This is a genomic window from Streptomyces sp. NPDC096132, from assembly GCF_044763345.1.
Lineage (GTDB): Bacteria > Actinomycetota > Actinomycetes > Streptomycetales > Streptomycetaceae > Streptomyces.
In genome coordinates this window covers 114,209-171,290 of record NZ_JBIWGA010000009.1, presented here as the reverse complement: position 1 = coordinate 171,290, position 57,082 = coordinate 114,209, and the positions used below count along the sequence as shown (strand labels likewise).

Below are 57,082 nucleotides of genomic sequence, written 5' to 3'. Positions count from 1 at the left end.
GTGGCCGACCTCCCGAAGGAGCTGCACGCGCGCGTGGAGTTCCTCGGGATGGTCAGCGACGACGACAAGGCCCGCTTCCTGCGCAGTGTCGACCTGTACGTCGCCCCCAACACCGGCGGCGAGAGCTTCGGCATCATCCTCGTCGAGGCCATGTCGGCGGGCGCGCCCGTCCTCGCCTCCGACCTGGACGCCTTCGCCCAGGTGCTCGACCAGGGCGCGGCGGGCGAGCTGTTCGCCAACGAGGACGCGGACGCGCTGGCCGAGGCGGCCGTACGGCTCCTGGGCGACCCGGAGCGCCGGGCCGAGCTGCGGGAGCGGGGCAGCGCCCATGTCCGGCGCTTCGACTGGTCGACCGTCGGCGCGGACATCCTGTCGGTGTACGAGACGGTGACGGCGGGTGCGGCGGCGGTGGCCGCGGCCGACGACGACCGGGGCGGACCGGGGCTGCGGGCCCGGCTGGGACTGGCGCGGGACTGACGGGTATCCGCGGTACCGGCCGTTCCCCCGGCAAGGGGGACTGACCGGTCCCCTCCGCGGTAGGTCGCCCCGATAGCCTTGCTGCCCGTGACCGCAACCCTCATCTGGGCCCTCGTCGTCCTCGTCGCGATCGGCCTGTACCTGAGCTGGACGGCCGGGCGGCTGGACCGCCTGCACGCCCGTATCGACGCCGCCCGCGCCGCCCTGGACGCCCAGCTGCTGCGCCGGGCGTCCGTGGCGCAGGAACTGGCCACCTCCGGGGTGCTCGACCCGGCCGCCTCGATCGTGCTGTACGAGGCCGCGCACGCCGCCCGGCAGGCCGAGGAGGAGCAGCGGGAGGTCGCCGAGAGCGAGCTGAGCCAGGCCCTGCGGGCCGTCTTCGCGGACGCGCACCAGGTGGAGGCCGTCCGTGAGGCGCCCGGGGGAGAGGCCGCGACACACGAGCTGACGGAGGCCGTCCGCCGCGTCCCCATGGCCCGGCGCTTCCACAACGACGCCGTGGGCGCGGCCCGCCGCCTGCGCGAACACCGCAAGGTCCGCTGGTTCCGCCTCGCCGGCCACGCCCCGTTCCCGATGGCCTTCGAAATGGACGACGAGCCCCCGTCGGCCCTCGCCGACCGGGCGGCCTGACCCGATGACCGACGCCAGGCGCCGGGTCATCCTCGACCTGGAGGGCACGGGCACCGGCTGGGTCTTCGTCGTGGTGGCCGCGCCGACCGGCGTGGTCTACGAGGTGCAGGGCGGCGGCTACGGCTGCGTCCCGTACGCGCAGGAGGGCTATCTGCTGCCCGTGTTCGGACGGGACCTCGACGACGACCTGAAGGACATCTTCGTCCGGGAGCTCGAGGGATGGGGTTCCCGGGGCCTGGACTGGCCGCCTGAGCTGCTCCAACGGCTGCGGAGCGCCGTCGCTTTCCCCGTCTACGGCTCCGCGAACCGGGACGACCTGTTCCCGGCGCCGCTGGTCCTCGACGAGTCCCGGCTGTCCGAGGTGGACGAGGCGTGGGTGCCCGTGCTGACACCCGACGGGCCCGGCGTGCTGGTCTGGGAGAACTCCGACTGAGGGGCCGCCCCGAGGCGCCCCGGAGCCGAAAAGGATCCACCGGGTTGCCATTGGCCCTTGCTGTGGACTGGTCCACTCCCGTTTCCTCGGTGGTTGCAGAATCCCCTCTTCCACTCCAGTGAGGTCAACCCGTGTCCATCACCGAGAACCAGGCCCCCGAGACCGGCACCGCGCGCGTGAAGCGCGGAATGGCCGAGCAGCTCAAGGGCGGCGTGATCATGGACGTCGTCACGCCGGAGCAGGCGAAGATCGCCGAGGACGCGGGGGCCGTCGCCGTGATGGCCCTGGAGCGGGTCCCGGCCGACATCCGCAAGGACGGCGGCGTGGCCCGGATGTCCGACCCGGACATGATCGAGGGCATCATCAACGCGGTCTCGATCCCGGTGATGGCCAAGTCCCGCATCGGCCACTTCGTCGAGGCCCAGGTCCTGCAGTCCCTCGGCGTCGACTACATCGACGAGTCCGAGGTCCTCACCCCGGCCGACGAGGTCAACCACTCCGACAAGTGGGCCTTCACCACCCCCTTCGTCTGCGGCGCCACCAACCTGGGCGAGGCCCTGCGCCGCATCGCCGAGGGTGCCGCGATGATCCGCTCCAAGGGCGAGGCCGGCACCGGCAACGTCGTCGAGGCCGTCCGTCACCTGCGCCAGATCAAGAACGAGATCGCCCGCCTGCGCGGCTACGACAACAACGAGCTGTACGCCGCCGCCAAGGACCTGCGCGCCCCGTACGAGCTGGTCAAGGAGGTCGCCGAGCTCGGCAAGCTCCCGGTCGTGCTGTTCTCCGCCGGCGGTGTCGCCACCCCCGCCGACGCCGCGCTGATGCGCCAGCTCGGCGCCGAGGGCGTCTTCGTCGGCTCCGGCATCTTCAAGTCCGGCGACCCGGCCAAGCGCGCCGCCGCCATCGTGAAGGCCACCACCTTCTACGACGACCCGAAGATCATCGCGGATGCGTCCCGCAACCTGGGCGAGGCCATGGTCGGCATCAACTGCGACACCCTCCCCGAGGCCGAGCGCTACGCCAACCGCGGCTGGTAGTCACCCATGAACACTCCTGTCATAGGCGTCCTGGCCCTCCAGGGCGACGTACGGGAGCACCTCATCGCCCTGGCCGCGGCCGACGCCGTGGCCAGGCCGGTGCGGCGCCCCGAGGAACTCGCCGAGGTGGACGGCCTCGTCATCCCCGGCGGCGAGTCCACGACCATCTCCAAGCTGGCCATCCTGTTCGACGTGATGGAGCCCCTCCGCGCGCGCGTGCGTGACGGCATGCCCGTCTACGGCACCTGCGCCGGCCTGATCATGCTCGCCGACAAGATCCTCGACCCGCGCTCGGGCCAGGAGACGATCGGCGGCATCGACATGATCGTGCGCCGCAACGCCTTCGGGCGGCAGAACGAGTCCTTCGAGGCGGCGGTGGACGTCAAGGGCGTGGCGGGCGATCCTGTGGAGGGCGTCTTCATCCGCGCCCCGTGGGTGGAGTCAGTCGGCGCCGAGACCGAGGTGCTCGCCGAGCACGACGGCCACATCGTCGCGGTCCGCCAGGGCAACGCGCTCGCCACGTCGTTCCACCCGGAACTGACCGGCGACCACCGCGTGCACTCCCTGTTCGTCGACATGGTGCGCGCCAACCGGGCGGCGGAGTCCTTGTAGGATCTCTGGCGTTCGGCATGTTGATGGTTACGCGAAGGAGACAGGCAGATGTCCGGCCACTCTAAATGGGCTACGACGAAGCACAAGAAGGCCGTGATCGACGCCAAGCGCGGCAAGCTCTTCGCGAAGCTGATCAAGAACATCGAGGTCGCTGCGCGCATGGGCGGCGTCGACCTGGAAGGCAACCCGACGCTGTACGACGCCGTGCAGAAGGCCAAGAAGCAGTCGGTGCCGAACAAGAACATCGACTCCGCGATCAAGCGCGGCGGCGGTCTCGAGGCCGGCGGTGCCGACTACGAGACGATCATGTACGAGGGCTACGGCCCGAGCGGCGTCGCGGTGCTCATCGAGTGCCTCACCGACAACCGCAACCGCGCCGCCTCCGACGTCCGCGTCGCCATGACCCGCAACGGCGGCAACATGGCCGACCCGGGCTCCGTGTCGTACATGTTCAGCCGCAAGGGCGTCGTGATCGTCCCCAAGGGCGAGCTGAGCGAGGACGACGTCCTCGGCGCCGTCCTGGACGCGGGCGCCGAGGAGGTCAACGACCTCGGTGAGACCTACGAGGTCATCAGCGAGGCCACCGACCTGGTCGCGGTCCGCACCGCCCTCCAGGAGGCCGGGATCGACTACGACTCCGCCGAATCCAGCTTCGTGCCGTCCGTCCAGGTCGAACTGGACGAGGAGGGTGCCAAGAAGATCTTCAAGCTGATCGACGCCCTCGAGGACAGCGACGACGTGCAGAACGTCTTCGCCAACTTCGACGTCAGCGACGAGATCATGGAGAAGGTCGACGCGTAACGCTGCCGCGGGCTGAGCGGATTCGGCGGGCCGGTGGGACACGTCCTACCGGCCCGCCGCCGTTGTCAGTGGCACCCGATAGCCTGCACAAACAGGCGATCGACGGGCCGAGGCCCAGAGGGAGGGGGCGCGTGCGCGTACTCGGGGTGGACCCCGGACTGACCCGGTGCGGTGTCGGTGTGGTCGAGGGAGTCGCGGGCCGGCCGCTCACCATGCTCGGCGTGGGTGTCGTCCGCACGCCGGCCGACGCCGAGCCGGCCCTGCGCCTGGTCGCCGTCGAACAGGGCATCGAACAGTGGCTGGACGAGTACCGGCCCGAGTTCGTCGCCGTGGAGCGCGTGTTCAGCCAGCACAACGTCCGTACGGTCATGGGCACCGCACAGGCCAGCGCCGTCGCCATGCTGTGCGCCGCCCGCCGCGGCATCCCCGTCGCGCTGCACACCCCCAGCGAGGTCAAGGCCGCCGTCACGGGCAGCGGACGCGCCGACAAGGCCCAGGTCGGCGCCATGGTGACCCGGCTGCTGCGGCTGAGCGCGCCGCCGAAGCCCGCCGACGCCGCCGACGCCCTCGCCCTCGCCATCTGCCACATCTGGCGCGCCCCCGCGCAGAACCGGCTCCAGCAGGCCGTCGCCCTGCACGCAGACAAAGCATCGATCGCATCGAAAGGCCGTACGGGATGATCGCCTTCGTGAGCGGACCGGTCGCCGCCCTCGCCCCCGACTCGGCGGTGGTCGAGGTGGGCGGCATCGGCATCGCCGTCCAGTGCACCCCCAACACCCTGTCCGGGCTGCGCATGGGCCGGCAGACGAAACTGGCCACCTCCCTGGTCGTCCGCGAGGACTCCCTCACGCTGTACGGCTTCGTCGACGACGACGAGCGCCAGGTCTTCGAGCTGCTCCAGACCGCGAGCGGGGTCGGACCGCGCCTCGCCCAGGCGATGCTCGCCGTGCACTCCCCGGACGCGCTGCGCCGAGCCGTGTCGACCGGCGACGAGAAGGCGCTGATCGCCGTCCCGGGCATCGGCAAGAAGGGCGCCCAGAAGCTCCTGCTGGAGCTGAAGGACCGGCTCGGCGAGCCCGTCGGCGCCCCCGCGATCGGCGCCCCGGTCAGCCAGGGCTGGCGCGACCAGCTGCATGCCGCCCTGATCGGCCTGGGCTACGCGACCCGCGAGGCCGACGAGGCCGTGGCGGCAGTGACCCCGCAGGCGGAGGCCGCGGAGGGCACCCCCCAGGTCGGCCACCTCCTGAGGGCCGCCCTCCAGACGCTGAACCGAGCCCGCTGACCCCGACGTACCGCGCCCGCCGACCCACCACCCCCTGAGGCACATCCATGAACTGGGACGACACGACCGACACCGACGCCCCCGAGGTGCACGGCGGCCCCGCCGGCGACCGGCTGGTGGGCTCCGTCGCCGACCGTGAGGACCAGGCCGTCGAGGCCGCTCTGCGCCCCAAGGACCTGGGCGAGTTCATCGGCCAGGAGAAGGTCCGCGAACAACTCGACCTCGTCCTGCGCGCCGCACGCGCGCGTGGGGCGACCGCCGACCATGTGCTGCTCTCCGGCGCCCCCGGCCTCGGCAAGACCACGCTCTCGATGATCATCGCGGCCGAGATGGGCGCCCCCATCCGCATCACCTCCGGCCCCGCCATCCAGCACGCGGGCGACCTCGCCGCGATCCTCTCCTCCCTCCAGGAGGGCGAGGTTCTCTTCCTCGACGAGATCCACCGCATGTCCCGGCCCGCCGAGGAGATGCTGTACATGGCGATGGAGGACTTCCGCGTCGACGTCATCGTCGGCAAGGGCCCCGGCGCCACCGCCATCCCCCTCGAACTGCCCCCCTTCACCCTGGTCGGCGCCACCACGCGCGCGGGCCTGCTGCCGCCCCCGCTGCGCGACCGCTTCGGCTTCACCGCGCACATGGAGTTCTACGAGCCCGCCGAGCTGCAGCGGGTGATCCACCGCTCCGCGAACCTCCTCGACGTCGAGATCGACACCGCCGGCGCGGCGGAGATCGCCGGCCGCTCCCGCGGCACGCCCCGCATCGCCAACCGCCTGCTGCGCCGCGTCCGCGACTACGCGCAGGTCAAGGCCGACGGCGTGATCACGCGCGACATCGCCTCGGCGGCCCTCGCCGTCTACGAGGTCGACGCGCGCGGCCTCGACCGGCTCGACCGCGCCGTCCTGGAGGCGCTGCTGAAACTGTTCGGCGGCGGCCCGGTCGGCCTGTCCACGCTGGCTGTCGCGGTGGGGGAGGAACGCGAGACAGTGGAGGAGGTGGCCGAGCCGTTCCTCGTACGCGAGGGACTGCTCGCCCGCACCCCGCGCGGACGGGTGGCCACCCCGGCCGCCTGGACACACCTCGGCCTCACCCCGCCCCGCACCGCCACGCCGGGAAACGGACAACAGGACCTGTTCGGGACCTGAGAGGTTCATCGGCGGGGGCAATGGCGAGGCCAGGAACCCAGGTGCCATGCTGAGCGTTGTTCCATGCACGCGGACTCGCTTAGACTCCGCCGATGCCGCCTTTGTAGGCAGCACACAACCAACCCCCATCCATCAGGCCGCTCAAACCATCGCGGTCGCTTGAAGGAAGTTCCGACCCGTGAGTCCTGTGACCCTCCTCCCGTTCATCGTGCTCATCGGGGCCATGTTCCTGATGACCCGGTCGGCCAAGAAGAAGCAGCAGCAGGCCGCCGACATGCGGAACCAAATGCAGCCAGGCAGTGGCGTCCGCACCATCGGGGGCATGTACGCGACGGTCAAGGAGGTCAGTGACGACACGGTCCTCCTCGACGCCGGTCCGGGCGTGGAACTGCTCTTCGCCAAGAACTCCATCGGTGCCGTCCTGACCGACGACGAGTACAACCGCATCGTCCACGGCATCGAGCACGACCTGAAGTCCGACTCCGACGTCGTCCCGGACGACGCCTCCTCCCTCACCGACTCCGCCGACGCCGACGAGCCCGCCGACGAAGCTGCCGCCGCCTCCGACGACAAGTCCGTCGACCTCGGCAAGAAGGACGCGTCCGATGAGGACGCGAAGGAGGCCGACGCGACCGAGGCCCCGAAGGCCGACGCCGACCAGGAGCCGGAGAAGACCGACGGCGACTCCGACGCGAAGAAGTAGTCACGCCCCCGGGGCACACGGGTCACACCCGTGCGCTCCGGGGCGTGTGCTTCTCGCAGGGAATCCCGACTACATGTCATGGCCGCCGCCCTGACCAGGCACGAGGCGGCCCGAGAGGGAGTACAAGAAGGTGGCAGCACCTAAGAAGGGCCGGAGCGCGAGCGCCCAGAGCAAGCCAGGGCGCTCGCTGGCCCTGATCCTGATCGCCATCGTGGGTCTCACCGGAGGCATGTTCGCCACCGGGCACACGACTCCGCGCCTTGGCATCGACCTCGCCGGCGGCACCAGCATCACGCTGGAGGCCAAGGCCGACCAGGGGTCCGCGATCAACAAGGCCAACATGGACACCGCGGTCGAGATCATGAACCGCCGTGTCAACGGTCTGGGTGTCTCCGAGGCGGAGGTGCAGACCCAGGGCGACCGCAACATCATCGTGAACATCCCCAAGGGCACCAACTCCAAGGAAGCCCGGGACCAGGTCGGCACCACCGCCAAGCTGTACTTCCGTCCGGTGCTGGCCCAGGAGGCCACCGGCACCGCCGCCACCGCCTCGCCGAGCGCGTCCGCCAGCGGCTCCTCCAGCGCCTCGCCGAGCTCGACGGCGAGCCCTTCGGCGACCTCCACCGGTGAGAAGGCGACCTCCTCGTCGTCCCCGTCGGCCACCGCCACCTCGCAGGGCCGCGCCGTCACGGACGCGCTGAAGGCCGACTCCACGCCGTCGTCGTCCGCCAGCGCCAAGGCCTCGGCCAGCCCGTCGGCCACCGCGAGCAGCAGCGCCGACGCCGCCGCCGAGGCCGAATCCGCCGCGCTCCAGGCCAAGTACGCGTCCTTGGACTGCACCAAGAAGTCCGTCCGCACCAAGGCCGGCGAGGGCGTCAAGCCCGGCGACGCGACCGTGGCCTGCGGTGAGATCGACGGCGTCTGGTACAAGTACCTGCTCGGCCCGGCCGCCGTCGACGGCACCGAGGTCGAGAAGGCCTCGGCCGTCTACGACACGCAGACCGCCGCCGGCTGGCAGGTCACCATGGACTTCAACGGCAAGGGCACGAAGAAGTTCGCGGACGTCACCGCCCAGCTGGCGCAGAACACCCAGCCGCAGAACGAGTTCGCCATCGTCCTCGACGGCGATGTCGTCTCCAGCCCGTACGTGCAGTCCTCCATCACCGGTGGCAACGCCCAGATCTCCGGCAGCTTCACGCAGGACGAGGCCCAGAACCTCGCCAACATGCTGTCGTACGGTGCGCTCCCGCTCTCCTTCAAGGAGCAGAGCGTGACCACCGTGACCGCCGCGCTCGGCGGTGACCAGCTGCACGCCGGTCTGCTGGCCGGCGCCATCGGCCTCGCCCTGGTCGTGATCTACCTGGTGGCCTACTACCGGGGTCTGTCGCTCGTCGCGATCGCCTCGCTGCTGGTCTCCGGCGCCCTCACCTACGTGCTCATGGCGCTGCTCGGCCCGGCCATCGGCTTCGCGCTCAACCTGCCCGCGGTCTGTGGTGCCATCGTCGCGATCGGTATCACAGCGGACTCGTTCATCGTGTACTTCGAACGCGTCCGGGACGAGATCCGCGAGGGCCGCACCCTGCGCCCCGCCGTCGAGCGGGCCTGGCCGCGCGCCCGGCGCACCATCCTGGTCTCCGACTTCGTGTCGTTCCTCGCCGCCGCGGTGCTGTTCATCGTCACGGTCGGCAAGGTCCAGGGCTTCGCGTTCACGCTCGGTCTGACCACCGTCCTCGACGTCGTCGTGGTCTTCTTCTTCACCAAGCCGCTGATGACGCTGCTGGCCCGCCGGAAGTTCTTCGCCGAGGGCCACAAGTGGTCCGGGCTCGACCCGAAGAGCCTGGGTGCCAAGCCACCGCTGCGCCGCACCCGCCGTCCCTCCGCCCCCGTCGAGACGAAGGAGGCGTGAGAGCGATGTCGAAACTCGGCAACCTCGGCGCCCGACTGCACCGTGGCGAGGTCAGCTACGACTTCATCGGCCACCGCAAGCTCTGGTACGGCATCTCGATCCTGATCACCATCACGGCCATCCTCGGCCTGGCGGTGCGCGGCCTGAACATGGGCATCGACTTCCAGGGCGGCGCGGTCTTCACCACCCCGAAGAACACCCACGTCTCCGTCTCCCAGGCCGAGGACTCCGCCGAGGCGGCCTCCGGTCACCAGGCGGTCGTCCAGAAGCTCGGCGACGGCTCGCTGCGCATCCAGATCGCCGGCATGGACACCCAGCAGTCCGACGCGATCAAGGAAGACCTCGCCAAGGACTTCAAGCTCGACTCGGAGTCCATCGCCGCCGACCTCGTCGGTCCCAGCTGGGGCGACCAGATCGCAAACAAGGCCTGGCAGGGCTTGGCGATCTTCATGATCCTGGTCGTGATCTATCTGGCGATCGCCTTCGAGTGGCGCATGGCCATCGCGGCGCTCGTCGCCCTGATCCACGACATCACGATCACGGTCGGCATCTACGCCCTTGTCGGCTTCGAGGTCACGCCCGGTACGGTGATCGGTCTGCTGACCATCCTCGGTTACTCGCTGTACGACACCGTCGTCGTCTTCGACTCCCTCAAGGAACAGACGAAGGACCTCACCAAGCAGACCCGCTTCACCTACAGCGAGGTCGCCAACCGCTCGATCAACGGCACCCTGGTCCGCTCCATCAACACCACGGTGGTCGCGCTGCTGCCGGTCGCGGGCCTGCTGTTCATCGGCGGCGGTGTCCTCGGCGCGGGCACGCTCAACGACATCTCGCTGTCGCTGTTCGTCGGCCTCGCGGCCGGTGCCTACTCCTCGATCTTCATCGCCACGCCGCTCGTCGCCGACCTCAAGGAGCGCGAGCCGCAGATGAAGGCCCTGAGGAAGCGCGTCCTGGCCAAGCGCGCCCAGGCCGCGGCCGACGAGGAACTGGCCGAGAGCCGCGGTGACTTCGGGGGCGAGCCCGAGGAAGCCACTCCGGCGGTCGTCGGACCGCGCGACCAGTCCGGGCCGCGCAGCCGTCGCCGGCCTTCGGGGAAGCGCCGATGACCGACATCAAGGAGCTGCTGCTCAGCCGCATCCGCGATGTGGCCGACTACCCGGAGCAGGGCGTGATGTTCAAGGACATCACCCCGCTCCTGGCGGACCCGGCCGCGTTCACCGCGCTCACCGACGCCGTCGCCGAGATCGCCGAGCGCACCGGCGCCACCAAGGTCGTCGGCCTGGAGGCCCGGGGCTTCATCCTGGGCGCCCCGGTCGCCGTCCGCGCCGGTCTCGGCTTCATCCCGGTCCGCAAGGCGGGCAAGCTCCCCGGAGCCACCCTCGCCCAGTCCTACGACCTGGAGTACGGCTCGGCGGAGATCGAGGTGCACGCCGAGGACATCGGCGCCGACGACCGGATCCTGATCGTCGACGACGTGCTCGCCACCGGCGGCACCGCCGAGGCGGCGATCCAGCTCATCCACCGTGCGGGCGCCGAGGTCGCGGGCGTCGCCGTCCTGATGGAGCTGAGCTTCCTCGACGGTCGCCCCCGTCTGGAGGCGGCGCTCGGCGGGGCCCCGCTGGAGGCCCTGCTGACCGTCTGAGCCACGGCTGAAAACCGCCGTACGTCAAGGGGGCGGGCCCGGAGGAATCCGGCGCCCGCCTCTTGCGTTTCTCGGGTAGACGGCCCTCACATCGGCCTGAAGGCGATCCTGGAGCCCAGGATCGCTACGATGGGTCCTCCGGAGCCTGACCGGGGACCCGGATCGCGCACGAGGAGTCCTCTTGCCAGACGAGGCCCAGCACCTGACCGCCGCCAAGCCCGAGTCCGCCTCGGCGCCCGCGGCCAAGCCCGCGCCGGCCGACGCACACGGACCGGTCGAGCACGACCGTTCCGCGCCCGTCGACAAGCCGGCCGAGCAGCCGCGCCCGAAGCCGGCTCCGCCCGAGCGCGCGGCGGCGGCGCAGCCACCGGCCCGTTCCGGCTCCTCCAACCGCGTCCGTGCCCGCCTCGCCCGCCTCGGCGTCCAGCGCGCCAACCCGTACAACCCGGTCCTGGAGCCGCTGCTGCGGATAGTGCGCAGCAACGACCCCAAGACCGAGACGGCGACCCTCCGCCAGATCGAGAAGGCCTACCAGGTCGCCGAGCGCTGGCACCGCGGTCAGAAGCGCAAGAGCGGCGACCCGTACATCACCCACCCCCTCGCGGTGACCACGATCCTCGCCGAACTCGGCATGGACCCGGCCACGCTGATGGCGGGCCTGCTGCACGACACCGTCGAGGACACCGAGTACGGTCTGGACGACCTGCGCCGCGACTTCGGCGACGTCGTCGCGCTGCTCGTCGACGGCGTCACCAAGCTGGACAAGGTGAAGTTCGGCGAGGCCGCGCAGGCCGAGACCGTCCGCAAGATGGTCGTCGCCATGGCCAAGGACCCGCGCGTCCTGGTCATCAAGCTCGCCGACCGCCTGCACAACATGCGCACCATGCGCTACCTCAAGCGCGAGAAGCAGGAGAAGAAGGCGCGCGAGACCCTCGAGATCTACGCGCCGCTCGCCCACCGCCTCGGCATGAACACCATCAAGTGGGAGCTGGAGGACCTCGCCTTCGCGATCCTCTACCCCAAGATGTACGACGAGATCGTACGGCTGGTGGCCGAAAGGGCTCCGAAGCGTGACGAGTATCTGGCCATAGTGACCGACGAGGTCCAGTCGGACCTGCGCGCCGCCCGTATCAAGGCGACCGTCACCGGCCGCCCCAAGCACTACTACAGCGTCTACCAGAAGATGATCGTCCGCGGCCGGGACTTCGCGGAGATCTACGACCTGGTGGGCATCCGCGTCCTGGTGGACACCGTCCGCGACTGCTACGCGGCCCTGGGCACCGTCCACGCCCGCTGGAACCCGGTTCCGGGGCGGTTCAAGGACTACATCGCGATGCCCAAGTTCAACATGTACCAGTCGCTGCACACGACGGTCATCGGGCCCAACGGCAAGCCGGTCGAACTCCAGATCCGCACCTTCGACATGCACCGCCGCGCCGAGTACGGCATCGCCGCGCACTGGAAGTACAAGCAGGAGGCCGTCGCCGGCGCCTCCAAGGTCCGCACCGACGTGCCGAAGGCCGGCAAGGGCAAGGACGACCACCTCAACGACATGGCGTGGCTGCGCCAGCTGCTCGACTGGCAGAAGGAGACCGAGGACCCCAGCGAGTTCCTGGAGTCCCTGCGCTTCGACCTGTCCCGCAACGAGGTCTTCGTCTTCACCCCCAAGGGCGATGTCATAGCGCTCCCGGCCGGTGCCACCCCGGTTGACTTCGCCTACGCCGTCCACACCGAGGTCGGCCACCGCACCATAGGAGCGAGGGTCAACGGCAGGCTCGTACCGCTCGAATCGACCCTGGACAACGGCGACCTGGTCGAGGTCTTCACCTCCAAGGCGACCGGCGCCGGCCCGTCCCGCGACTGGCTCGGCTTCGTCAAGTCGCCGCGGGCCCGCAACAAGATCCGGGCGTGGTTCTCCAAGGAGCGCCGCGACGAGGCGATCGAGCAGGGCAAGGACGCCATCGCGCGGGCGATGCGCAAGCAGAACCTGCCGATCCAGCGCATCCTCACCGGCGACTCCCTCGTCACGCTCGCGCACGAGATGCGCTACCCGGACATCTCCTCGCTGTACGCGGCGATCGGCGAGGGCCATGTGGCCGCGCAGAACGTCGTGCAGAAGCTGGTGCAGGCGCTCGGCGGCGAGGAGGCGGCCACCGAGGAGATCGACGAGGCGGTCCCGCCGTCCCGCACCCGGGGCCGCAAGCGGCGCAGCAACCAGGACCCCGGCGTCGTGGTCAAGGGCGTCGACGACGTCTGGGTCAAGCTGGCCCGCTGCTGTACGCCCGTCCCCGGTGACCCGATCATCGGTTTCGTCACCCGCGGTAGTGGCGTATCGGTTCACCGCAGCGACTGCGTCAACGTGGAGTCACTGTCCCGTGAGCCGGAGCGCATCCTCGAGGTCGAGTGGGCACCCACCCAGTCCTCGGTCTTCCTGGTCGCCATCCAGGTCGAGGCCCTGGACCGCTCGCGACTGCTGTCGGACGTCACCCGCGTCCTGTCCGACCAGCACGTCAACATCCTCTCCGCGGCCGTCCAGACCTCCCGCGACCGGGTCGCCACGTCCCGCTTCACGTTCGAGATGGGCGACCCGAAGCACCTGGGCCACGTCCTGAAGGCCGTACGGGGCGTGGAGGGCGTGTACGACGTCTACCGGGTCACCTCGGCCCGCCGCCCGTAGCAGAGCATGAGGAAGGCCCCCGTACACCGCGTACGGGGGCCTTCCTCATGCCGGTGGCGGTGTCAGCCGCCGAACTCCTGCAGACCCTTCAGCGCCTGGTCCAGCAGGGCCTGGCGGCCCTCCAGCTCGCGCTCCAGCTTCTCGGCACGGGCGGAGTTGCCCTGGGCACGGGCCTGCTCGATCTGCGCCCCGAGCTTGTCCACCGCGGCCTGCAGCTGGCCGGTCAGACCCTCGGCACGCGCGCGTGCCTCCGGGTTCGTACGGCGCCACTCGGCCTCCTCGGCCTCCTGGATCGCCCGCTCCACGGTGTGCATCCGGCCCTCGACCTTCGGCCGGGCGTCCCGCGGGACATGGCCGATGGCCTCCCAGCGCTCGTTGATCGAGCGGAACGTGGCGCGCGCCGACTTCAGGTCACCGATCGGCAGGAGCTTCTCGGCCTCCTCGGCCAGCTCCTCCTTCAGCTTCAGGTTCTCCGACTGCTCGGCGTCCCGCTCGGCGAAGACCGAGCTGCGGGCGGCGAAGAAGATGTCCTGGGCGCCGCGGAAGCGGTTCCACAGGTCGTCCTCGTGCTCGCGCTGGGCGCGGCCCGCGGCCTTCCAGTCGGCCATCAGCTCGCGGTAGCGGGCGGCCGTCGGACCCCAGTCCGTCGAGCCCGACAGCGCCTCGGCCTCGGCGACCAGCCGCTCCTTCGTCCGGCGGGCCTCCTCGCGCTGCGCGTCCAGCTGCGCGAAGTGGGCCTTGCGGCGCTTGGAGAACGCCGAGCGCGCGTGCGAGAACCGGTGCCACAGCTCGTCGTCGGACTTGCGGTCCAGGCGCGGCAGGCCCTTCCAGGTGTCCACCAGCGCCCGCAGCCGCTCACCGGCCGCCCGCCACTGGTCGGACTGCGCCAGCTGCTCCGCCTCGACGACCAGGTCCTCCTTGGCCTTGCGGGCCTCGTCGGACTGCTTGGCCCGCTGCTGCTTGCGCTCCTCGCGGCGCGACTCGACCGCCTTCACCAGCTTGTCCAGCCGGCCCTTCAGCGCGTCCAGGTCGCCGACCGCGTGGTGTGCGTCGACCTGCTCACGGATGTGGTCGATGGCGACCTGGGCGTCCTTGGCCGACAGGTCGGTCGTCTGCACTCGCTTCTCGAGGAGGCCGATCTCGACAACCAGGCCCTCGTACTTGCGCTCGAAGTAGGCCAGCGCCTCCTCGGGGGAGCCGGCCTGCCAGGATCCGACGACCTGCTCGCCGTCGGCCGTACGCACGTACACGGTCCCCGTCTCGTCGACGCGGCCCCACGGGTCGCTGCTCACAGCGCCTCCTCCACATGATGCCTCCGAGGGGCTACGGCGCCCCTGGGCATCGTCCACAGTTTCGTCACGGCCAACATAGGCGACCGGCGGGGCGCCTGTCCGCATCCAGCGCGACCGAAATTCCGCTGTTGGCCGCCCGGATGTCGCCACTCGGCGCCCCTGGTCGTCAGGACTTCGTGACCGTCGCCTTGTCGATCACGACCGTCGCGTTCGGGGCACCGTCACCGGCGCCGGTGTTCTCGCCCGCGGCGGCGATCTTCTTCAGGACCTTCATGCCCTCGGCCGACACCGTACCGAAGGGGGTGTAGCTGGGCGGGAGCGAACTGTCCTGGTAGACGAGGAAGAACTGGCTGCCGCCGGTGTGCGCCTGCCCGGTGTTGGCCATCGCGACCGTGCCCGCCGGGTAGATGTTGTCCTTGAGGCTCTTGTCCTTCAGGTTCTCGTCCGGAATGGTGTAGCCGGGCCCGCCGCTGCCGCTGCCCGTCGGGTCGCCGCACTGCAGCACGTAGATGCCGTTGGTGGTCAGGCGGTGGCACTTCGTGTGGTCGAAGTAGCCCTTGTTGGCGAGGAAGTCGAACGAGTTGACCGTGTGCGGAGCCGCGGCCGTCTTGAGCGCTATGTCGATGTCACCGCACGTCGTCGCCAGCTTCATGGTGTAGTCGGCGGACTTGTCGATGGTGATCGCCGGCTCCTTCTTCCAGGTCAGCTCCTTGACCTTGCCGGCGGCGGCCTTCTCGCACGGGTCCTTCACGGCGCTGGGCGACGCGTCCGGGCTCGCCTCCGAGCTCGCGTTCGCCTTGTCGTCCTTGTCGTCCTTGAGGACGCCCGTCGTGTACAGCGTGAGGCTGCCCACCAGGATCACGCCGAGGACCGACGCGATCACCGAGTTGCGCACGCGCGCCTTGCGCCGCGCGGCCGTGCGGCGCTGCTGCTGCCGCAAGAACTTCTCCCGGGCGAGCTGACGCTTGCGCTGTTCCTGGGTGACCACCGGGTTCTCTCCTCGTGCGTCTCGTACGTCGACGGGTACGCGTGCGTCTTGTGATCCGACCGCGTGCGTGTGCCCCGTACCGTATATGGGTTCGCTGAGGAAACGGCAGCGCCGGTAGTCTCTGACAGCGGCGGTTGCCGTTCGTAAGCCGCCCGTATCGACACAACGAAGGACGATCGTGCTCATTGCCGGGTTCCCCGCCGGGGCCTGGGGGACGAACTGTTATCTCGTCGCCCCCGCCGCCGGTGAGGAGTGCGTGATCATCGACCCGGGCCACCAGGCGGCCCCCGGAGTCGAGGAAGCACTGAAGAAGCATCGGCTCAAGCCCGTCGCCGTCGTCCTCACCCACGGCCACCTCGACCATGTGGCCTCGGTCGTCCCCGTGTGCGGCGCGCACGACGTACCGGCCTGGATCCACCCCGAGGACCGGTACATGATGAGCGACCCCGAGAAGGCGCTCGGCCGCTCCATCGGGATGCCGCTGATGGGCGAACTGACCGTGGGGGAGCCGGACGACGTTCGTGAGCTGACCGACGGCGTGCAACTGGGCCTGGCGGGTCTGGAGTTCTCCGTCGCGCACGCGCCGGGCCATACCAAGGGGTCGGTGACCTTCCGGATGCCCGAGACGACCGAGATCCCCTCGGTCTTCTTCTCCGGGGATCTGCTGTTCGCCGGCTCCATCGGACGCACCGACCTGCCCGGCGGTGACATGGCCGAGATGCTCGACTCGCTGGCCCGCGTGTGCCTGCCGCTCGACGACTCGACCGTGGTGCTGTCCGGCCACGGCCCCCAGACGACCATCGGCCAGGAGCGCGCCACCAACCCGTATCTGCGGCAGGTGGCCGCCGGCGGCCAGGGAGCAGCTCAGGCTCCCCGACGAGGAATGTGACGAGAGACCTTCCGTGAGTACCTTCCAGGCCCCCAAGGGCACGTACGACCTTCTGCCGCCCGACTCCGCCAAGTACCTCGCCGTCCGTGAGGCGATCGCCGCGCCGCTGCGCAACTCCGGCTACGGCTATGTCGAGACGCCCGGCTTCGAGAGCGTGGAACTGTTCGCGCGCGGTGTGGGTGAGTCCACCGACATCGTGACCAAGGAGATGTACGCCTTCGAGACCAAGGGCGGCGACAAGCTGGCGCTGCGCCCCGAGGGCACGGCCTCCGTGCTGCGCGCCGCCCTGGAGGCCAACCTGCACAAGGCGGGCAACCTCCCCGTCAAGCTCTGGTACTCCGGCTCGTACTACCGCTACGAGCGTCCCCAGAAGGGCCGCTACCGTCACTTCTCCCAGGTCGGCGCCGAGGCGATCGGCGCGGAGGACCCGGCGCTCGACGCCGAGCTGATCATCCTGGCCGACCAGGCGTACCGCTCGCTGGGCCTCAGGAACTTCCGCATCCTCCTCAACAGCCTGGGCGACAAGGAGTGCCGTCCGGTCTACCGGGCAGCGCTGCAGGACTTCCTGCGCGGCCTCGACCTGGACGAGGACACCCTGCGCCGCTCCGAGATCAACCCCCTCCGCGTCCTGGACGACAAGCGCGAGTCGGTCCAGAAGCAGCTCGGGGACGCCCCGCTGCTGCGGGACTACCTCTGCGACGCCTGCAAGGCGTACCACGAGGAGGTCCGCGAGCTGATCACGGCCGCCGGCGTCTCCTTCGAGGACGACCCGAAGCTGGTCCGCGGTCTGGACTACTACACCCGTACGACCTTCGAGTTCGTCCACGACGGTCTGGGCTCCCAGTCCGCAGTGGGTGGCGGCGGCCGCTACGACGGCCTGTCGGAGATGATCGGCGGCCCCGCGCTGCCGTCCGTCGGCTGGGCGCTCGGCGTCGACCGCACGGTCCTCGCCCTGGAGGCGGAGGGCGTCGAACTCGACCTGCCGTCCGCGACCTCCGTCTACGCCGTCCCGCTGGGCGAGGAGGCCCGCCGGGTGCTGTTCGCGAAGATCACCGAGCTGCGCAAGCTCGGGGTCGCGGCCGACTTCTCCTACGGCGCGAAGGGGCTGAAGGGCGCGATGAAGAACGCCAACCGCAGCGGCGCCCGCTACGCGATCGTGGCCGGCGAACGCGACCTCGCCGAGGGCGTCGTCCAGCTCAAGGACATGGAGTCCGGCGAGCAGACGGCGATCGGCGTGAACGAGATCGTCGCGGAGCTGGAGTCCCGGCTCGGCTAGCACGCGGGTTCACCGAGTGAGGAAGGCGCCGGGTCGGCCGATCCGGCGCCTTCCTCATGCGCCCGGCCTCCTGGGGCCCGCGTACGTGGTGATTCACGTGTTTCCACGGAGGTGATCCGGTCCCCGACCCGCCAGGCTTCCTGGTGTCCGAAAGGTGGCAGTCGAAGGGGGGACCTCGCTGTGAAACTCGTGATCAGTGAGCGCTGGCGGGAAGCGGTCGGCCCGGGACCGGGCACGGAGGCCCGCCACATCCTGTGGCCCGCGTCCTTTCCCGGCACGCCCCGGGCCCGTGTCCCGGCCCACGCGCTGGCCGCGCTCCTCTTCGTGACCGCACTGTCCGGGGTCTTCCTGCTCTACTACTGGGCCGACAACCCCCAGATGCGCTGGGAGTACCGCTACGCCGCCCTCTGGCAGACGGTGGTGATCATGGCCGTACCGGTCCTGCCGATGTGGGCGGTCCTGAAGGGCGCCCTGCGGGGCTGGAAGGGGGTCTGGTACAAGCTGCTGAGCGCCGCGGCCTGGATACCTTCGGTGCCCGCGAGCTTTCTCGTCCTGCTGGTGGCGGCCGGGCAGACCCGCGGCACCTACTGCACCGGCGGCATCCACCTGCCCGAGCATCCGCTCCCGGACTACGCGGTGCCCCTGTGCATCGCGTCGGCGCTGGCGGCCGGGGCGGCGGCCGCGTGGCTGGTGTGGGTGGTCTCGCGCCGCCGCGCCCGGCCCGAGGACCTGTACCGGGTCTGGCTCACCGCGCTCCTCGTCACCCTCGTGACGACCCTGGCACCGTGGCTGGAGTCGGCCCAGACCTGCCGCACCGGAGCCTGACGGCCGCCGTTATGGGGCGAGGAGTCCGTGGCGCATGGCGCTGGTGACGGCTGCGGTGCGGTCGTCGACGCCCAGCTTGCCGAAGGCGCGCAGGAGATGGGTCTTCACCGTCGACTCCCCGATGCTGTATCGATTTGCGGCTGCCGCCGCGCGGGGCGCCTGCCGGTCTCGGGTGTCTGTTCGGTGCGGGAGGTGATGATGGGGCTATGGGGCGAGGAGTCCGTGGCGCATGGCGCTGGTGACGGCTGCGGTGCGGTCGTCGACGCCCAGCTTGCCGAAGACGCGCAGGAGATGGGTCTTCACCGTCGACTCCCCGATGAACAGACGCCTGCCGATCTCGGCGTTGGTGCAGCCCTCCGCCACCAGCCGCAGCACCGCCGTCTCGCGCGCCGACAGATGCGGGCGTTCCGGCTTGGTGCGTAACTGGTCGACCAGGCGGGCCGCCACCGACGGCGCGAGGACCGTCTCGCCGCGGGCCGCCGCCCGTACGGCCTCCGCCAACCGGCCCCGGGGCAGATCCTTCAGCAGGTAGCCCGCCGCACCCGCCTCCACGGCCCGCAGGATGTCCCGGTCCGTCTCGTACGTCGTCAGGACGATCACCCGGCACGGCAGCCCGGCCTCCGTCATCCGCACGATCGACTCCACACCGCCGCCACCCGGCATCCGCAGGTCCATCAGCACGATGTCGGGGCGCAGTTCGGCGGCCAGGGCCTCCGCCCGGGGCCCGCTCTCCGCGTCGGCGACGACCTCCAGGTCCGGCTCGGCGCTCAGCATCGCCCGCAGCCCCTCCCGTACGACAGGATGGTCGTCGGCGAGGATGATCCGGATCACGGGGTCTCACTCCTCACCTCGGCCGGCACGGGCAGATGGACCGTCACCGTCGTTCCCTCGCCGGGCGCACTGCGGACCCGGGTCGTACCGCCCACCTCGGCGGCCCGCGCCCGCAGCCCCGCCAGACCATAACCGTCCGAGGCGGCGGACGGATCGAAACCCCGGCCGTCGTCCCGCACCGACACCGTCAGCCCCTTGTCGTCGTACGTCGCACAGATCACGACCCGCGCCGAACTCCCCGCGTGCCGACGGGCGTTGGTCAGAGCCTCCTGGCAGGAGCGCAGAGCCACCACCTCCGGCCCGGCGGGCAGCGCGCGCACCGGCCCGGTGACCTCCAGCGTCGCCCCCTGCCGGCCGGCCAGCCGGTCCAGGGCGTGCGGCAGGGAGGTCCCTGCCAGGTCGGCGGGGGCACCGCCCGCGACCAGGGCACGGGCCTCGGCCAGGTTCTGCCGGGCGGTCTCGTCCATCAGCCGCAGATGGACGCGGGCCTGCGCCACGTCCGTCTCCAGCTCCGCCTCCACCGCCTGCGTCAGCATCAGCAGGCTGGTGAAGCCCTGCGCGAGCGTGTCGTGGATCTCGCGGGCCATCCGCTCCCGCTCCGCGAGCGCGCCATGGGCCGCCGACAGCCGGGCCACCTCGCTGCGGCTGGCGTCCAACTCGGCGATCAGGTCGGCGCGTTCCGCGCTCTGTTCGATGATCCGGATGATCCAGCTGCCGACGGCCGCCGAGAAGACGAGGGTGACCAGGGCGAACAGGCCGTTGAAGAAGACGTCCTGGTCGCTGGGCCACCACAGCAGCGCCCAGCCCACCACCGGCGCGATGTTGATGACCGTCACCGCGACCAGGGCCCGGGGCAGCTTCATGGTCATGAAGCACTGCGGGACCAGGGCGAACGTCATCGTCCGCGTCTCGCCCACCAGCACCGCCGACGGCAGGAACAGCGCCATCTCACCGATGAGATAGCGCAGCGCCCGGGGGTCGTCCGGCACCGGTTCACCCACCAGCAGGGGACGGCCCACCACGACGTACCAGGGCGCCAACGGCACCAGCAGCGCCGCCGCGACCACACGGACGGGCCACCCCGGATGTGCCGTGCCGAGCACGGTCACCAGGGTGGCCACCCAGACCAGCGCGAAGTACACGTCCCAGAGGCGGAAGGAACCGTCCCAGATGTGCGTGCCGGCCTCGGACCGGCCGCTCATCCGTCGCGCCGGTTCTTCCACCGGAAGGTCAGCAGACACAGCACCAATCCTCCGACGCACCACGCCCCCAGGACCAGGGCCACGCGCCCGAACTCCCAACTGCCCGCCTGCTCCAGGACCTGCGCCGACTCCGGCAGGAACACCCCGCGCAACCCCTGGCACATCCACTTCAGCGGGAACAGCGCCCCGACGGTCAGCATCCAGTCCGGGATTGTGTCGATGGCGATGTACACCCCGGAGATGAACTGCAGGACCAGGAAGGGCAGGACGACGACGGAGGTCGCGCTCCGGCCCGACTTCGGGACCGAGCTGATCGCTATGCCGAGCAGCGCACACGCGGTGAGCCCGAGGACGAAGATCCAGGCGAGGTCGAACCAGCGGGCCGCCGACGACGGCAGGTCGACGTCGTACAGCGTGGTGCCGACCAGCAGCAGCACGGCCGTCTCCAGCGCGCCCGTGACCAGAACCAGCCAGATCTTGCCCAGGAAGTACGCGGCCGGCGGCATCGGCGTGCCGCGCAGCCGGCGCAGCACCTTCTCGTCCCGCTCGATCGCGATCGAGATGCCGAGGGACTGGAAGCTCGTCGACATGATGCCGGCGGCCGTCATCGCCGGGACGTACAGCTGTGAGGCGGTGATGCCCGCCCCGCTGACGTCGTCCTTGAAGATCGACGCGAAAAGGAAGAGGAAGACGACCGGGAAGGCGAAGGTGAAGACCACCTGCTCGCGCTGGCGGAAGAACTGCCTCAGTTCGAGGGCGCCCCGCTGCAGGCCGAGCGTCCAGGCGGAGGGCAGGCGCGCGGAAACGGCTTCCGCGGGCGGTGCCGCGACGGTCGTGGTCATCGTGCGTCCTCCTGTCCGGTCAGGCTCAGGTACACGTCCTCCAGCGTGGGGCGGGTCACCGTCAGCCCCGGGATCTCGCCGTCGAAGCGGTGCGTCAGCTCGGCGATCGTGCGCGTGGGTGTGTCCGTGTGCGTGGTCCGCACGGTGCCGTCGGGTTCCGTCCAGGCGACCGTCGCGCCGGTGCCGTACCGCTCCCGCAGCGCGGCCGGCTCGCCCTCGGCGACCACCCGGCCCCGGGCCACGACCGCCAGCCTGTCGGCGAGTGCTTCCGCCTCCTCCAGGTAGTGCGTGGTGAGGAGGATGGTCGTGCCCTCGCCCGCGAGGGTGCGGATCAGCTCCCAGAACCGACGCCGGGCGGCCGGATCGAAGCCGGTCGTCGGCTCGTCGAGGAGCAGCAGGTCCGGGTCCCCGATCACGCCCAGCGCGACGTCCAGCCGCCGGCGCTGACCGCCCGAGAGCGTCTTCGTCCGGCTGTCCGCCTTCGCCTCCAGACCCACCAGCCCGATCACCCGCTCCGGGTCGCGCGGCCTCGGGTAGTAGCGCGCGAAGTGCCGCACGGTCTCGCGGACCGTCAACTCGGCGGGCGCGGATTCGTCCTGCCAGACGATTCCGACACGTGAGCGCCACGCGCGTGTGCCCGTCGCCGGGTCCGCGCCCAGCACCCTGACCTCGCCCGCGTCCCGGTCGCGGTGCCCCTGGAGGATCTCCACCGTGGTGCTCTTGCCGGCGCCGTTCGGTCCGAGCAGCCCGAACACCTCGCCCGCGCGGATTCCCAGATCGATGCCGTCCACCGCGGTCACGTCCCCGTACTGCTTGCGCAGCCCCCGTACGTCCACCGCGAGTTCGTTCGCGTGTGTTGTCATGCTTCGAGACTCGGCCGGATCCGAACGTCCCGGGACGACCGTGCGTACTTCCTTATGTCCATCGAACGGTGGATACCCGGCCCGGTGCGGCACAATGGCCCCTGCCCAGTAGATGGTCCAACTCTCAAACGACGGAATCGGCGTGATGAGCAAGACGACAGTCAAAGACGTCTCCACGGAGTCCGAGCCCGCGCGCGACACCGCGAGCGAGCCCAGGACGGTGGGCGGCAGCCGTGCGTTCGCGATCCTGCTGCTGATCACAGGCGCGGCCGGTCTGCTCGCCGCGTGGGTCATCACGATCGACAAGTTCAAGCTGCTCGAGGCCAAGGTCGCCGGCACGACCTTCACGCCCGGCTGCAGCCTCAACCCCGTCGTCTCCTGCGGCAGCGTGATGGAGTCCAAGCAGGCCGCCGCCTTCGGCTTCCCCAACCCGATGCTCGGCCTGGTCGCTTACGGCATCGTCATCTGCGTCGGCATGAGCCTGCTGGCCCGCGCCCGCTTCCCGCGCTGGTACTGGCTCACCTTCAACTTCGGCACGCTCTTCGGCGTCGCCTTCTGCACCTGGCTGCAGTTCCAGTCCCTGTACCGGATCAACGCGCTGTGCCTGTGGTGCTCGCTGGCCTGGGTCGCCACGATCACCATGTTCTGGTACGTGACCTCGTTCAACATCCGCAACGACTTCCTGCCGGCGCCGCGCTGGCTGAAGAGCTTCTTCGGCGAGTTCACCTGGGTCGTGCCCGTGCTGCACATCGGCATCATCGGCATGCTGATCCTGACCCGCTGGTGGGAGTTCTGGACCAGCTGACCTCGGCCTTTCAAGGGCCCGCCGGGATTGTCGGTGGCGTGATTTAGGGTTTCAGCGTGGAGCCCGACCTGTTCACCGCCGCAGCAGAAGAACGCCAGGAGAAGGATCCCGCCGGGAGTCCCCTGGCGGTCCGGATGCGCCCGCGCACCCTCGACGAGGTCGTGGGCCAGCAGCACCTGCTGAAGCCGGGCTCACCCCTGCGCCGCCTGGTCGGCGAGGGCGCCAAGGGCCCGGCCGGCCCTTCCTCGGTGATCCTCTGGGGCCCGCCCGGCACCGGCAAGACGACCCTGGCGTACGTCGTGTCGAAGGCGACGAACAAGCGCTTCGTCGAGCTCTCCGCGATCACCGCCGGCGTCAAGGAGGTCCGCGCGGTCATCGACGGCGCCCGCCGCGCCACCGGGGGCTACGGCAAGGAGACCGTCCTCTTCCTCGACGAGATCCACCGCTTCAGCAAGGCCCAGCAGGACTCCCTCCTCCCGGCCGTCGAGAACCGCTGGGTGACCCTGATCGCGGCGACCACCGAGAACCCGTACTTCTCCGTGATCTCCCCGCTGCTGTCCCGGTCCCTGCTCCTCACCCTGGAGCCCCTCACCGACGACGACCTGCGCGGCCTCATCCAGCGCGCCCTGGCCGACGACCGCGGTCTCAAGGGGGCCGTCGCCCTCCCCGAGGACACCGAGGCCCACCTCCTGCGCATCGCCGGCGGCGACGCCCGCCGCGCCCTGACCGCCCTGGAGGCCGCCGCGGGGGCCGCACTCGACCAGGACGAGACCGAGATCAGCCTCCAGACCCTGGAGCAGACGGTCGACCGGGCGGCGGTGAAGTACGACCGTGACGGCGACCAGCACTACGACGTGGCCAGCGCCCTCATCAAGTCCATCAGGGGATCGGACGTCGACGCCGCCCTGCACTACCTGGCCCGCATGATCGAGGCCGGCGAGGACCCCCGCTTCATCGCCCGCCGACTGATGATCTCCGCCAGCGAGGACATCGGCCTCGCCGATCCGAACGCCCTGCCCATAGCCGTGGCCGCCGCCCAGGCCGTCGCCATGATCGGCTTCCCCGAGGCCGCCCTCACCCTCAGCCACGCCACCATCGCCCTCGCCCTGGCCCCCAAGTCCAACGCCGCGACGACCGCGATCGGCGCCGCCCTGGACGACGTACGCAAGGGGCTCGCGGGACCCGTGCCGCCGCATCTGCGCGACGGGCACTACAAGGGCGCCGCCAAACTGGGGCACGCACAGGGGTACGTGTACCCGCACGACCTGGCGGAGGGCATCGCCCCCCAGCAGTACGCCCCGGACGCGATCAAGGACCGCGAGTACTACACGCCCACGCGGCACGGCTCGGAGGCGCGGTACGCGGACGCCGTGGAGTGGACCAGGAAGCACCTCGGTCGAAAGCGGTCCTGAGCACCCTGTAAACTCGCTCGGAGTGCTGCGTCCCGTGCAGTCAGAACGGGACAGTCAGCCGGAACCGGTCTCCGGACCGGCTCCAGGAGCGTCGCGCACCGTCGATCGGTGTCGCGGGCAGCCCACCACCACCCTGTTGTCGAGGGACGGTCGGTGGGCCACTCGCGTGCTGCACGTATGTGCCCAGACCAGGGGAGCGGCTGCCTGAAAGGTCCCTCGCGGGACCGGACGGGATTCCCCGGCTGCGGATGCGACCTCCCTCAACTCTGACAAGCCGAAACCAGGAAATGAGAGACAAGTGGCGAACCAGTCCCGCCCCAAGGTCAAGAAGTCGCGTGCCCTCGGCATCGCGCTGACCCCGAAGGCCGTCAAGTACTTCGAGGCCCGCCCCTACCCGCCGGGCGAGCACGGCCGTGGCCGCAAGCAGAACTCGGACTACAAGGTCCGTCTGCTCGAGAAGCAGCGTCTGCGCGCGCAGTACGACGTGTCCGAGCGCCAGCTCGTCCGCGCCTACGAGCGTGCCTCCAAGGTGCAGGGCAAGACCGGTGAGGCCCTGATCATCGAGCTCGAGCGCCGTCTCGACGCCCTGGTCCTGCGTTCGGGCATCGCCCGCACGATCTACCAGGCCCGTCAGATGGTCGTGCACGGCCACATCGAGGTCAACGGCCAGAAGGTCGACAAGCCGTCGTTCCGCGTCCGTCCCGACGACGTCGTGATGGTCCGCGAGCGCAGCCGCGAGAAGACCCTCTTCTCCATCGCCCGCGAGGGCGGCTTCGCCCCCGAGGGTGAGACCCCGCGCTACCTCCAGGTGAACCTCAAGGCCCTGGCGTTCCGCCTGGACCGCGAGCCGAACCGCAAGGAGATCCCGGTGATCTGCGACGAGCAGCTCGTCGTCGAGTACTACGCCCGTTGATCCTTCAGCGGCCGTAGCACCCCTGCGCCGGAGCCCGTCGTCCCTCCGCCCTTTCCGGGCGGGCGGGGCGGCGGGCTTTCGCATACCGGGCCACGACGCCCGCCCACCGCCCCTAATCCGGTACGGACCGCTGTGTCCGGCGCGATAGGCTCGGCCTCAGCGTTAGATCCCAACACTGCAAGGAGAGGGTGCCAGGTGTCCGGTGGAGAGGTGGCCGGGATTCTGGTGGCCGTCTTCTGGGCGATCCTGGTCTCCTTTCTCGCCGTCGCGCTGGCGAGGCTGGCCCAGACGCTCAGGGCGACCACCAAGCTGGTCGCGGACGTGACCGACCAGGCCGTCCCGCTGCTGGCCGACGCCTCCGCGGCGGTGCGCTCCGCGCAGACCCAGATCGACCGGGTCGACGCGATCGCCTCCGACGTCCAGGAGGTCACGTCGAACGCCTCCGCGCTCTCGACGACCGTCGCCTCCACCTTCGGCGGCCCCCTGGTCAAGGTCGCCGCCTTCGGTTACGGCGTACGCCGGGCCCTCGGCGGCCGCAAGGACGACGTGCCCGCCAGGGAGCCCCGGCGTACCGTGATCGTGGGCCGCACGGTCTCCCGGCGGGAGAAGCGGAACGCCCGTGGAAAGAGGGACTGAGAGCCAGCCATGTTCCGCCGTACGTTCTGGTTCACCACAGGTGTCGCCGCCGGCGTGTGGGCCACCACCAAGGTCAACCGCAAGCTGAAGCAGCTGACCCCCGAGAACCTCGCCGCCACCGCGGCCAACAAGGCGCTCGAGACGGGAGCACGCCTCAAGGACCGCGCGGTGGGCTTCGCGCTCGACGTCCGCGACAACATGGCCCAGCGGGAGGCCGAGCTGGAGGACGCCCTCGGCATCCGCGAGGACCCCGAGCTTCCCGCCCCTCGGCGGTTCGCCGCCATCGAGAACCGCAGCAACCCGAAGTACATCGAGAACACGACGTACTCGTACAACCGGAATGAGGACCACTGATGGAGTCGGCCGAGATTCGCCGCCGCTGGCTGAGCTTCTTCGAGGAGCGCGGGCACACCGTCGTCCCTTCGGCGTCGCTCATCGCGGACGACCCGACTCTGCTCCTCGTCCCGGCCGGCATGGTGCCCTTCAAGCCCTACTTCCTGGGTGAGGTCAAGCCGCCCTTCCAGCGCGCCACCAGCGTCCAGAAGTGCGTGCGCACGCCCGACATCGAAGAGGTCGGCAAGACCACCCGCCACGGCACGTTCTTCCAGATGTGCGGCAACTTCTCCTTCGGCGACTACTTCAAGGAAGGCGCCATCAAGTACGCCTGGGAGCTGCTCACCAGCCCCCAGGACAAGGGTGGTTACGGCCTGGAGCCGGAGAAGCTCTGGATCACCGTCTACCAGGACGACGACGAGGCCGAGCGCATCTGGCACGAGGTCGTCGGTGTGCCGAAGGAGCGCATCCAGCGCCTCGGCATGAAGGACAACTACTGGTCCATGGGCGTTCCCGGCCCCTGCGGCCCCTGCTCCGAGATCAACTACGACCGCGGCCCCGAGTTCGGCGTCGAGGGCGGCCCCGCCGTCAACGACGAGCGGTACGTGGAGATCTGGAACCTCGTCTTCATGCAGTACGAGCGGGGCGAGGGCATCGGCAAGGACAACTTCGAGATCCTCGGAGAGCTGCCGAGCAAGAACATCGACACGGGCCTCGGCCTGGAGCGCCTCGCCATGATTCTGCAGGGCGTGCAGAACATGTACGAGATCGACACCTCCATGGCCGTCATCAAGAAGGCCACCGAGCTGACCGGCGTGGCCTACGGCGACGCCCACGACTCGGACGTCTCCCTGCGCGTGGTCACCGACCACATGCGTACGTCGGTGATGCTCATCGGCGACGGCGTCACCCCCGGCAACGAGGGCCGCGGTTACGTGCTGCGCCGCATCATGCGCCGCGCCATCCGCAACATGCGCCTCCTCGGCGCCACCGGCCCGGTCGTCAAGGACCTCATCGACACCGTCATCGCGATGATGGGCCAGCAGTACCCGGAGCTGGTCACCGACCGCGAGCGCATCGAGAACGTCGCCCTCGCCGAGGAGGCCCGCTTCCTCAAGACCCTCAACGCCGGCACGAACGTGTTGGACGGCGCCGTCAGCGAGACCAAGGCCGCCGGTTCCACCGTGCTGGCTGGCGACAAGGCGTTCCTGCTCCACGACACCTGGGGCTTCCCGATCGACCTCACCCTCGAGATGGCCGCCGAGCAGGGGCTGTCCGTGGACGAGGACGGCTTCCGCCGCCTGATGAAGGAGCAGCGGGAGCGCGCCAAGGCCGACGCCCAGGCCAAGAAGACCGGCCACGCCGGCGCCGGCGCCTACCGGGAGATCGCCGACAAGGCCGGCGAGACCGAGTTCATCGGCTACGGCGACACCGAGGGCGAGTCCACCGTCGTCGGCATCCTCGTCGACGGCGTCTCCTCCCCGGCCGCCAGCGAGGGCGACGAGGTCGAGATCGTCCTCGACCGCACCCCGTTCTACGCCGAGGGCGGTGGCCAGATCGGCGACACCGGCCGCATCAAGGTGGGCTCCGGTGCCGTCGTCGAGATCCGCGACACCCAGAAGCCGGTCCCGGGCGTCTACGTCCACAAGGGCGTCGTCCAGGTCGGCGAGGTGACCGTCGGCGACCTCGTCCACGCCACCATCGACTCCCGCCGGCGCAAGGCCATCGCCCGCGCCCACTCGGCCACCCACCTCACCCACCAGGCCCTGCGCGACGCGCTCGGCCCGACGGCCGCCCAGGCCGGTTCCGAGAACCAGCCCGGCCGCTTCCGCTTCGACTTCGGCTCGCCGTCCGCCGTTCCCACGGCCGTGATGACCGACGTCGAGCAGAAGATCAACGAGGTGCTCGCCCGCGATCTCGACGTGCGCGCCGACATCATGGGCATCGACGAGGCCAAGAAGCAGGGCGCCATCGCCGAGTTCGGCGAGAAGTACGGCGAGCGCGTGCGCGTGGTGACCATCGGCGACTTCTCCAAGGAGCTGTGCGGCGGCACGCACGTGCACAACACCGCCCAGCTGGGCCTGGTGAAGCTGCTCGGCGAGTCGTCCATCGGCTCGGGTGTTCGTCGTATCGAGGCTCTCGTCGGTGTCGACGCCTACAACTTCCTCGCCCGTGAGCACACGGTCGTCGCTCAGCTCCAGGAGCTGATCAAGGGCCGTGCGGAGGAGCTCCCGGAGAAGGTCTCCGCCATGCTCGGCAAGCTGAAGGACGCCGAGAAGGAGATCGAGAAGTTCCGCGCCGAGAAGGTGCTCCAGGCCGCCGCCGGTCTCGCCGAGTCCGCCAAGGACGTCCGCGGCATCGCCGTCGTCACCGGCCAGGTCCCGGACGGTACGACCCCCGACGACCTGCGCAAGCTGGTCCTCGACGTGCGCGGCCGCATCCAGGGCGGCCGGGCCGCCGTGGTCGCCCTGTTCACGGTGAACAACGGCAAGCCGCTCACGGTCATCGCCACCAACGAGGCCGCCCGTGAGCGCGGCCTCAAGGCCGGCGACCTGGTCCGCACGGCCGCCAAGACCCTCGGCGGCGGCGGTGGCGGCAAGCCGGACGTCGCCCAGGGCGGCGGCCAGAACCCGGCCGCCGTCGGCGAGGCCGTCGACGCCGTCGAGCGGCTCGTGGCGGACACGGCCAAGTGAGCCATGCGATGAGAAGGGGCCGTCGACTCGCGATCGATGTCGGGGACGCCCGGATCGGGGTCGCCTCGTGCGACCCCGACGGGATCCTCGCCACTCCCGTGGAGACGGTCCCCGGCCGGGACCTCCCGGCAGCTCACCGGCGGCTGAGGCAACTGGTCGAGGAGTACGAACCGATCGAGGTCGTGGTCGGTCTCCCTCGCTCCCTCAAGGGGGGCGAGGGCCCGGCCGCGGTAAAGGTTCGCGGCTTCGCGCAGGAGCTCGCGAAGGGCATCGCGCCCGTGTCCGTACGGCTCGTGGACGAGCGCATGACGACCGTGACGGCCAGTCAGGGACTGCGCGCCTCGGGGGTGAAGTCCAAGAAGGGCCGGTCGGTGATCGACCAGGCAGCCGCTGTGATCATCCTTCAACAGGCGCTGGAATCCGAACGGGTGTCAGGTAAAGCACCGGGCGAGGGCGTCGAAGTGGTCATCTGATCGCGATACGGTAACGTTCCGCGTCGATGCGGCGGTGTTCGAACAGCCACCGCACAGAGAGAGGCGGAACGGTGACGGGCCCGCGAAGGCCCCGTGATCGCCGCCTCGCGGCTCTAGGGGAGCGATGACTGAGTATGGCCGGGGCCCAGGCTCCGAACCGTGGCATCCGGAGGACCCGTTGTACGGGGACGGCGGATGGGACGGGCAGCAGGCCCACGCGGGCCATCAGCCTGCCTACGGCGGCCAGCCGCAGCACCAGCACTACCCGCAGCAGCCGCAGCAGCCGGGATACGGCGACTGGGGCAACGGACAGGCGCAGCAGTACGACCAGCACCAGTACGGCCAGCAGCAGTACCCGCAGCAGCCCTACGACCCGCAGCAGTACCAGCAGCAGTACGTCCCCCAGGGACAGCAGACCTATCACGAGGGGTACCAGGAAGGCGGCTGGGACGGCACGGGCAGTCACGCCCACGTCCCGTACGCCGCCGACCCGGGTGATCCGTACGGCCAGCAGGCCGCCGCGTACGGCGCCGAGCAGCCCGACTTCTACGGCACCCCCGACGCGTATCCGCCACCGGAACCGCCGGCCCGGCGGCGCGCCGAGCCGGAGCCTCCGCCCGAACCGGAGGCCGAGGAGAAACCCGACTGGGACCCGGGGCCCGACCAGGGCGAGCACGCCTTCTTCGCGGGCGGCGGGGCCGACGACGACGAGGACGACGACGAGCCCGACGGTCGCGGGGGCCGTCGGGGCCGCGGCGGCAAGGACGTCAAGACGCCGAAGGGCAAGAAGAAGGGCCGCAACGGCTGTGCCTGCCTGGTCGTTGTCCTGGTGTTCGCCGGTGGTATCGGCGGCGTCGGCTACTTCGGCTACAACTTCTACCAGAATCGTTACGGCGCGGCCCCGGACTTCTCGGGCAGCGGCACCGGTCAGTCCGTCAGCGTCCAGATTCCCGAGGGTGCGGGCGGCGCCCAGATCGGCCGTCTGCTGAAGGAGGCCGGCGTCGTCAAGAGCGTCGACGCCTTCGTGTCCGCGGCCACGAACAATCCCGACGGGGACAAGATCCAGGCCGGCGCGTACATTCTGAAGAAGGAGATGTCCGCGCAGAGCGCCGTCGAGATGATGCTCGACGGCGACAGCCAGGCCAATGTGATGGTCACGCCCGGTCAGCGCAATGTGCGGGTCTACAAGGTCATCGACGAGAAACTCGGCCTTTCCGCCGGAACGACCAAGAAGGTCGCCGAGAAGCAGTACAAGACCCTCGGGCTGCCCAGCTGGGCGAACGACAACAGCCAGATCAAGGACCCGCTCGAAGGATTCCTCTTCCCGGGCACCTATGCCGCGGCCAAGGGCATGAAGCCCGAGGCGGTCCTGAAGGCGATGGTGTCGAACGCCGCGAAGCAGTACGCGACGTACGACCTTGAGGACAAGGCCAAGGCGCTGAAACTCGACAGCCCGCTGCAGCTCGTCACGGTCGCGAGCCTCGTCCAGGCCGAGGGGAAGACCGTCGACGACTACCGCAAGATGGCGGAGGTGATCTACAACCGCCTCGACCGCGCGAACCCCGAGACGTACGGATTCCTGCAGTTCGACTCGACCTTCAATTACCTGAAGAGCGAGAGCAATATCGAAATCAGCGAGTCGGAGATCAACAGCAACAAGGACCCGTACAACACCTACACCAACAAGGGCCTGCCGCCCGGCCCGATCGGAAATCCCGGCGATGTCGCCATCAAGGCGACGCTGAATCCGACCGACGACGGCTGGTACTACTTCGTGGCGACCGACGGTGTGAGCAAGACCGAATTCGCCAAGACGCACGAGGAATTCCAGAGGCTCAAGGACAAGTTCAATGAGAGCACGGGGAACTGACGCCCGCCGGGCCGCCGTACTCGGCAGCCCCATCGCCCACTCCCTCTCGCCGGTGCTGCACCGCGCCGCCTACGAGGCGCTGGAACTCACCGACTGGACGTACGACCGATTCGAGGTCGACGAGGAGGCCCTGCCCGCCTTCGTCGAGGGACTCGGCGCGGAGTGGGCCGGGCTGTCGCTGACCATGCCGCTGAAACGGGCCGTCATCCCGCTGCTCGACGAGATCAGCGACACGGCGGCCTCCGTGGACGCGGTCAACACCCTGGTGTTCACCGAGGACGGGCGTCGCGTCGGTGACAACACCGACATCCCCGGTATGGTCGCCGCCCTGCGCGAGCACGGCGTCGAACAGGTCGACTCGGCCGCGATCCTCGGCGCCGGAGCCACCGCCTCCTCGGCGCTGGCCGCCCTGGCCAGGGTCTGCACCGGCGAGATCGTGGCCTACGTCCGCAGTGAGACCCGCGCCGCCGAGATGCGGCAGTGGGGTGAGCGTCTGGACGTCGAGGTCCGGATCGCCGACTGGGCCGGGGCAGCCGACGCCCTGCACTTCCCGCTGGTCGTCGCGACCACCCCGGCCGGCACGACGGACGCCCTCGCCGCCTCGGTGCCGGAGCGGCCCACCACCCTCTTCGACGTGCTCTACGACCCCTGGCCGACCGAGCTGGCCGCCCGCTGGTCCATGTTCGGCGGCGCCGTCGTCAGCGGCCTCGACCTGCTCGTCCACCAGGCCGTGCTGCAGGTTGAGCAGATGACCGGCCTGGCCCCGGCACCCCTGGAGGCCATGCGCAAGGCGGGCGAACACGCGCTCGCCTCCCGGCGGACACCCGGGGAGCGGTGACTCCCGCTCGCCCGCGGGCCGAGTTCGACACGGCGCGGTGAGCCCGGCGTCCCGTCCGCCCAATGGACCGCGGCACCGGTGCGGCCCCCGGACGTGGGAGGATCGAGGTGGCTGGCCGGAGCCGCGCACCCGGTCACGCCGACGACGTACGCGAGGACGCGCGTAGGGCAGTACCAGGGCGCGAGCACTGAGGAGCATCGTTGAGCAGGCTGCGTTGGCTGACCGCGGGGGAGTCCCACGGTCCCGCACTTGTCGCGACGCTGGAGGGCCTTCCCGCCGGCGTGCCGATCACCACGGAGATGGTGGCCGACCATCTCGCGCGGCGGCGGCTCGGCTATGGACGCGGCGCGCGGATGAAGTTCGAGCGCGACGAGATCACCTTCCTCGGCGGCGTCCGCCACGGACTCACGCTCGGCTCCCCGGTGGCGGTCATGGTGGGCAACACCGAGTGGCCCAAGTGGGAGCAGGTCATGGCGGCCGACCCGGTCGACCCGGAGGTCCTCGCCGGCCTCGCCCGCAACGCCCCGCTCACCCGCCCGCGCCCCGGCCACGCCGACCTGGCCGGTATGCAGAAGTACGGCTTCGACGAGGCCCGGCCGATCCTGGAGCGCGCCTCCGCCCGGGAGACCGCCGCCCGTGTCGCCCTCGGCGCCGTCGCCCGGTCCTACCTCAAGGAGACGGCCGGCATCGAGATCGTCTCGCACGTCGTCGAGCTGGCCGGCGCCAAGGCGCCCTACGGCATCTACCCGACCCCCGCCGACGTCGAGAAGCTGGACGCCGACCCGGTGCGCTGCCTGGACGCGGACGCCTCGAAGGCGATGGTCGCGGAGATCGACCAGGCCCACAAGGACGGCGACACCCTCGGCGGCGTGGTCGAGGTGCTGGCCTACGACGTCCCGGTCGGTCTGGGCTCGCACGTGCACTGGGACCGCCGGCTGGACGCCCGGCTCGCCGCCGCCCTCATGGGCATCCAGGCGATCAAGGGCGTCGAGGTCGGCGACGGCTTCGACCTCGCGCGCGTGCCGGGTTCCAAGGCGCACGACGAGATCGTCACCACCCCCGACGGCATCCGGCGGGCCAGCGGCCGCTCCGGCGGCACCGAAGGCGGTCTGACCACGGGCGAGCTGCTGCGCGTCCGCGCCGCGATGAAGCCCATCGCGACCGTGCCGCGGGCCCTGCAGACCGTGGACGTCACCACGGGCGAGGCCACCCAGGCCCACCACCAGCGCTCCGACGTGTGCGCGGTGCCGGCGGCGGGCATCGTCGCCGAGGCCATGGTGGCCCTCGTCCTCGCGGACGCGGTGGCGGAGAAGTTCGGCGGCGACAGCGTCACCGAGACCCGCCGCAACGTCCGCTCGTACCTCGACAACCTCCACATCCGATGAGCGGGCCCCTGGTCGTCCTGGTCGGCCCGATGGGCGTCGGCAAGTCCACCGTCGGCCGGCTGCTGGCCGAGCGGCTCGGCGCCGGCTACCGGGACACGGACGACGACATCGTCACCGAGCAGGGCCGCAGCATCGCGGAGATCTTCGTCGACGAGGGCGAGGAGGCCTTCCGCGCGATCGAGAAGCTGGCCGTGCACCGCGCGCTCGCCGGGCACGAGGGCGTCCTGGCGCTCGGCGGCGGCTCGATCCTCGACGCGGACACCCGCGCCCTGCTGGCGGACCAGCGGGTGGTCTACCTCTCGATGGACGTCGAGGAGGCCGTCAAGCGCACCGGCCTCAACGCGGCCCGCCCGCTGCTCGCGGTCAACCCGCGCAAGCAGTGGCGCGAGCTGATGGAGGCCCGCCGCGGCCTGTACGAGGCGGTCGCCACCGCCGTGGTCGCGACGGACGGCCGTACGCCCGAAGAGGTCACCCAAGCCGCCCTGGACGCACTGGAGTTGAAGGAAGCATGAGCAGCGAGTCTGTGACCCGGATCCGGGTCGGCGGCAGCGCGGGCTCCGAGCCGTACGAGGTCCTGGTCGGCCGTCGGCTCCTCGGTGAACTCGCCGGACTGATCGGCACCAAGGCCAAGCGCGTCGCCGTGATCCACCCCGAGGCCCTCGCCGAGACCGGCGACGCCCTCCGCGCCGACCTGGCCGAGCAGGGCTACGAGGCCGTCGCCATCCAGGTGCCCAACGCGGAGGAGGCCAAGACCGCCGAGGTCGCCGCCTACTGCTGGAAGGCGCTCGGCCAGTCCGGGTTCACCCGCACCGACGTCGTCGTGGGTGTCGGCGGCGGCGCGACCACCGACCTCGCCGGCTTCGTCGCGGCGACCTGGCTGCGCGGGGTGCGCTGGATCGCCGTACCGACCACCGTGCTCGCCATGGTGGACGCGGCCGTCGGCGGCAAGACCGGCATCAACACGGCCGAGGGCAAGAACCTCGTCGGCGCCTTCCACCCGCCGGCCGGCGTCCTGTGCGACCTGGCGGCCCTGGACTCGCTCCCCGTCAACGACTACGTCTCGGGACTCGCGGAGATCATCAAGGCCGGCTTCATCGCGGACCCGGCGATCCTCGACCTCATCGAGGCCGACCCCGAGGCCGCCCGCACCCCTCAGGGCCCGCACACCGCCGAGCTGATCGAGCGGTCCATCAAGGTCAAGGCGGACGTCGTGTCGTCGGACCTGAAGGAGTCGGGCCTGCGGGAGATCCTCAACTACGGCCACACCCTCGCGCACGCCATCGAGAAGAACGAGCGCTACAAGTGGCGGCACGGCGCGGCCGTGTCGGTGGGCATGCACTTCGCCGCCGAACTGGGCCGTCTCGCGGGCCGCCTCGACGACGCGACGGCCGACCGCCACCGCACCGTCCTCGAATCGGTCGGGCTCCCGCTGTACTACCGCCACGACCAGTGGCCCAAGCTGCTGGAGGCCATGAAGGTCGACAAGAAGTCGCGGGGCGACCTGCTGCGCTTCATCGTCCTCGACGGCCTGGCCAAGCCGACCGTCCTGGAGGGCCCCGACCCGGCGGTGCTGCTCGCCGCGTACGGCGAAGTCGGCCAGTAGGACCGCACGACGGACCGGTAAGTCCGTCGCGTTCCCTTCCGCCCGATTCGCTTTCCACACCGGGCACTTGGTACCGCCACCGGCCGTTCACCAAAGGACGGCCGGGGGCGGTACCGTTCACTGGTGAAAGAAGGGGATCACCCCCGACCACCAGCGCCCATTGCCTGTACGAGACGGAGTGGCACCGGATGCAGCACGCAGTGGGTTCTCCGCTGCCGCCGCCCCACCAGCCGGGGCACGGTCCGGCCGCCGGCTGGTCGCCGGCCGCACAACACCCGGGCCCGCACCAGCCCGGCAGCGCCCCCGGGCATCAACCGGGCTACCTCGGCGCCCCCTCCGGCCCGGTCCCACCCGCGCCCCAGCCTCCCGTCCCGCCGCCCCCGGCCCCGCAGCACGCCCCCGCCCAGCCCGGCACCGATGTCACCGGCCATGTCCCACTGCCGCCCGGCGCCCCCGTGGCGATGCCCAGCATCCCGCCCGCCGCGCCCGCCCCGGACCTCGCGACCACCACCGTCGCCGTGCTCCTCATCGGCCCCGCCGGCGCCGGCAAGACCAGCGTCGCCAAGTTCTGGGCCGACCACCGCCGCGTCCCCACGGCCCACGTCAGCCTCGACGACGTACGCGAATGGGTCCGCTCGGGCTTCGCCGACCCGCAGCGCGGCTGGAACGACCACTCCGAGGCCCAGTACCGCCTGGCCCGCCGCACCTGCGGCTTCGCCGCCCGCAACTTCCTGGCCAACGGCATCTCGTGCATCCTCGACGACGCGATCTTCCCCGACCGCCCGGTGGTCGGCCTCGGCGGCTGGAAGCGCCACGTCGGCCCCGGTCTCCTCCCGGTCGTCCTCCTGCCCGGTCTCGAAGTCGTCCTGGAACGCAACGCCGAACGCTCCGGCAACCGCCGCCTCACCGACGAGGAGGTCGCCCGCATCCACGGCCGCATGGCCGGCTGGTACGGCTCGGGCCTCCCCATCATCGACAACTCCCAGCTGGACGTCCCGACGACGGCGAGGGTCCTGGACGACGTACTGGCGAGGGCGATCGCGAGCCCGCCGAAGTGGTAGGGGACTTTTCACCCGACGAACCACCCCACTCGGCCCCTCCCAACCGGCACAATCCGCCGCCCGCTCCTACGCTCGACTCATGTCAGAGGTGTACGGGACCCGCCGAGCGCGCCTGAGAGACCGCTGCAGCTCCAGCGGCAGCACAGCCGCGTTGATCTCCCGCCCCGCGAATGTGAGGTACCTCGCGGGTGCGGCGCCCCAGGGTGCCGCCCTGCTCCTGGGCAGACACGAGGACGTCCTCGTCTGCACGGGCCCCTCCGACGACCGCCCTGGCGAGGGCCGACCTGACGAAAGCCTTCGGGTCCACACCCTGCCCCACGCCGGGGGCGACCCCGCGGTCGCCGGGGCCGACCTCCTCGTGGCCCAGGGAGGAGACTCCCTCGCGGTCGAGGAGCATCACCTCACGGTGGCCCGCCACCGTGCCCTCCGCTCGGTCGCACCGCGACTTCGCCTCGGCGACCTCGGCACCGCGGTGGAACAACTCCGCGTGGTGAAGGACGAGGAGGAGATCTCCTGCCTCCGCATCGGCGCCGAAATCGCCGACCAGGCCCTCGGTGAGCTGCTGGAATCCATCCTCGTCGGCCGCACCGAGCGGCACCTCGCCCTCGAACTGGAGCGGCGGCTCGTCGACCACGGCGCCGACGGTCCCGCGTTCCCCACCTCCGTCGCCACCGGCCCGAACTCCGGCCGACGCGGCCACCGCCCCACGGACCGGCGGGTCGAGGAGGGGGACTTCCTCTCCGTCTGCCTCGGCGCGGCCTACCGCGGCTACCGCTGCGAGATCGGCCGCACCTTCGTCATCGGTACGTCCCCCGCGGACTGGCAGATCGAGCTGTACGACCTCGTCTTCGCCGCCCAGCGTGCCGGACGGGAGTCCCTGGCACCCGGTGCCGCCTACCGTGACGTGGACCGTGCGGCACGCCAGGTCCTGGACTCGGCGGGGTATCACGAGGGGCTTCCGGCGCTCACGGGGCACGGGGTCGGGCTCGAAATCGACGAGGACCCGCAGTTGGCTCCCGCGGCCATGGGTAAACTGGACGCTTGCGTGCCGGTCACCGTCGAACCGGGGGTCCACCTCCCGGGCCGGGGCGGTGTCCGGATCGATGACACGCTCGTCGTACGCCCCGAGGCGGACGGCGGACCCGAGCTACTCACCATCACGACCAAGGAGCTGCTCGCGCTGTAGGAGCGCGGGCGCGTGACCCCGGGGTCGTACGTCAGTCCAGGAGATTCCGGAACCGTGGCTTCCACGAACGACCTCAAGAACGGCCTGGTGCTCAAGCTCGAAGGCGGCCAGCTCTGGTCCGTCGTCGAGTTCCAGCACGTCAAGCCCGGCAAGGGCCCGGCCTTCGTGCGCACCAAGCTCAAGAACGTGCTGTCCGGCAAGGTGGTCGACAAGACCTTCAACGCCGGCGTCAAGGTCGAAACGGCCACTGTCGACAAGAGCGACATGCAGTTCTCGTACATGGACGGCGACTACTTCGTCTTCATGGACATGGAGACCTACGACCAGCTGCACATCGACCGGAAGACCGTCGGCGACGCCGCGAACTTCCTGATCGAGGGCTTCGAGGCGACCGTCGCCCGGCACGAGGGCGAGGTGCTCTTCGTCGAGCTGCCGGCCGCCGTCGAGCTGACCATCCAGCACACCGACCCGGGCGTCCAGGGCGACCGCTCCACCGGCGGCACCAAGCCCGCCACGCTGGAGACCGGTCACGAGATCCAGGTGCCGCTCTTCATCACCACCGGTGAGAAGATCAAGGTCGACACCCGCACCAGCGACTACCTCGGCCGGGTGAACAGCTAACCGTGGCTGCCCGCAACACGGCCCGCAAGCGCGCCTTCCAGATCCTCTTCGAGGGCGACCAGCGTGGAGCCGACGTTCTGACGGTCCTCGCGGACTGGGTCCGGCTCTCCCGGGCCGACACCCGGCAGCCGCCGGTCAGCGAGTTCACCATGCAGCTGGTCGAGGGCTACGCCCAGCACACGAAGCGGATCGACGAGCTGATCTCCCAGTACTCGGTCGGCTGGACGCTCGACCGGATGCCGGTCGTCGACCGCAACCTCCTGCGGCTCGGCGCCTACGAGCTGATCTGGGTCGACGAGACCCCGGACGCCGTCGTCATCGACGAGATGGTGCAGCTGGCGAAGGAGTTCTCCACGGACGACTCGCCGTCGTTCGTCAACGGCCTGCTCGCCCGGCTGAAGGAGCTCAAGCCGTCCCTCCGCCGGGACGAGGCGTAAGCGGTACGACAAACGCCGAAGGGCCCGCAGCGTCACTGCTGCGGGCCCTCCGGCATATCCCTGCCCCTGGCGGCCCGCAGGCCCCCAGAACGCGATCGGGGTGGCCGGAACCGCTTGGTTCCGGCCACCCCGACGGTACGTTTCTGCTCAGCCGCTGGGCGGCTCAGCTCTCCTCGTGGGAGACCGCGCGACGCGCGTCCGCGTCCAGCACGCCCCAGCTGATCAGCTGCTCGGTGAGGACCGACGGCGACTGGTCGTAGATGACGGCGAGCGTGCGCAGGTCGTCCTGGCGGATCGACAGCACCTTGCCGTTGTAGTCACCGCGCTGGGACTGGATCGTCGCCGCGTAGCGCTGCAGGGGGCCCGCCTTCTCGACCGGCACATGGGCCAGTCGCTCCAGGTCCAGGACCAGCTTCGGCGGGGGCTCGGCCGCCCCGCCCGGCGTGGTGCCCGGCAGCAGCTCCTGTACGGGGACGCCGTAGAAGTCCGCCAGCTCGGCGAGGCGCTGGACGGTCACGGCGCGGTCGCCGCGCTCGTAGGAACCGACCACGACCGCCTTCCAGCGTCCCTGGGACTTCTCCTCGACACCGTGGAGGGAAAGGCCCTGCTGGGTGCGGATCGCCCGGAGCTTGGCCCCGAGCTGTTTGGCGTATTCGCTGGACATATAGCTCCCCGGCACTGGGTCGACGCGGCTGGCGTTGGTTCCATACCGCGCGGCTGGTAACTCATTGTGAGGTTACGCAGCGTGATTCTCCTGCGTCAAGCCGAATGGTCCACACCGACTCTTCCGTGGTATCGATGACCGGTTACGCCAAGGGGGTGATCAGGGTCGTCTCCCGGGGCTGCTACGGTGGATGGCGCAAACCCGACGTCCTTTAAGGTCCGTCCCGTGAGGCGGAGAAGGAGGTCCCTTTCGTATGGACACTCAAGCGTCCGATGCGCGGCCCGTTCTCGAAGGCCCCGACATCGCGCGGGTACTGACCCGCATCGCCCACGAGATCGTCGAGCGCGCCAAGGGCGCCGACGACGTGGTGCTCCTCGGCATTCCGACCCGGGGCGTCTTCCTCGCCCAGCGGCTCGCCGCCAAGCTCGAGCAGATCACCGACCGCAAGATCCCGGTCGGCTCCCTCGACATCACCATGTACCGCGACGACCTGCGCATGCACCCGCCGCGTGCGCTGGCCCGCACCGAGATCCCCGGTGACGGCCTCGACGGCAAGCTGGTCGTCCTCGTCGACGACGTGCTCTTCTCCGGCCGCACCATCCGCGCCGCCCTCGACGCCCTGAACGACATCGGGCGCCCCCGCGCGGTCCAGCTCGCGGTCCTCGTCGACCGCGGCCACCGTGAACTGCCCATCCGCGCCGACTACGTCGGCAAGAACCTCCCCACGTCGCTGCGGGAGACGGTCAAGGTCCAGCTCGCCGAGGAGGACGGTCGGGACACCGTGCTGCTCGGTGTGAAGCAGACCCGGTAGCAGGCCGACAGGGCACGCCCGTCTTCGGCGCGCCCTCGCTTGCCCTGAATCTCCCTTATACGTGAACTGCCTTACGGAGCCTGACAGATGCAGCGTCATCTCATCTCGGCCGCCGACCTCACCCGCGACGACGCCGTCCTGATCCTCGACACCGCCGAGGAGATGGCCCGGGTCGCCGACCGGCCCATCAAGAAACTGCCGACCCTGCGCGGCCGCACGATCGTCAACCTCTTCTTCGAGGACTCCACGCGTACGCGTATCTCGTTCGAGGCCGCCGAGAAGCGCCTCTCCGCGGACGTCATCAACTTCTCCGCCAAGGGATCGAGCGTGTCCAAGGGCGAGTCCCTGAAGGACACCGCCCAGACGCTGGAGGCCATGGGCGTCGACGCCGTCGTCATCCGGCACGGCGCCTCCGGAGCCCCGTACCGGCTCGCCACCTCCGGCTGGATCGACGCGGCCGTCGTCAACGCGGGCGACGGCACCCACCAGCACCCGACCCAGGCCCTGCTCGACGCCTTCACCATGCGCCGCCGGCTGATCGGCCGGGACGCCGGGATCGGGCAGGACCTCTCCGGCAAGCGCATCACCATCGTCGGTGACGTCCTGCACAGCCGGGTCGCCCGCTCCAACGTCGACCTGCTGCACACCCTCGGCGCCGAGGTCACCCTGGTCGCCCCGCCCACCCTGGTGCCGGTCGGCGTCGAGCACTGGCCCTGCGAGGTGTCGTACGACCTCGACAGCACCCTGCCCAAGTCCGACGCGGTGATGATGCTGCGTGTGCAGCGCGAGCGGATGAACGCCGCGTTCTTCCCGACCGAGCGCGAGTACTCGCGGCGCTACGGCCTCGACGGCGACCGCATGGCGAAGATGCCCGAGCACGCCATCGTGATGCACCCCGGCCCCATGGTCCGCGGCATGGAGATCACCGCCGAGGTCGCCGACTCCGACCGCTGCACCGTCGTCGAGCAGGTCGCCAACGGCGTGTCCATCCGGATGGCGGTCCTCTACCTGCTCCTGGGCGGCAACGAACCCGCCGTCAGCAACGCCCGTACCACCGAGGAGAAGTAAGAACGATGAGCAAGATCCTGATCCGTGGTGCGAAGGTGCTCGGCGGCGAGCCGCAGGACGTCCTGATCGACGGGGCCGTGATCGCCGAGGTGGGCGCCGGGCTCAGCGCGGAGGGCGCCGAGGTCGTCGATGCCGCCGGCAAGGTGCTGCTGCCGGGCCTGGTCGACCTGCACACCCATCTGCGCGAGCCGGGCCGCGAGGACTCCGAGACCGTCCTGACGGGCACGCGCGCGGCGGCCTCCGGCGGCTACACGGCCGTGTTCGCCATGGCCAACACCTTCCCGGTCGCCGACACCGCCGGCGTGGTCGAGCAGGTCTACCGGCTCGGCCAGGAGCACGGCTATTGCGACGTACAGCCCATCGGCGCCGTCACCGTCGGCCTGGAGGGCAGGAAGCTCGCCGAGCTCGGCGCCATGCACGAGTCGGCCGCCGGGGTCACCGTCTTCTCCGACGACGGCAAGTGCGTCGACGACGCGGTGATCATGCGGCGCGCCCTGGAGTACGTGAAGGCCTTCGGCGGGGTCGTCGCCCAGCACGCGCAGGAGCCGCGGCTGACCGAGGGCGCCCAGATGAACGAGGGCGTCGTCTCCGCCGAGCTGGGGCTCGGGGGCTGGCCCGCGGTGGCCGAGGAATCGATCATCGCCCGGGACGTCCTGCTCGCCGAGCACGTCGGCTCCCGCGTCCACATCTGCCACCTCTCCACCGCCGGCTCGGTCGAGATCGTCCGCTGGGCCAAGTCCCGCGGCATCGACGTCACCGCCGAGGTGACCCCGCACCACCTGCTCCTCACCGACGAGCTGGTCCGGTCGTACAACCCGGTCTACAAGGTCAACCCGCCGCTGCGCACCGAGCGTGACGTGCGCGCCCTGCGCGAGGCGCTCGCCGACGGCACGATCGACATCGTCGCCACCGACCACGCCCCGCACCCGCACGAGGACAAGGACTGCGAGTGGGCCGCGGCCGCCATGGGCATGGTCGGCCTGGAGACGGCGCTGTCGGTGGTCCAGGAGACGATGGTGGAGACGGGCCTGCTGGACTGGGCCGAGGTCGCCGACCGCATGTCCTTCAAGCCCGCGAAGATCGGCCGGGCGAAGGGCCACGGACGTCCCGTCTCGGCAGGTGAGCCCGCCAACCTCACGCTCGTCGACACGGCATACCGTGGGTCCGTGGACCCCGCGGGCTTCGCCTCGCGCAGCCGCAACACCCCGTACGAGGGGCGTGAGCTGCCGGGCCGTGTGACGCACACGTGGCTCCGGGGCAAGGCCACGCTCGTCGACGGGAAGCTCACGTGACATCTGCAGCACTACTGCTCGCGGCCGGGAAGCAATCGGCTGAAGTGACCGACTGGGCCGCGCGGATCGGCTGGGTGGTCGGCCTCGGACTCTTCGTCGCGCTCGTCTACTGGCTGATGCGTGAGGGCTGGAAGTGGCGCGGCACGCTCCAGGGCGACATTCCCGAGCTGCCCACCGCGCCTTCCGAGCCGGGTGCGGCGAGACTGACGATGAGCGGCCGCTACCACGGCTCCACCACCGCCGGGCAGTGGCTCGACCGCATCGTGGCGCACGGCCTGGGTACCCGCAGCCGGGTCGAGCTCACCCTGACGGACGCGGGACTGGACGTCGTACGCCCCGGCGCGACCGACTTCTTCGTCCCGGCCGGCGCCCTGCGCGAGGCCCTGCTCGGCAAGGGCATCGCCGGCAAGGTCCTCACCGAGGGCGGGCTGCTCGTGGTGACCTGGGCGCACGGCGACAAGCTGATCGACTCCGGTTTCCGCTCGGACCACGCGGCCGAGCACACCGAGTGGGTCGAGGCCATCAACTCCATGATCAAGAACAACACGACGGAAGGCGCCGAACGATGACGACCTCCACCAGGGGAGCTGCGAAGACTCCCGCCGTACTCGTCCTGGAGGACGGCCGGATCTTCCGCGGCCGTGCCTACGGGGCCGTGGGGGAGACCTTCGGCGAAGCGGTGTTCTCCACCGGTATGACCGGCTACCAGGAGACCCTGACCGACCCGTCGTACGACCGCCAGATCGTCGTCGCGACCGCCCCGCAGATCGGCAACACCGGCTGGAACGACGAGGACGACGAGTCGAGCCGCATCTGGGTCTCCGGCTACGTCGTGCGCGACCCCGCGCGCGTGCCGTCCAACTGGCGCGCCAAGCGCTCCCTGGACGACGAGCTGGGCCGACAGAACATCGTCGGGATCTCCGGCATCGACACCCGCGCCCTCACCCGGCACCTGCGCGAGCGCGGCTCCATGCGGGCCGGCATCTTCTCCGGCGAGGCCATCGTCTCGGAGACCGAGCTCCTCGCGCGCGTGCAGGCACAGCCGCACATGAAGGGCGCGAGCCTGTACGAGGAGGTCGCCACCCAGGAGGCCTACGTCGTCCCGGCGATCGGTGAGAAGCGGTTCACCGTCGCCGCCATCGACCTCGGGATCAAGGGCATGACCCCGCACCGCATGGCCGAGCGGGGCATCGAGGTGCACGTGCTCCCGGCGACGGCCACCGCGGACGACGTCTACGCGGTCGCCCCGGACGGGGTCTTCTTCTCCAACGGCCCCGGTGACCCGGCCACCGCCGACGGTCCCGTCGCCCTGATGACCGCCGTGCTGGAGCGCAGGACGCCGCTGTTCGGCATCTGCTTCGGCAACCAGATCCTCGGCCGCGCCCTCGGCTTCGGCACCTACAAGCTGAAGTACGGCCACCGCGGCATCAACCAGCCGGTCCAGGACCGTACGACCGGCAAGGTCGAGGTCACGGCGCACAACCACGGCTTCGCCGTGGACGCGCCGCTCGACAAGATCAGCGACACGAGGTTCGGGCGGGCCGAGGTGTCCCACGTCTGCCTGAACGACGACGTCGTGGAGGGGCTGCAGCTGCTCGACCAGCCGGCCTTCTCCGTCCAGTACCACCCCGAAGCGGCAGCCGGCCCGCACGACGCCGCCTACCTGTTCGACCGCTTCGTATCCCTGATGGAGGGCCAGCGTGCCTAAGCGCACCGATATCCAGTCCGTCCTGGTCATCGGCTCCGGCCCGATCGTCATCGGCCAGGCCGCCGAGTTCGACTACTCCGGCACCCAGGCGTGCCGCATCCTGCGCGCCGAAGGCCTGCGCGTCATCCTGGTCAACTCCAACCCGGCGACGATCATGACCGACCCGGAGATCGCCGACGCCACCTACGTCGAGCCGATCACCCCGGAGTTCGTCGAGAAGATCATCGCCAAGGAGCGCCCCGACGCGCTCCTGCCCACCCTGGGCGGTCAGACGGCCCTCAACACGGCGATCTCGCTCGCCGAGAACGGCGTCCTGGAGAAGTACGGCGTCGAGCTGATCGGTGCCAACGTCGAGGCCATCAACAAGGGCGAGGACCGCGACCTCTTCAAGGAGGTCGTGGAGGAGGTCCGCCGCAAGATCGGGCACGGCGAGTCCGCCCGGTCCGTGATCTGCCACTCCATGGACGAGGTCCTGGCGGGCGTGGACACGCTCGGCGGCTACCCGGTCGTCGTGCGGCCCTCCTTCACCATGGGCGGCGCCGGCTCCGGCTTCGCCCACGACGAGGAGGAGCTGCGCCGTATCGCGGGCCAGGGCCTCACGCTCTCGCCGACCACCGAGGTGCTCCTGGAGGAGTCCATCCTCGGCTGGAAGGAGTACGAGCTGGAGCTGATGCGCGACAAGCACGACAACGTCGTGGTCGTCTGCTCCATCGAGAACTTCGACCCCATGGGCGTGCACACCGGCGACTCGATCACCGTCGCCCCGGCGATGACCCTGACCGACCGCGAGTACCAGATCCTGCGGGACATCGGCATCGCGGTCATCCGCGAGGTCGGCGTCGATACCGGCGGCTGCAACATCCAGTTCGCGGTGAACCCCGAGGACGGTCGCGTGATCGTCATCGAGATGAACCCGCGCGTGTCGCGCTCCTCGGCCCTCGCCTCCAAGGCGACCGGCTTCCCGATCGCCAAGATCGCCGCCAAGCTCGCCGTCGGCTACACGCTCGACGAGATCCCGAACGACATCACGCAGGAGACCCCGGCCTCCTTCGAGCCCACGCTCGACTACGTGGTCGTGAAGGCCCCGCGGTTCGCCTTCGAGAAGTTCCCGTCCGCCGACTCCACCCTCACGACCACCATGAAGTCGGTCGGCGAGGCCATGGCCATCGGCCGCAACTTCACCGAGGCCTTCCAGAAGGCGCTGCGCTCGCTGGAGAAGAAGGGCAGCCAGTTCACCTTCGTCGGCGAGCCCGGCGACAAGGCTCTCCTCCTCGAAGAGGCCGTGCGCCCGACCGACGGCCGGATCAACACGGTCATGCAGGCCATCCGCGCGGGCGCCACGCCCGAGGAGGTCTTCGAGTACACGAAGATCGACCCCTGGTTCGTCGACCAGCTCTTCCTCATCAAGGAGATCGCCGACGAGCTGGCCGCCGCCGACCGCCTGGACGCCGACCTGCTCGCCGAGGCCAAGCGGCACGGCTTCTCCGACCAGCAGATCGGCGAGATCCGCGACCTGCGCGAGGACGTCGTCCGCGAGGTCCGGCACGCGCTCGGGGTCCGCCCGGTCTACAAGACGGTCGACACCTGCGCCGCCGAGTTCGCCGCGAGGACGCCGTACTTCTACTCCTCCTACGACGAGGAGAGCGAGGTCGCGCAGCGCGAGAAGCCCGCCGTGATCATCCTGGGGTCCGGCCCGAACCGCATCGGCCAGGGCATCGAGTTCGACTACTCCTGCGTCCACGCCTCCTTCGCGCTGTCCGACGCCGGGTACGAGACCGTGATGGTCAACTGCAACCCGGAGACCGTCTCCACCGACTACGACACCTCCGACCGTCTGTACTTCGAGCCGCTGACGCTCGAGGACGTGCTGGAGATCGTCCACGCGGAGGCCCAGGCCGGCCCGATCGCCGGTGTCGTCGTCCAGCTCGGCGGCCAGACCCCGCTGGGCCTCGCGCAGGCCCTGAAGGACAACGGCGTGCCGATCGTCGGCACCTCGCCGGAGGCCATCCACGCGGCCGAGGACCGGGGCGCCTTCGGGCGCGTGCTCGCCGAGGCCGGTCTCCCCGCCCCCAAGCACGGCACCGCCACCACCTTCGCCGAGGCCAAGGCCATCGCGGACGAGATCGGCTACCCGGTCCTCGTTCGGCCCTCGTACGTCCTGGGCGGCCGCGGCATGGAGATCGTCTACGACGAGACCCGCCTCGCCTCCTACATCGCCGAGTCGACCGAGATCAGCCCCACCCGGCCCGTCCTGGTCGACCGCTTCCTCGACGACGCCATCGAGATCGACGTCGACGCGCTGTACGACGGCGAGGAGCTGTACCTCGGCGGCGTGATGGAGCACATCGAGGAGGCCGGCATCCACTCCGGCGACTCGGCGTGCGCCCTGCCCCCGATCACCCTCGGCGGCTTCGACATCAAGCGCCTGCGGGCCTCCACCGAGGCCATCGCCCGAGGGGTCGGCGTACGCGGACTGATCAACATCCAGTTCGCCATGGCCGGGGACATCCTCTATGTCCTGGAGGCCAACCCGCGCGCCTCCCGCACGGTCCCCTTCACCTCGAAGGCGACCGCGGTACCGCTCGCGAAGGCCGCCGCCCGCATCTCGCTGGGCGCGACCGTCGCCGAGCTGCGCGCCGAGGGACTGCTCCCGGCCACCGGCGACGGCGGCGAGCTGCCGCTGGACGCGCCGATCTCCGTCAAGGAGGCCGTGATGCCGTGGACCCGCTTCCGCGACACCTCCGGCCGCGGCGTCGACACCGTCCTCGGCCCGGAGATGCGCTCCACCGGCGAGGTCATGGGCATCGACTCCGTCTTCGGCACGGCGTACGCCAAGTCGCAGGCGGGCGCCTACGGCCCGCTGCCCACCAAGGGCCGCGCGTTCATCTCGGTCGCCAACCGCGACAAGCGCTCGATGATCTTCCCGGCGCGCGAGTTGGTCGCCCACGGCTTCGAACTGCTCGCCACCTCCGGCACCGCCGAGGTCCTCAAGCGCAACGGCATCAAGGCCACGGTCGTGCGCAAGCAGTTCGAGGGCGTCGGCCCTAACGGCGAGAAGACCATCGTCCAGCTCATTCACGACGGCGAGGTCGACCTCATCGTCAACACCCCGTACGGCACCGGCGGCCGCCTCGACGGCTACGAGATCCGTACGGCGGCCGTGGCGCGGTCCGTCCCGTGCCTGACGACGGTCCAGGCACTCGCCGCCGCCGTCCAGGGCATCGACGCCCTCAACCACGGCGACGTGGGCGTCCGCTCGCTCCAGGAACACGCGGAACACCTGACCGCGGCCCGCGACTAGCAGCCCTGAGGGGGACACCGGAAACGGTGTCCCCCTCTTCACGAGGCTCTTCACGAGGCTCTTCATGCGGCTCTTCATGAGGGAACCATGTACAAGATCTTCTTCAATCTCGTGTTCAAGCGGATGGACCCCGAGCAGGCCCACCACCTGGCCTTCCGCTGGATCCGCCTCGCCGTCCGCGTCCCCGTCCTGCGCACCTTCGTGGCCGCCGCCCTCGCGCCGCGCCACAAGGAGCTGCGCACCGAGGCCTTCGGGCTGCGCATGCACGGCCCGTTCGGGCTCGCCGCCGGCTTCGACAAGAACGCGGTCGCGATCGACGGCATGTCGATGCTGGGCTTCGACCACGTCGAGATCGGCACCGTCACCGGGGAGGCCCAGCCGGGCAACCCCAAGCAGCGCCTCTTCCGGCTCGTGAAGGACCGGGCGCTCATCAACCGCATGGGATTCAACAACGAGGGCTCGCTGGCCGTCGCCGCGCGCCTGGCGTCCCGTACGCCCGTCTTCAGGACCGTGGTGGGCGTCAACATCGGCAAGACCAAGGTCGTACCGGAGGAGGAGGCGGCCGCCGACTACGTGAAGTCGACCGAGCGCCTCGCGCCGTACGCCGACTACCTGGTCGTGAACGTGTCGTCGCCCAACACTCCGGGGCTGCGCAACCTCCAGGCCACCGAGGCGCTGCGGCCGCTGCTGAGCGCGGTCCGGGAGGCCGCCGACCGTACCGTGACCTCGCGGCGCGTGCCGCTGCTGGTGAAGATCGCCCCGGACCTCGCCGACGAGGACGTGGACGCGGTCGCCGACCTCGCCGTGGAGCTCGGCCTGGACGGGATCATCGCCACGAACACCACCATCGCGCGCGAGGGCCTCGGCCTGAGGTCCGAGCCCTCCCTCGTGAAGGAGACCGGCGGCCTCTCCGGGGCGCCGCTCAAGGCGCGCTCGCTGGAGGTGCTGCGGCGCCTCTACGCGCGCGTGGGCGACCGGATCACCCTGGTGGGCGTCGGCGGCATCGAGAACGCCGAGGACGCCTGGCAGCGCATCCTGGCCGGTGCCACGCTCGTGCAGGGCTACAGCGCCTTCATCTACGAGGGGCCGTTTTACGCTCGCGCCCTCCACCAGGGGCTCGCCGCACGGCTGCGCACGAGCCCGTACGCCACTCTCGCCGACGCGGTCGGCGCCGACGTGAGGAAGACGGCATGACTCTGGAGCCCTTCGGCGCGCGTCTGCGCCGGGCGATGGACGAGCGCGGCCCGCTGTGCGTCGGCATCGACCCGCACGCCTCCCTGCTCGCCGCATGGGGGCTGAACGACGACGTGGCGGGTCTGGAGCGGTTCAGCCGCACGGTCGTCGAGGCGATGGCCGACCGGGTCGCCGTACTGAAGCCGCAGAGCGCGTTCTTCGAGCGGTTCGGCTCGCGCGGGATCGCCGTCCTGGAGAAGTCGGTCCAGGAGGCACGGGCCGCCGGAGCCCTGGTGGTCATGGACGCCAAGCGCGGCGACATCGGCTCGACCATGGCCGCGTACGCCGAGTCCTTCCTGCACAAGGACGCGCCCCTGTTCTCGGACGCGCTGACCGTCTCGCCCTACCTCGGGTACGGCTCGCTCAGCCCGGCCCTCGCGCTCGCCCGGGAGAACGGCGCCGGTCTCTTCGTGCTGGCGCTGACCTCCAACCCCGAGGGCGGCGAGGTCCAGCACGCGGTGCGGGCGGACGGCCGTGACGTCGGCGCGACCATGCTGGCCCATCTGGCCGTCGAGAACGCGGGCGAGGAGCCCCTGGGATCCTTCGGGGCGGTCGTCGGGGCCACGCTGGGTGACCTCTCGTCGTACGACCTCGACATCAACGGGCCGCTCCTGGCGCCCGGTGTGGGTGCTCAGGGGGCGACGCCGGCCGATCTTCCCGGGGTGTTCGGGTCCGCGCTGCGCAATGTGGTGCCGAACGTCAGCCGCGGAGTGTTGCGCCACGGTCCCGACGTGGTCGCGCTGCGTGACGCCTCGGACCGTTTCGCGGACGAGATCCGCGTCACGCTGGAGTCCTCCTGAGGGCCGGTCCGAGGGCGTTTCAAACCTCCGATGAGTGCTTCGTAGCCGATTTGAGGCTGGATACATCCTCAAATCCAGGGCACTATGTCTGAAATATCCCGTCCTGACAGAGGCTGACCAGGACTTTTCCTCTGTTCTCGCTGACTCAGGCGGACTTGGCCGCTAGTCTCCGAGCAGAGTGAACGGGCAGAGCGTGTTGCTCGTAGCTCCCTAGGTGTGGGGCCACTAGGTTCCTCACCGGTCCGTATCCGACAGTTCGACATCCGAGGTGACGTAGGCGTGGCTCTTCCGCCCCTTACCCCCGAACAGCGCGCAGCCGCGCTCGAAAAGGCCGCCGCGGCTCGCCGGGAGCGGGCCGAGGTCAAGAATCGACTCAAGCACTCCGGCGCCTCCCTGCATGAGGTCATCAAGCAGGGTCAGGAGAACGACGTCATCGGCAAGATGAAGGTCTCCGCCCTGCTCGAGTCCCTGCCGGGCGTGGGCAAGGTCCGTGCCAAGCAGATCATGGAGCGACTCGGCATCTCCGAGAGCCGCCGCGTGCGGGGTCTCGGTTCCAACCAGATCGCCTCCCTGGAGCGTGAGTTCGGCAGCACCGGCTCCTGAGTCCGGGCACTGCCGGGAAGGGAGTCCCGGGCACTCCGGGATTGCTGGAATAATCGCTGCATGAGTGAACGTCCGCGGCTGACCGTGCTCTCCGGCCCCTCCGGGGTCGGCAAGAGCACGGTCGTCGCCCATATGCGCAAGGAACACCCCGAGGTCTGGCTCTCGGTGTCGGCGACGACCCGCAAGCCCCGCCCGGGCGAGCAGGACGGTGTCCACTACTTCTTCGTCACCGACGACGAGATGGACAAGCTGATCGCCAACGGTGAGCTGCTGGAGTGGGCCGAGTTCGCGGGCAACCGCTACGGCACGCCGCGTGGCGCCGTGCTGGAGCGCCTGGAGGCCGGTGAACCCGTCCTCCTGGAGATCGACCTCCAGGGCGCCCGACAGGTCCGCGAGTCCATGTCGGAGGCCCAGCTGGTGTTCCTGGCCCCTCCCTCCTGGGAGGAGCTCGTGCGCAGACTCACCGGGCGGGGCACCGAGCCGCCCGAGGTCATCGAGCGCCGCCTGGACGCCGCGAAGATCGAACTCGCGGCCGAGCCGGAGTTCGACGAGACCCTGGTCAACACCTCCGTCGAGGATGTGGCGCGTGAGCTGCTAGCCTTGATGGATGTCCTGTGATCACGGTCCTGTGATCACGATCATTCTTTTCCCATCCATCGGAAGGTAGAGCGTGTCCTCTTCCATCTCCGCGCCCGAGGGCATCATCAACCCCCCGATCGACGAGCTCCTCGAGGCCACCGACTCGAAGTACAGCCTCGTGATCTACGCGGCCAAGCGGGCCCGTCAGATCAACGCGTACTACTCGCAGCTCGGCGAGGGCCTCCTCGAGTACGTCGGTCCGCTCGTCGACACCCACGTCCACGAGAAGCCGCTCTCGATCGCCCTGCGCGAGATCAACGCTGGTCTGCTGACGTCCGAGGCCGTCGAGGGTCCCGCGTAGCAGTAGTAGTACTTTCAGCTCGCAGCTGAGTTTTCCACAGGCCCGGCAGTACGACTGCCGGGCCTGTGGTGTGTGATGGAGGGGTGCGCTCCTGCCGGGCGCACGGGAGCCGAGTGCCGGGGAGAGACGGTGGACAAGCCCAAGGTCGTGCTGGGGGTCAGCGGTGGCATCGCCGCCTACAAGGCCTGCGAGCTGCTGCGGAGACTGACCGAGTCCGGCCATGACGTGCGCGTGGTGCCCACCGCCTCCGCCCTGCACTTCGTCGGTGCCGCCACCTGGTCCGCCCTCTCCGGCAACCCCGTCTCCACCGAGGTCTGGGACGACGTCCACGAGGTCCCGCACGTCCGCATCGGGCAGCACGCCGACCTGGTGGTCGTCGCCCCGGCCACCGCCGACATGCTCGCCAAGGCCGCCCACGGCCTCGCCGACGACCTCCTCACCAACACCCTGCTCACGGCCCGCTGTCCCGTCGTCTTCGCCCCCGCGATGCACACCGAGATGTGGGAGCACCCGGCCACCCAGGAGAACGTGGCGACACTGCGCCGCCGCGGCGCCGTCGTGATCGAGCCGGCCGTCGGCCGCCTCACCGGCGTCGACACCGGCAAGGGACGGCTGCCCGACCCCGCCGAGATCTTCGAGGTCTGCCGCCGCGTCCTGGCCCGGGGGGTGCGCGAACCCGACCTCACCGGCCGGCACGTCGTGGTCAGCGCCGGCGGCACCCGCGAGCCGCTCGACCCGGTCCGCTTCCTCGGCAACCGCTCCTCCGGCAAGCAGGGCTACGCCCTCGCCCGCACCGCCGCCGCCCGGGGCGCCCGCGTCACGCTGATCGCGGCGAACACCGGCCTGCCCGACCCGGCGGGCGTCGACGTCGTGCAGGTCGGGACGGCCGTGCAGCTGCGCGAGGCGGTGCTGAAGGCGGCCGCCGACGCCGACGCGGTCGTGATGGCGGCCGCCGTGGCCGACTTCCGGCCGGAGACCTACGCCGCCGGGAAGATCAAGAAGAAGGACGGGAAGGAACCCGACCCGATCGTCCTCGTACGGAATCCGGACATCCTCGCGGAGATCTCCGCCGACCGCGCCCGCCCCGGACAGGTGGTCGTCGGCTTCGCCGCCGAGACCGACGACGTGCTCGCCAACGGCCGGACGAAACTGCGGCGGAAGGGGTGCGATCTGCTGGTGGTCAACGAGGTGGGTGAGCGCCGAACCTTCGGCTCCGAGGAGAACGAGGCGGTCGTCCTGGGCGCCGACGGCAGCGAGACCCCGGTGCCGCACGGCCCCAAGGAAGCCCTGGCCGAAATCGTGTGGGACCTCGTGACGCCACGCCTGAGCTGACTGTTTGATGCGCTCGCCGTTCCCTCGTACGCCGCTCGATTCGGGCGTGGCGACCCTGGCCAAGGGCGCTCGGCATTCGGCAGAATGCCCGTGCCGCAGGTCACAGCGCTCCCGAGAGGCGAGACAGGTGGGCCGGTGGTCGGGCTCGACCGATAAACTGTTCCCGGACGACGCCGGGCGCAGCTCCCGTCGTGTCCGCCAATGATCAGCCAGCAGCCGCTGCAACCCCAGGGAGCGTTGTGTCCCGTCGCCTGTTCACATCGGAGTCCGTGACCGAGGGTCACCCCGACAAGATCGCTGACCAGATCAGCGACACCATCCTCGACGCGTTGCTGCGCGAGGACCCGACGTCCCGCGTCGCCGTCGAGACCCTGATCACGACCGGTCTGGTGCACGTGGCCGGTGAGGTCACCACCAAGGCCTACGCGCCGATTCCCCAGCTCGTGCGCGACAAGATCCTCGAGATCGGCTACGACTCCTCGAAGAAGGGCTTCGACGGCGCCTCCTGCGGTGTCTCGGTGTCCATCGGCGCGCAGTCCCCGGACATCGCGCAGGGCGTCGACACGGCGTACGAGTCCCGGGTCGAGGGTGCCTCCCAGAGGGAAAAGGGCGACGAGCTCGACAAGCAGGGCGCCGGCGACCAGGGCCTGATGTTCGGCTACGCCTCCGACGAGACGCCGACCCTGATGCCGCTGCCGATCTTCCTGGCGCACCGCCTGTCCAAGCGCCTGTCGGACGTCCGCAAGAACGGGACCATCCCCTACCTGCGCCCCGACGGCAAGACCCAGGTCACCATCGAGTACGACGGCGACAAGGCCGTCCGCCTCGACACGGTCGTCGTCTCCTCGCAGCACGCCAGCGACATCGACCTGGACTCCCTGCTGGCTCCCGACATCCGCGAGTTCGTCGTGGAGCCGGAGCTGAAGGCGCTCCTGGACGACGGCATCAAGCTCGACACCGAGAACTACCGTCTGCTGGTCAACCCGACCGGCCGCTTCGAGATCGGCGGCCCGATGGGTGACGCCGGCCTCACCGGCCGCAAGATCATCATCGACACCTACGGCGGCTTCGCCCGGCACGGCGGCGGCGCCTTCTCCGGCAAGGACCCGTCCAAGGTCGACCGTTCGGCCGCGTACGCCATGCGCTGGGTCGCGAAGAACGTGGTCGCCGCGGGTCTCGCCGCGCGCTGCGAGGTCCAGGTCGCCTACGCGATCGGCAAGGCCGAGCCGGTCGGTCTGTTCGTGGAGACCTTCGGCACCAACAAGGTCGAGACCGAGAAGATCGAGAAGGCCATCGACGAGGTCTTCGACCTCCGCCCGGCCGCGATCATCCGCGACCTCGACCTGCTGCGCCCGATCTACGCCCAGACCGCCGCGTACGGCCACTTCGGCCGCGAGCTGCCCGACTTCACCTGGGAGAAGACGGACCGCGTGGACGCGCTGCGCAAGGCCGCGGGGCTGTAGGACTCCGTTCGGTCCACCATCTGTGTGACGTCGGCTCCCGGGACCTGAGGGTCTCGGGAGCCGACGTCGTTGTGTGCGGGGGGCCGCCAGGCCTCCTGCTTCTCCGCGGGGGTCGTTGTCAGTGGGGTTCGGTAAGAATGCAGGGGTGAGCAGCGAGAACGGGCAGGGGGGCGGGGGCGGGGAGGGCGCGCCCCCGGAGCAGCTCGCGCTGATCCGGGAGAGCGTGCGGCAGGCGAAGGTGCCCCGGGCCAAACCACGGACCTGGCGCGGAGCCGCGCTGGCGGGGGAACTGCCGGTCGCGCGCGTGCTGGTCGACAAGGGCGTGCTGCATCTGGACCGGTACTTCGACTACGCCGTGCCCGCCGACCTGGACGCCGACGCGCAGCCGGGAGTGCGGGTGCGTGTGAGGTTCGGGGCCGGGCGGGGCCGGGTGCGTGAGGGGCGCCGCGAGGGCGGGGGGCTCATCGACGGGTTCCTCGTCGAGCGCCTCGCCTCGTCCGACTACTCCGGACCGCTCGCGGCCCTCGCCCAGGTCGTGTCGCCCGAGCCGGTGCTGAGTCCCGAGCTGCTGGGACTGGCGCGGGCCGTCGCCGACCGGTACGCCGGGAGTCTGGCCGATGTGCTGCAACTGGCCGTGCCGCCGCGCAACGCGCGTGCCGAGCAACGGCCCTCACCTGCCCCCATGCCCCCACCACCGGCACCGGCGGCCGGGTCCTGGGTGCGGTACGAGCGTGGGGGAGCCTTTCTGGAGTCCCTGGCGTCGGGGGGCGCGCCGCGCGCCGTGTGGAACGCGTTGCCCGGGCCCGAGTGGAGCGAGGAGCTGGCGCGGGCCGTCGCCGCGACGCTCGCCTCAGGACGGGGCGCGCTCGTCGTCGTACCGGACGGGCGGGCCGCCGCTCGGGTCGACGCGGCACTGACGGCTCTGCTGGGGGAGGGGCGGCATGCGCTGCTCACCGCCGATGCCGGGCCCGAGAAGCGGTATCGCGAGTGGCTGGCCGTGCGGCGCGGGTCCGTACGGGCCGTCGTCGGGACGCGGGCCGCGATGTTCGCTCCCGTACGGGACCTCGGACTCGTCGCCCTCTGGGACGACGGGGACGACAGCCACAGCGAGCAGCACGCGCCGCAGCCCCATGCGCGCGAGGTACTGCTGCTGCGGGCCGCGCAGGACCGGTGCGGGTTCCTGATGGGGGGCTGGAGCTGCACGGTGGAGGGCGCGCAGCTCGTCGAGAGCGGGTGGGCGCGGCCGCTGGTCGGCGCGCGCGAGCAGGTGCGGCAGGCCGCGCCGCTGGTGCGGACCGTGGGGGACCAGGACCTGGCGCGGGACGAGGCCGCGCGCGCCGCCCGGCTGCCCACCCTCGCCTGGCGGGCGGCCAGGGAGGGGCTGCGGCACGGGCCGGTGCTCGTGCAGGTGCCGCGGCGCGGGTACGTACCGCGGATGGCGTGTGCGCAGTGCCGGGCCGCCGCGCGGTGCCGGCACTGCTCCGGGCCGTTGGAGGCGCGGGACGGCGGGGCGCTGTGGTGCGGGTGGTGCGGGCGTGAGGAGAGCGCGTGGCACTGCCCGGAGTGCGGGTCGTTCCGGCTGCGGGCCCAGGTCGTGGGGGCGCGGCGGACCGCCGAGGAGCTGGGGCGGGCGTTTCCCGCCGTACCGGTGCGGACGTCCGGGCGGGAGCATGTGCTGGACACGGTGCCGGGGGCGCCCGCGCTGGTCGTGAGTACGCCGGGGGCCGAGCCGGTGGCCGAGGGCGGGTACGCGGCGGCGCTGCTGCTCGACGGGTGGGCCATGCTGGGGCGGCCCGATCTGCGGGCCGGTGAGGACGCGCTGCGCCGCTGGATCGCGGCCGCGGCGCTGGTGCGGCCGCAGGGGGACGGCGGGACCGTGGTGGTGGTCGCCGAGCCGACCTTGCGGCCCGTGCAGGCGCTGGTGCGGTGGGACCCCGTGGGACATGCGCTGCGGGAGCTCGCCGAGCGGGCCGAGCTGGGCTTTCCGCCGGTGTCGCGGATGGCGGCCGTGTCCGGGACGGGGGAGGCGGTGGCCGCGTTCCTGGGGGCGGTCGAGCTGCCCGGGGAGGCGGAGGTGCTGGGGCCGGTTCCCCTGCCGGTGACTCCGCCGGGGCGGCCTCGGCGACCGGGGGCGCCGCCTCCCGGTGAGCACTGGGAGCGGGCGCTGATCCGGGTGCCGCCGGGGAGGGGGGCGGCGCTGGCCTCCGCGGTGAAGGCGGCGCAGGCGGCTCGGATGGCCCGGACGGCCCGGGGCGGGGAGGAAGCCGTGTGGGTGCGGATCGATCCGGTGGACATCGGGTGAGGGTGTGCCTGTGCGCGGGGCCGGTGGCTCGCGCACGGGCGCGGGTGGATGTGCGGGAGCCCTCTCGGGAGGGGCCGAGAGGGCGATGTGGGGGGTGTGTCAGCCGTTGCGGGGGCCGGGGAACGCGGTCGGTCTCACCTCGTCGCGCAGGGCCGGGCTGCCCGCCGTCGGCTGGGTCGGCATGGAGCGGGCGGCGGGGACGGTGGGGACCGTCGGGATGCCCGTGTTCACGCTGACCGTGCGGGGGCTGGTCGCCTCCGGGGTGCGTTCGGTCTCCGCGGGCGCCTGGGCGGCGGCTCGGCGGGAGCCGTAGCGGCGGTGGACCGCCTGCTTGGTGACTCCGAGTGCGGAGCCCACCGCGTCCCACGAGAAGCCGAGTGAACGGTCGAAGTCCACCGCCGCGGTGACCAGGGTCTCGACACTGTCCCGGAGTTCCTGGGCGAGGCGGACCGTCGGGGCGGGGGCGCGTCCGTAGACGACGAAGCCCGTGGAGGGGCCGGAGCGGCGCGGGCGGTAGACGTTGCCCAGTTGGGCGGTGAGGGTGCGCAGCGCGTCCACCTGCCGGCGGACCCGCTCGATGTCCCGCACCAGCAAATGCAGGCTGGCCCGGGCCTGGGCGTCGTGGGTTGCATGGTCGGCCATGAACAAGCCTCTCGAACCGGCGTTGAGGAGAAGGTCAACTCTTTCTTGACCAACGCGGGTTCGCTCCGCTGGTCACGGTGTGGGGGCGTATGGGCATATGCGGGCGCCCCCTTGTGGCCTGTTTTCCCACCCGGGCACCGCCCGTTTCCAGTGGGGAGAGAGGTGCACCTTTCCCGTGGGGGCCGAGCGACGTCGGGGGCTCTCCCTCGTGCCGCCGCCCCATAAACTTGTGCGTTGCCCGTCGTTCGTTCGTCCGAGAGGCCCGTCTCTTCATGAAGCTTGTCTTCGCCGGTACCCCCGAGGT

At 70.6% G+C, this 57,082-nt stretch carries 56 protein-coding genes and 1 pseudogene (2 of these 57 cut by a window edge); 48 read left to right on the top strand and 9 right to left on the bottom strand.

Annotated elements, in window-relative coordinates; all coding sequences use genetic code 11:
• The 14 genes from ACIRF9_RS22700 to ACIRF9_RS22635 form a co-directional block, all read left to right on the top strand.
• Positions 1-477: the 3' portion of a glycosyltransferase family 4 protein gene (locus tag ACIRF9_RS22700; protein ID WP_403825021.1), read on the top strand. The gene continues 696 nt to the left of window position 1, outside the view; only the last 477 of its 1,173 coding nucleotides appear in the window; its start codon lies off the left edge, out of view; its stop codon occupies positions 475-477.
• Positions 478-555: 78 nt separating this feature from the next.
• Complete coding sequence (locus tag ACIRF9_RS22695; RefSeq protein ID WP_403825019.1) at positions 556-1,107, top strand: hypothetical protein; 552 nt, start codon at positions 556-558, stop codon at positions 1,105-1,107.
• 4 nt (positions 1,108-1,111) lie between these two features.
• A complete protein-coding gene (locus ACIRF9_RS22690; protein ID WP_403825016.1) occupies positions 1,112-1,540 on the top strand; it encodes a DUF6210 family protein in 429 nt (142 codons plus the stop codon).
• A gap of 131 nt (positions 1,541-1,671) precedes the next feature.
• On the top strand, positions 1,672-2,577 hold the full coding sequence (pdxS, locus tag ACIRF9_RS22685) for a pyridoxal 5'-phosphate synthase lyase subunit PdxS (RefSeq protein WP_403825014.1): 906 nt from the start codon (positions 1,672-1,674) through the stop codon (positions 2,575-2,577).
• Between the two features lie 6 nt (positions 2,578-2,583).
• Positions 2,584-3,189, top strand: a complete 606-nt coding sequence (gene pdxT / locus ACIRF9_RS22680; protein WP_403825011.1) for a pyridoxal 5'-phosphate synthase glutaminase subunit PdxT — start codon at positions 2,584-2,586, stop codon at positions 3,187-3,189.
• 48 nt (positions 3,190-3,237) lie between these two features.
• The gene (locus tag ACIRF9_RS22675; protein ID WP_403825008.1) at positions 3,238-3,990 is read left to right on the top strand and encodes a YebC/PmpR family DNA-binding transcriptional regulator; all 753 of its coding nucleotides are present in this window, start codon (positions 3,238-3,240) and stop codon (positions 3,988-3,990) included.
• A gap of 131 nt (positions 3,991-4,121) precedes the next feature.
• Entirely contained in the window at positions 4,122-4,670 is a 549-nt protein-coding gene (gene ruvC / locus ACIRF9_RS22670; protein WP_403825005.1) for a crossover junction endodeoxyribonuclease RuvC, read from the top strand.
• Positions 4,667-5,272 carry a Holliday junction branch migration protein RuvA gene (gene ruvA, locus ACIRF9_RS22665; protein ID WP_403825002.1) on the top strand — a complete coding sequence of 202 codons (606 nt, stop codon included), beginning with the start codon at positions 4,667-4,669 and terminating at the stop codon, positions 5,270-5,272. The genes ruvC and ruvA overlap by 4 nt, the downstream gene beginning before the upstream one ends.
• A 47-nt stretch (positions 5,273-5,319) precedes the next feature.
• The gene (ruvB, locus tag ACIRF9_RS22660) at positions 5,320-6,414 is read left to right on the top strand and encodes a Holliday junction branch migration DNA helicase RuvB (protein ID WP_403824999.1); all 1,095 of its coding nucleotides are present in this window, start codon (positions 5,320-5,322) and stop codon (positions 6,412-6,414) included.
• Between the two features lie 178 nt (positions 6,415-6,592).
• On the top strand, positions 6,593-7,117 hold the full coding sequence (gene yajC, locus ACIRF9_RS22655; RefSeq protein WP_403824996.1) for a preprotein translocase subunit YajC: 525 nt from the start codon (positions 6,593-6,595) through the stop codon (positions 7,115-7,117).
• 130 nt (positions 7,118-7,247) lie between these two features.
• Positions 7,248-9,023 carry a protein translocase subunit SecD gene (secD, locus tag ACIRF9_RS22650; protein WP_403824993.1) on the top strand — a complete coding sequence of 592 codons (1,776 nt, stop codon included), beginning with the start codon at positions 7,248-7,250 and terminating at the stop codon, positions 9,021-9,023.
• A gap of 5 nt (positions 9,024-9,028) precedes the next feature.
• The gene (gene secF, locus ACIRF9_RS22645) at positions 9,029-10,132 is read left to right on the top strand and encodes a protein translocase subunit SecF (RefSeq protein WP_403824990.1); all 1,104 of its coding nucleotides are present in this window, start codon (positions 9,029-9,031) and stop codon (positions 10,130-10,132) included.
• Positions 10,129-10,668: an adenine phosphoribosyltransferase gene (locus ACIRF9_RS22640; protein WP_403824987.1), complete on the top strand. Its 540-nt coding sequence runs from the start codon at positions 10,129-10,131 to the stop codon at positions 10,666-10,668. Before secF ends, ACIRF9_RS22640 begins: the two co-directional genes overlap by 4 nt.
• 181 nt (positions 10,669-10,849) lie before the next feature.
• Positions 10,850-13,345: a RelA/SpoT family protein gene (locus tag ACIRF9_RS22635; RefSeq protein ID WP_403824984.1), complete on the top strand. Its 2,496-nt coding sequence runs from the start codon at positions 10,850-10,852 to the stop codon at positions 13,343-13,345.
• Between the two features lie 62 nt (positions 13,346-13,407).
• On the opposite strand, the gene ACIRF9_RS22630 is transcribed toward ACIRF9_RS22635, so the two are convergent.
• Both ACIRF9_RS22630 and ACIRF9_RS22625 read right to left on the bottom strand, forming a co-directional pair.
• Positions 13,408-14,637 (bottom strand): DUF349 domain-containing protein, encoded by a 1,230-nt coding sequence (locus ACIRF9_RS22630; protein ID WP_403824981.1) that lies wholly within the window; start codon positions 14,635-14,637, stop codon positions 13,408-13,410.
• Positions 14,638-14,803: 166 nt separating this feature from the next.
• Complete coding sequence (locus ACIRF9_RS22625; RefSeq protein ID WP_403824978.1) at positions 14,804-15,625, bottom strand: peptidylprolyl isomerase; 822 nt, start codon at positions 15,623-15,625, stop codon at positions 14,804-14,806.
• A 178-nt stretch (positions 15,626-15,803) separates the two neighbouring features.
• Here ACIRF9_RS22625 and ACIRF9_RS22620 point away from each other — a divergent pair, with 178 nt between their 5' ends.
• The 3 genes from ACIRF9_RS22620 to ACIRF9_RS22610 all read left to right on the top strand — a co-directional run bounded on the left by ACIRF9_RS22620 (position 15,804) and on the right by ACIRF9_RS22610 (position 18,615).
• Entirely contained in the window at positions 15,804-16,514 is a 711-nt protein-coding gene (locus tag ACIRF9_RS22620) for an MBL fold metallo-hydrolase (RefSeq protein WP_403824975.1), read from the top strand.
• 13 nt (positions 16,515-16,527) lie between these two features.
• Complete coding sequence (gene hisS, locus ACIRF9_RS22615; RefSeq protein ID WP_403824973.1) at positions 16,528-17,790, top strand: histidine--tRNA ligase; 1,263 nt, start codon at positions 16,528-16,530, stop codon at positions 17,788-17,790.
• Between the two features lie 180 nt (positions 17,791-17,970).
• On the top strand, positions 17,971-18,615 hold the full coding sequence (locus ACIRF9_RS22610; RefSeq protein WP_403824970.1) for a hypothetical protein: 645 nt from the start codon (positions 17,971-17,973) through the stop codon (positions 18,613-18,615).
• A gap of 9 nt (positions 18,616-18,624) precedes the next feature.
• Here ACIRF9_RS22610 and ACIRF9_RS22605 read toward each other — a convergent pair.
• From ACIRF9_RS22605 to ACIRF9_RS22585, 5 genes and pseudogenes are all read right to left on the bottom strand, one after another.
• Positions 18,625-18,741: pseudogene (locus ACIRF9_RS22605) on the bottom strand (DNA-binding response regulator); the annotation flags it as partial.
• Between the two features lie 78 nt (positions 18,742-18,819).
• Entirely contained in the window at positions 18,820-19,446 is a 627-nt protein-coding gene (locus tag ACIRF9_RS22600; protein ID WP_403824967.1) for a response regulator, read from the bottom strand.
• Complete coding sequence (locus ACIRF9_RS22595) at positions 19,443-20,648, bottom strand: sensor histidine kinase (RefSeq protein ID WP_403824964.1); 1,206 nt, start codon at positions 20,646-20,648, stop codon at positions 19,443-19,445. The genes ACIRF9_RS22600 and ACIRF9_RS22595 overlap by 4 nt, the downstream gene beginning before the upstream one ends.
• On the bottom strand, positions 20,645-21,490 hold the full coding sequence (locus ACIRF9_RS22590; RefSeq protein ID WP_403824961.1) for an ABC transporter permease: 846 nt from the start codon (positions 21,488-21,490) through the stop codon (positions 20,645-20,647). Before ACIRF9_RS22590 ends, ACIRF9_RS22595 begins: the two co-directional genes overlap by 4 nt.
• Positions 21,487-22,353, bottom strand: coding sequence for an ABC transporter ATP-binding protein (locus ACIRF9_RS22585; RefSeq protein ID WP_403824958.1), 867 nt, complete (start codon positions 22,351-22,353; stop codon positions 21,487-21,489). Before ACIRF9_RS22585 ends, ACIRF9_RS22590 begins: the two co-directional genes overlap by 4 nt.
• Before the next feature lie 145 nt (positions 22,354-22,498).
• Here ACIRF9_RS22585 and ACIRF9_RS22580 point away from each other — a divergent pair, with 145 nt between their 5' ends.
• The 16 genes from ACIRF9_RS22580 (at position 22,499) to nusB (ending at position 38,619) form a co-directional block, all read left to right on the top strand.
• Positions 22,499-23,158 carry a vitamin K epoxide reductase family protein gene (locus tag ACIRF9_RS22580; protein WP_403824955.1) on the top strand — a complete coding sequence of 220 codons (660 nt, stop codon included), beginning with the start codon at positions 22,499-22,501 and terminating at the stop codon, positions 23,156-23,158.
• Between the two features lie 56 nt (positions 23,159-23,214).
• Positions 23,215-24,570, top strand: a complete 1,356-nt coding sequence (locus ACIRF9_RS22575) for a replication-associated recombination protein A (protein ID WP_403824952.1) — start codon at positions 23,215-23,217, stop codon at positions 24,568-24,570.
• 298 nt (positions 24,571-24,868) lie between these two features.
• Positions 24,869-25,483 carry a 30S ribosomal protein S4 gene (rpsD, locus tag ACIRF9_RS22570; RefSeq protein WP_015661793.1) on the top strand — a complete coding sequence of 205 codons (615 nt, stop codon included), beginning with the start codon at positions 24,869-24,871 and terminating at the stop codon, positions 25,481-25,483.
• A gap of 195 nt (positions 25,484-25,678) precedes the next feature.
• The gene (locus ACIRF9_RS22565; RefSeq protein ID WP_403824949.1) at positions 25,679-26,119 is read left to right on the top strand and encodes a DUF948 domain-containing protein; all 441 of its coding nucleotides are present in this window, start codon (positions 25,679-25,681) and stop codon (positions 26,117-26,119) included.
• A gap of 9 nt (positions 26,120-26,128) precedes the next feature.
• Positions 26,129-26,473 (top strand): hypothetical protein, encoded by a 345-nt coding sequence (locus ACIRF9_RS22560; RefSeq protein WP_403824947.1) that lies wholly within the window; start codon positions 26,129-26,131, stop codon positions 26,471-26,473.
• Positions 26,473-29,145, top strand: coding sequence for an alanine--tRNA ligase (gene alaS / locus ACIRF9_RS22555; protein ID WP_403824944.1), 2,673 nt, complete (start codon positions 26,473-26,475; stop codon positions 29,143-29,145). Before ACIRF9_RS22560 ends, alaS begins: the two co-directional genes overlap by 1 nt.
• 8 nt (positions 29,146-29,153) lie before the next feature.
• The gene (gene ruvX / locus ACIRF9_RS22550; RefSeq protein WP_399101094.1) at positions 29,154-29,618 is read left to right on the top strand and encodes a Holliday junction resolvase RuvX; all 465 of its coding nucleotides are present in this window, start codon (positions 29,154-29,156) and stop codon (positions 29,616-29,618) included.
• 124 nt (positions 29,619-29,742) lie between these two features.
• A complete protein-coding gene (gene mltG / locus ACIRF9_RS22545) occupies positions 29,743-31,488 on the top strand; it encodes an endolytic transglycosylase MltG (protein WP_403824942.1) in 1,746 nt (581 codons plus the stop codon).
• Complete coding sequence (locus ACIRF9_RS22540) at positions 31,469-32,326, top strand: shikimate dehydrogenase (RefSeq protein ID WP_403824939.1); 858 nt, start codon at positions 31,469-31,471, stop codon at positions 32,324-32,326. The genes mltG and ACIRF9_RS22540 overlap by 20 nt, the downstream gene beginning before the upstream one ends.
• Positions 32,327-32,526: 200 nt before the next feature.
• Positions 32,527-33,711, top strand: a complete 1,185-nt coding sequence (aroC, locus tag ACIRF9_RS22535; RefSeq protein ID WP_403824936.1) for a chorismate synthase — start codon at positions 32,527-32,529, stop codon at positions 33,709-33,711.
• Entirely contained in the window at positions 33,708-34,223 is a 516-nt protein-coding gene (locus ACIRF9_RS22530; protein WP_403824933.1) for a shikimate kinase, read from the top strand. The genes aroC and ACIRF9_RS22530 overlap by 4 nt, the downstream gene beginning before the upstream one ends.
• On the top strand, positions 34,220-35,314 hold the full coding sequence (gene aroB / locus ACIRF9_RS22525) for a 3-dehydroquinate synthase (protein WP_403824930.1): 1,095 nt from the start codon (positions 34,220-34,222) through the stop codon (positions 35,312-35,314). Before ACIRF9_RS22530 ends, aroB begins: the two co-directional genes overlap by 4 nt.
• Before the next feature lie 188 nt (positions 35,315-35,502).
• The gene (locus ACIRF9_RS22520; protein WP_403824928.1) at positions 35,503-36,375 is read left to right on the top strand and encodes a Pro-rich N-terminal domain-containing protein; all 873 of its coding nucleotides are present in this window, start codon (positions 35,503-35,505) and stop codon (positions 36,373-36,375) included.
• Positions 36,376-36,454: 79 nt separating this feature from the next.
• Positions 36,455-37,561, top strand: coding sequence for an aminopeptidase P family protein (locus ACIRF9_RS22515; protein WP_403824925.1), 1,107 nt, complete (start codon positions 36,455-36,457; stop codon positions 37,559-37,561).
• 54 nt (positions 37,562-37,615) lie between these two features.
• Positions 37,616-38,182, top strand: coding sequence for an elongation factor P (gene efp, locus ACIRF9_RS22510; protein WP_403824923.1), 567 nt, complete (start codon positions 37,616-37,618; stop codon positions 38,180-38,182).
• A gap of 2 nt (positions 38,183-38,184) precedes the next feature.
• Positions 38,185-38,619 (top strand): transcription antitermination factor NusB, encoded by a 435-nt coding sequence (gene nusB, locus ACIRF9_RS22505; protein ID WP_403824920.1) that lies wholly within the window; start codon positions 38,185-38,187, stop codon positions 38,617-38,619.
• A gap of 163 nt (positions 38,620-38,782) precedes the next feature.
• Here nusB and bldD read toward each other — a convergent pair whose 3' ends face one another.
• On the bottom strand, positions 38,783-39,283 hold the full coding sequence (bldD, locus tag ACIRF9_RS22500; RefSeq protein WP_009313753.1) for a transcriptional regulator BldD: 501 nt from the start codon (positions 39,281-39,283) through the stop codon (positions 38,783-38,785).
• A 253-nt stretch (positions 39,284-39,536) separates the two neighbouring features.
• Here bldD and pyrR point away from each other — a divergent pair, with 253 nt between their 5' ends.
• From pyrR to ACIRF9_RS22430, 14 genes are all read left to right on the top strand, one after another.
• Positions 39,537-40,094: a bifunctional pyr operon transcriptional regulator/uracil phosphoribosyltransferase PyrR gene (gene pyrR, locus ACIRF9_RS22495; protein WP_403824918.1), complete on the top strand. Its 558-nt coding sequence runs from the start codon at positions 39,537-39,539 to the stop codon at positions 40,092-40,094.
• Positions 40,095-40,181: 87 nt separating this feature from the next.
• Positions 40,182-41,162: an aspartate carbamoyltransferase catalytic subunit gene (locus ACIRF9_RS22490; protein ID WP_403824916.1), complete on the top strand. Its 981-nt coding sequence runs from the start codon at positions 40,182-40,184 to the stop codon at positions 41,160-41,162.
• A gap of 5 nt (positions 41,163-41,167) precedes the next feature.
• Positions 41,168-42,454 carry a dihydroorotase gene (locus ACIRF9_RS22485; RefSeq protein ID WP_403824913.1) on the top strand — a complete coding sequence of 429 codons (1,287 nt, stop codon included), beginning with the start codon at positions 41,168-41,170 and terminating at the stop codon, positions 42,452-42,454.
• On the top strand, positions 42,451-43,023 hold the full coding sequence (locus tag ACIRF9_RS22480; protein ID WP_403824910.1) for a hypothetical protein: 573 nt from the start codon (positions 42,451-42,453) through the stop codon (positions 43,021-43,023). Before ACIRF9_RS22485 ends, ACIRF9_RS22480 begins: the two co-directional genes overlap by 4 nt.
• On the top strand, positions 43,020-44,162 hold the full coding sequence (gene carA, locus ACIRF9_RS22475; protein ID WP_403824907.1) for a glutamine-hydrolyzing carbamoyl-phosphate synthase small subunit: 1,143 nt from the start codon (positions 43,020-43,022) through the stop codon (positions 44,160-44,162). The genes ACIRF9_RS22480 and carA overlap by 4 nt, the downstream gene beginning before the upstream one ends.
• A complete protein-coding gene (carB, locus tag ACIRF9_RS22470) occupies positions 44,155-47,463 on the top strand; it encodes a carbamoyl-phosphate synthase large subunit (protein ID WP_403824903.1) in 3,309 nt (1,102 codons plus the stop codon). Before carA ends, carB begins: the two co-directional genes overlap by 8 nt.
• A gap of 87 nt (positions 47,464-47,550) precedes the next feature.
• The gene (locus ACIRF9_RS22465; protein WP_403824901.1) at positions 47,551-48,657 is read left to right on the top strand and encodes a quinone-dependent dihydroorotate dehydrogenase; all 1,107 of its coding nucleotides are present in this window, start codon (positions 47,551-47,553) and stop codon (positions 48,655-48,657) included.
• Positions 48,654-49,496, top strand: a complete 843-nt coding sequence (gene pyrF, locus ACIRF9_RS22460) for an orotidine-5'-phosphate decarboxylase (RefSeq protein WP_403824898.1) — start codon at positions 48,654-48,656, stop codon at positions 49,494-49,496. Before ACIRF9_RS22465 ends, pyrF begins: the two co-directional genes overlap by 4 nt.
• A 279-nt stretch (positions 49,497-49,775) precedes the next feature.
• Positions 49,776-50,099 (top strand): integration host factor, encoded by a 324-nt coding sequence (locus tag ACIRF9_RS22455; RefSeq protein WP_003977346.1) that lies wholly within the window; start codon positions 49,776-49,778, stop codon positions 50,097-50,099.
• Between the two features lie 60 nt (positions 50,100-50,159).
• Entirely contained in the window at positions 50,160-50,717 is a 558-nt protein-coding gene (gmk, locus tag ACIRF9_RS22450) for a guanylate kinase (RefSeq protein WP_403824896.1), read from the top strand.
• Positions 50,718-50,769: 52 nt separating this feature from the next.
• Positions 50,770-51,039: a DNA-directed RNA polymerase subunit omega gene (gene rpoZ / locus ACIRF9_RS22445; RefSeq protein ID WP_005485492.1), complete on the top strand. Its 270-nt coding sequence runs from the start codon at positions 50,770-50,772 to the stop codon at positions 51,037-51,039.
• A gap of 129 nt (positions 51,040-51,168) precedes the next feature.
• A complete protein-coding gene (gene coaBC / locus ACIRF9_RS22440; RefSeq protein ID WP_403824893.1) occupies positions 51,169-52,371 on the top strand; it encodes a bifunctional phosphopantothenoylcysteine decarboxylase/phosphopantothenate--cysteine ligase CoaBC in 1,203 nt (400 codons plus the stop codon).
• Positions 52,372-52,610: 239 nt separating this feature from the next.
• The gene (metK, locus tag ACIRF9_RS22435) at positions 52,611-53,834 is read left to right on the top strand and encodes a methionine adenosyltransferase (RefSeq protein WP_403824890.1); all 1,224 of its coding nucleotides are present in this window, start codon (positions 52,611-52,613) and stop codon (positions 53,832-53,834) included.
• 145 nt (positions 53,835-53,979) lie between these two features.
• Positions 53,980-56,136 (top strand): primosomal protein N', encoded by a 2,157-nt coding sequence (locus ACIRF9_RS22430; RefSeq protein ID WP_403824888.1) that lies wholly within the window; start codon positions 53,980-53,982, stop codon positions 56,134-56,136.
• Between the two features lie 99 nt (positions 56,137-56,235).
• Here ACIRF9_RS22430 and ACIRF9_RS22425 read toward each other — a convergent pair whose 3' ends face one another.
• Positions 56,236-56,778, bottom strand: coding sequence for a hypothetical protein (locus ACIRF9_RS22425; RefSeq protein WP_403824885.1), 543 nt, complete (start codon positions 56,776-56,778; stop codon positions 56,236-56,238).
• A 272-nt stretch (positions 56,779-57,050) separates the two neighbouring features.
• On the opposite strand from ACIRF9_RS22425, the gene fmt reads away from it, so the two are divergent.
• Positions 57,051-57,082, top strand: the 5' portion of a protein-coding gene (gene fmt / locus ACIRF9_RS22420; protein ID WP_403824882.1) for a methionyl-tRNA formyltransferase. 901 nt of this gene lie beyond the right edge of the window; the window shows 32 of its 933 coding nt (coding positions 1-32); the start codon lies at positions 57,051-57,053; its stop codon lies beyond the right edge, outside the window.

Excerpts from the sequence above, each read along its gene's own strand:
- ACIRF9_RS22690 (WP_403825016.1), top strand. The coding sequence starts at position 1,112 with ATGACCGACGCCAGGCGCCGGGTCATCCTCGACCTGGAGGGCACGGGC.
- pdxT (WP_403825011.1), top strand. The coding sequence starts at position 2,584 with ATGAACACTCCTGTCATAGGCGTCCTGGCCCTCCAGGGCGACGTACGG.
- ACIRF9_RS22675 (WP_403825008.1), top strand. The coding sequence starts at position 3,238 with ATGTCCGGCCACTCTAAATGGGCTACGACGAAGCACAAGAAGGCCGTG.
- ruvA (WP_403825002.1), top strand. The coding sequence starts at position 4,667 with ATGATCGCCTTCGTGAGCGGACCGGTCGCCGCCCTCGCCCCCGACTCG.
- ruvB (WP_403824999.1), top strand. The coding sequence starts at position 5,320 with ATGAACTGGGACGACACGACCGACACCGACGCCCCCGAGGTGCACGGC.
- secF (WP_403824990.1), top strand. The coding sequence starts at position 9,029 with ATGTCGAAACTCGGCAACCTCGGCGCCCGACTGCACCGTGGCGAGGTC.
- ACIRF9_RS22640 (WP_403824987.1), top strand. The coding sequence starts at position 10,129 with ATGACCGACATCAAGGAGCTGCTGCTCAGCCGCATCCGCGATGTGGCC.
- ACIRF9_RS22595 (WP_403824964.1), bottom strand. The coding sequence starts at position 20,648 with ATGAGCGGCCGGTCCGAGGCCGGCACGCACATCTGGGACGGTTCCTTC.
- ACIRF9_RS22590 (WP_403824961.1), bottom strand. The coding sequence starts at position 21,490 with ATGACCACGACCGTCGCGGCACCGCCCGCGGAAGCCGTTTCCGCGCGC.
- ACIRF9_RS22585 (WP_403824958.1), bottom strand. The coding sequence starts at position 22,353 with ATGACAACACACGCGAACGAACTCGCGGTGGACGTACGGGGGCTGCGC.
- ACIRF9_RS22580 (WP_403824955.1), top strand. The coding sequence starts at position 22,499 with ATGAGCAAGACGACAGTCAAAGACGTCTCCACGGAGTCCGAGCCCGCG.
- ACIRF9_RS22560 (WP_403824947.1), top strand. The coding sequence starts at position 26,129 with ATGTTCCGCCGTACGTTCTGGTTCACCACAGGTGTCGCCGCCGGCGTG.
- alaS (WP_403824944.1), top strand. The coding sequence starts at position 26,473 with ATGGAGTCGGCCGAGATTCGCCGCCGCTGGCTGAGCTTCTTCGAGGAG.
- ruvX (WP_399101094.1), top strand. The coding sequence starts at position 29,154 with ATGAGAAGGGGCCGTCGACTCGCGATCGATGTCGGGGACGCCCGGATC.
- mltG (WP_403824942.1), top strand. The coding sequence starts at position 29,743 with ATGACTGAGTATGGCCGGGGCCCAGGCTCCGAACCGTGGCATCCGGAG.
- ACIRF9_RS22540 (WP_403824939.1), top strand. The coding sequence starts at position 31,469 with ATGAGAGCACGGGGAACTGACGCCCGCCGGGCCGCCGTACTCGGCAGC.
- ACIRF9_RS22530 (WP_403824933.1), top strand. The coding sequence starts at position 33,708 with ATGAGCGGGCCCCTGGTCGTCCTGGTCGGCCCGATGGGCGTCGGCAAG.
- aroB (WP_403824930.1), top strand. The coding sequence starts at position 34,220 with ATGAGCAGCGAGTCTGTGACCCGGATCCGGGTCGGCGGCAGCGCGGGC.
- ACIRF9_RS22520 (WP_403824928.1), top strand. The coding sequence starts at position 35,503 with ATGCAGCACGCAGTGGGTTCTCCGCTGCCGCCGCCCCACCAGCCGGGG.
- ACIRF9_RS22515 (WP_403824925.1), top strand. The coding sequence starts at position 36,455 with ATGTCAGAGGTGTACGGGACCCGCCGAGCGCGCCTGAGAGACCGCTGC.
- bldD (WP_009313753.1), bottom strand. The coding sequence starts at position 39,283 with ATGTCCAGCGAATACGCCAAACAGCTCGGGGCCAAGCTCCGGGCGATC.
- pyrR (WP_403824918.1), top strand. The coding sequence starts at position 39,537 with ATGGACACTCAAGCGTCCGATGCGCGGCCCGTTCTCGAAGGCCCCGAC.
- ACIRF9_RS22490 (WP_403824916.1), top strand. The coding sequence starts at position 40,182 with ATGCAGCGTCATCTCATCTCGGCCGCCGACCTCACCCGCGACGACGCC.
- ACIRF9_RS22485 (WP_403824913.1), top strand. The coding sequence starts at position 41,168 with ATGAGCAAGATCCTGATCCGTGGTGCGAAGGTGCTCGGCGGCGAGCCG.
- carA (WP_403824907.1), top strand. The coding sequence starts at position 43,020 with ATGACGACCTCCACCAGGGGAGCTGCGAAGACTCCCGCCGTACTCGTC.
- ACIRF9_RS22465 (WP_403824901.1), top strand. The coding sequence starts at position 47,551 with ATGTACAAGATCTTCTTCAATCTCGTGTTCAAGCGGATGGACCCCGAG.
- pyrF (WP_403824898.1), top strand. The coding sequence starts at position 48,654 with ATGACTCTGGAGCCCTTCGGCGCGCGTCTGCGCCGGGCGATGGACGAG.
- gmk (WP_403824896.1), top strand. The coding sequence starts at position 50,160 with ATGAGTGAACGTCCGCGGCTGACCGTGCTCTCCGGCCCCTCCGGGGTC.
- ACIRF9_RS22425 (WP_403824885.1), bottom strand. The coding sequence starts at position 56,778 with ATGGCCGACCATGCAACCCACGACGCCCAGGCCCGGGCCAGCCTGCAT.